Raw genomic sequence first — 41,439 nt, forward strand, 5'->3', positions numbered from 1 at the left:
CTAGTGCAAAATTTACTTTTACATGTAAAGCCTACTCTCTTACTTTCCATGCATTCTAAACACATATACTCTGTATATCCCTTTTCTAGCCTCCCACAGTCCATTGCTTTTTCAACTGTTTCTATAACATCTGCCCTTATTACCTTCGGAATTCTTTTAATTTTTTTCTTTAAAAAGTTTTGCCAATTATCTTGCAATATTTTTTTAATGTTACTTTAGTCATCTCTTCATCTCTCTTTTTTCAATACTTATACATATATTTTAGCAAGTTTTCCACAGATTTTGAAATTTTATAATTTCCTACTTAATATAAAAAAATTTATAATTTAAATAATTTCCCTTATAATTTATAATTATAGTTAATAAAATTTAAAAGGGAGTTGAATATTCATGATTAATAAATATAAATTATTTAAAGAAATACTCAAAATGCAATCATCAGTAAAATCTAAAATAAAAAAAAATAAATATAACTTTAAAGAGGAGTGGGATAGATGGGGGAAACCGAAAGAAACTGTCAACAAAATACCTTAATTGATTTTATATATAGAGATAATAATTTAATAGATTCTTTTTATTCCCAAATATTTAGTGGGAACTTATCTGCTATAACAAAAACAGAAACAATTAGTGATGAAATTGCTACTGGCATAGATGGTAGTATCAAAGTTTTAAAAGGTAATGTTGCTACTAAAGAAAATTCAAGTCAAACACTTACATCTAATATTGATCCTCATGACTTCAAACTGCTTAATTTGATATCTGAACTAAACATAGAAATTATTAATGACAGATTAATGAATTGTCCAGAAAAAAAATTAGTAGCTATAAAAGGCAATCTTATATTTAGAGATTATGCAATGTTAAACAAGCTAATTCCATTCATAACAGAAAGTGGTATGATTCCTGGATTTGATTCACCAGTAATTCCAAATTCCAGAGGTAAAAATAAAAAATTTACAATTGGTAAACTTATGGAGAAAATGATTTCTTTTATTCCTAATAATATAGAATTTGAATTAATTACTGATACCGACGAAAGTGCAACAATAATAATAAAAGAAGAATTTTTAACCTTGTCACCTAATGAAATATTAATATCTTATGGTAAAACTCTTCCATCAGAATGGACTGTAGTTGGGTTATTAGATGCAAATTGCTCTAATACAATCAAATCAAAATGTGAATTCAAAAATAATATCGATGATTTGTCTAAAGTATATTTTGAAATGCTTAATGAAGATAAAACTAATAAATTTGTAATAAGACCTATAGCCATATATAGACACATTTCTTATTAGTATTACCCTTTATAAAAAAAGAAGCCACAGCTTAAAACAGTACTATTCTTTAAAGAGCAGAATAACTGCTCTTTTCTCATATGTTATAACCAGCTTCAAAACACCTATCTTTATATACAATTATAGTAAAATATCTATATCTTCACATATATTCTTCTAAATTATACTCTTTATTTAATATTCCTCTTTGCTCTTTAATTTTTAAAAATTCTTCACTTGTCATGCTGCTAATTTGTTCTATACATTGATTCAACACATCAATTGCTTTTATATTTTTCATTTTATATCCTCTCCATGTCATATCATTTAATTTCTCAAATATATTCTATTTATTTCTTTATAAAAATCTACTATATCACTTCATATAAACATATGTTTGGTATATAATATAATCTATAAGAACATACATTCGAAAGGAGTTGTTTAAAAATGCAAGGTGGTGTAAGAAAAAAAGGTAATAGATGGTATTACTATTTTGATGCTGGTAAAGTTAATGGCAAAAGAAAAAGAATCGAAAGAAAAGGTGGAAATACTAAAAAAGAAGCATTAGAAGCTCTTAGAAAAGCTCTGTATGAATTTGAAAAATGTGGTTCATTAGTTAGTGAAAGTGATATAAGCGTTGCTGATTATTTTGATTATTGGTTCAAAGAATATGTTTTAATAAACTGCAAATATAACACTCAAAGAGGATACAATCTTATTATAGAAAAGCATATTAAACCTACACTAGGTATATATAAATTAAAGTCTTTAACTCCTGCTATGCTCCAAGAATTTATAAATAAAAAATATAGAAATGGATTTACTAAAAACACACTTAAAGGCTTTTACGGAGTGTTATCAGGTGCTTTAAAAATGGCAGTATATCCATATCAATTTATAAAAGAAAATCCAATGCAGTATGTTTCTATGCCAAAATATAATTCTTTAAAAAAAGATAATGAGGATTTAAAAATTATAACTGTGGATGAATTTAATAAAATAGTGGATAGATTTCCTTTTGGAAGTAGTTTTTATATACCCTTACAAATTGCTTTTAATACAGGAATGAGAGCTTCAGAAGTATGTGGACTTACTTGGGATTGCATAAATCTTGAAGAAGGCAAAATAAAAGTTGAAAAAATAATTCTAAAAAAAGGTATGCAGTGGTGCTTCGGAACACCAAAGACGGCCAGTTCTCAAAGAGAAATATTAATAGGAAAAACATTAATTGATATACTTAAAAAACATAAAAAATATCAACTAGAGAATAGGCTAAAATATGGTGAATTCTACAGCAATAATTTATATAAATTTGAAGAAATTAATAAAAAATATAGCAGTACCGATTTAGTTTGTACTAAAGAAAATGGAGAATTAGTATCTACTGATAGCTTAAAATATTTAAGCAGAGTTGTAAATTATGAACTTGGTATTAATTTTAATTTTCATTCTTTAAGACATACTCACGCTACTATTCTTTTAGAAGCTGGTGCAAATATAAAGGATATTCAAAAAAGATTAGGTCATAGTAAGTTAGCAACAACCATGGACACTTACTCGCATATAACAGATAAAATGAATCAAGATAGTGTAAATATATTTGAAGGAGTTTTAAGTAGTAAAATAAAATAATTCTTCCACCCAATTAAAACCGAGGGTGGAAGAATGGCGGAAAAATCATTTTATATTATTAATATTTCGTTAGAAATTCAGTTATTTCCTAGTTAGTAGTACAACCGTTTCAACATGTGGCGTATTTGGGAACATATCCATTCCTTTAACCTTAACTATATCGTAATTCGCTTTTTTAAATTCTGCTAAATCTCTAACAAGTGTCTTTGGATTACAAGAAATATACAATATTTCCTTCGCATTAAATTTAACTATATCTTTAAGTGCATCTTTATGAATTCCGGGTCTTGGCGGATCTACTATTATTAAATCTGGTTTTTCTTTTAAAGTTTTAACCTTCTCTCCTACATCACCAGCTATAAACTCGCAATTAGTTATATTATTGAGCTTTGCATTTTCAATAGCTGCCTCAACTGCTTCTTCTATTATTTCTATTCCTATAACTTTTTTAGCATTTTTAGACACTATTTGTGCTATACTTCCCGTTCCACTGTAAAGGTCAAATATTACTTTATCCTTTTCGTCTCCTATAAATTCCCTTGCTATACTATATAATTTTTCTGCTCCTTTTGTATTAGTTTGGAAAAATGAAAAAGGAGATATTTTAAATCTAAGTCCAAGAAGACTTTCATATAAATAATCTCTTCCATATAATATATTTAACTTATCGCATTTAACAACATCAGCAAGTCCATCATTTATAGTGTGAAGTATTCCTACTATTTTTCCTTCTATATCTAAATCTAAAATTTTATTTACGTATTCATCTAAATTAAACTTTACTTGAGATGAAGTAACTAAATTAATAAGCATTTCTCCTGTATTTAATCCTTTTCTAACTACTAAATTTCTAAGATACCCTTTATGAGTTAAGTTTTTATAATAAGGAAGTCCTGTGCTTTGAAAATAATCTACAGTACTTTTTAGTACTTCTCTAAAGTCTTTATCTACAAGAAAACATTCATCAACAGTTATTATGTCATACATTCTTCCTTTTTTATGAAGTCCTAAAGTCAATGGTCCATCTTTTTCTTCATCTCCAAATGTATATTCCATTTTATTTCTGTATTCATGAAATTTTGGACTTCCTTCTACTCCTAAGAACTTAAACCCTACAAAATCTTTTTCCATAAAAAGATCTAATATTTGTCCCTCTTTTATTTCAAGCTGCTCTTCATAAGGAACTGAAAGAATAGAACATCCTCCACATTCTCCAAAATGCTTACATATATCAGCTTTTTCTATTGGAGAATTTTCTATTATACCTAGTGATTTAGCTTCTACTTTATCTTTTCTAATTTTTTTAATTAAAACCTTATGTGTTTGTCCTGTTATTCCACCTTTTATATCTACTCTTCTATCCTCTATATATCCGTAAGAATTACCACCAAATTCCATACCTTCTATCTTAAGCTCAAGTATATCTCTCTTCTTCACTTTCTACCCTCCAATATCTATCGGTTTTATATTAACTCCTTAAAATCTTTAATATTTTTCTTTCCCTTTTCTTCTAAATAATTTATAAGTTTATGTATTGATGTATTAATTATTAAATCCTCTGGCATATTAATATCTTCAAATATTTCTTCTATATAATTAAATTTACCTAATTGAAATGATATGTGCGTATCACTGCCAACAGATAATTTCACATTCATCTCTTTTGCCATTTTTGCTATTTTTATACAATTATCTTTGCTTCCTGGTCTACTTTTTCCAAAAGAGCTATTGTTTATTTCTATTAAAACATTATTTTCCTTAGCAGCCTTAAGTAATTTTTCTTCATCTATAGGAAATACTGGATTTCCTGGATGAGCTATTATGTCTACATACCTATTCTCCATGGCATTAATTAATGCATTCGTATTCTCTTCTTTAGTTCCAGGCTTTATACAAACATCATGAAGACTTGCTATAACTAAATCTAATTCTTTTAAATATTCCTCAGGAATATCAAGACTTCCATCATAATCTATAATATTTGCTTCTACTCCTCTTAAGATAAATACTCCATCTATAATCCTAGGTATTACCTTTTGATTACCTATATGATATATATGAGGTCCTCCTGGCATTGCTGGACCATGATCTGTTAATGCAAACATTTTAAGCCCTATGTTTTTAGCTTCTCTTGCTAAATCATGTACAGTACTATAAGCATGTCCACTAGCTATAGTATGAGTATGAGTATCTAATTCAAATTTCATATAATCAGCTCCTATCTTTCTTCAAGTAGTTTTATTTCTTCTTCTGTTAGTTCTCTATATTCTCCTAAAGCTAGATTTTCATCTAATTTTAAGCCTCCCATAGAAATTCTTTTTAAATAAATAACCTTTTTATCAACACTTTCAAACATCCTTTTAACTTGATGAAACTTACCTTCGTGAATAGTTAAATTTATTTCTGATATGCTATCACTCTTTAATATTTCAAGCTCTCCTGGAAGAGTTTTATATCCATCATCTAAAATTAAACCTTCTTTAAAAGCATCAACATCATCACTTGTTACTACTCCATGAATTCTTGCATAATAAGTTTTTGGAACGTGTCTTTTAGGAGATAGTACTCTATGAGAAAGCTGTCCATCATTAGTAAGTATTAAAAGTCCCTCTGTATCCTTATCAAGTCTGCCTACTGGAAAAGGATTAAATGCTAAATACTCTTGATCTATTAAATCTAAAACTGTTTTATCTACATTGTCATAAGTTGCAGAAATATATCCATCTGGTTTATTAAGCATTAAATAAATATATTCTCTATAATTTACTTTTTCTCCATTAAATATTATTTCATCCTTTTTAGGATCAACATGAAAAGAATTATTTTTTATAACCTCTCCATTTACAACAACCATTCCGTATTTACAATATTTTTTTATCTCACTTCGAGTTCCATATCCAAGGTTCCCTAAAACCTTATCAATTCTCATAATTACCTCCTAACTATAGACAATTAAGTATATATTTAAACTTTCAAACTATCTAAAATGATGCATGTAAAAATATAAGAGAATGTTCATCACATGAGCGTTATTTTTACATGTATCATTTCTACACATTAAGTATAATGCTAATTGTCTATATCCATCTCCAGCTTTTTTCATACCCATTTTTTAATGTAGAGCCATTAAGTTTTCCAAATCCAATCGGGAAATTTTCTACTGTTATAAGGTTAAGACCCTTTTGTCCTTCAACAAATATTGTTTCTCCTTTTAAATACTTTATAACCTCAGTACTATCCTTAGTTAGATTTATGACTCTTTTAAAATCTTCTTTTTTAAGTACCATGGCAAATGCTTGAGATGGTTCAAATCTATTTTTCTTTATCTTCCCAAGAAGAAGCCCTGTTCTTACGACTTTCAAACTTTTTATTTTTATTAAATCCTTTGGAGCTAAGTATAAATTATCATTTATTGTTATAAAGTTTCCTTCCAAACTTATATTCATATTTTCTTTTTCAAAATCTCTATAAACTTGAGGAGGTTTGTTATTTGCTTTTTCTAAATCATGATTAATAACTTCTCCATCTGTTTTTTGAAGGAGTGCTAAGAAATGACCTTCTCCTTTTAGTTTATGAGGCCATAGTCTTCCTACTTCTTTTATTCCTAAACCTTCACTAATTCCATAATTTTTATCTATATTTAATAACTTAAAATTATTATTTTCTTTTAAGAAATTTTCTATTATATTTTCATTTTCATTTATATTAAATGTGCAGGTTGAATAAACTAATTTTCCTCCTACTTTAAGCATTTTACTAGCACTCTCTAATATTTCTTTTTGCATATTAGGATATATACTTATATCATCTTTTTCCCAGCTTTTGATTAATCCTTCATCTTTTCTGAACATTCCTTCTCCCGAACAAGGTGCATCAACTAAAATCCTGTCAAAATATCCTTCAAAATTTTTAGAAAGCCTTTGTGGAGAATCATTTACAACTAATACATTTTTAACTCCGTACATTTCTATATTCTTAACTAATGCTTTAACTCTATTTGAGTTTATATCATTTGTTACAAGTATTCCCTCTCCTTGAAGCTTTGATGCTATTTGAATGCTTTTTCCACCAGGAGCTGCACAAAGATCTAATACCTTATGCCCTCTTTTAACGTCTAAAAATTCAACTGGAGCCATGGCAGAAGGCTCTTGTATATAATAAAGTCCAGCATTATAAAGTGGACTTTTAGCAGGTCTTATATTTTCTTTATAATAAAATCCATCTGATGACCAATTAATTGTGCTTAAATTAAAAGGAGAAATTTTTAGAAATTCCTCCACTGAAATTTTAAGTGTATTTGCTCTAAGACCATATGCTCTTTCTTCATCATATGTTCTTAAGAAACTTTCATACTCATCACTAAGTAAATTTTTCATATTGTCTAAAAAGCTAGATGGTAACTTCATAATTAATCTCTCCTAAAAATGCTCTCCATTTTCATAATATTTTTCTTTTTCAAAAGTTGTAAATGCTAAGTCTAGACTCTCAACATCAAGATTTTCTCTTATAGAATCTGTTATAACTTTTGCTACCTTATCTTGAATTTCCTGTCCTCTATCAAACCATGCAACCTCTATAAATGGATACACTGGTGCTATTTTTCCATCTCTTATAGCTACAGATTGAATACATTCTATCTCAAAATAATCCCTAGGACATTTTACAATATCAACTAATTTATCGACCATTTCTTCACTTATTTTACAAACAACTTGAGCCTTAATTCCTCTTATTTTAATTTGTGGCATAATTCTTCCTCCTTTTTAATACCTTGAATTAATATAATTATCTATATAAAGAAATCCTACTTCCTTGTATAAACACGTATAAACACAAAATTTTCTATATATCTTCCCATATGTACACCTTCTTCTTTTCTTTGCCAATATTATTATACTTTTAATTCATGTTTATTACAATAACACTTATATTTATTATAATTTAAAGAAATAATAATATTTGCATCGAACAAAATGTTTTAATTTCTTTTTTAACATGTTAACTTATTCACATTTAAGCATTTATCTTCATTTTTCAATCATTTAAATTTAAAAGTAAAAAATTTTTTATTTCATATTTTACAATTTTAGATTATAATATTTTTTATAAAGAGAATAATAAATAAGATATTATTTCTCTAAATTTTTACAAAATAAAATTATGGAGGTTACATATGTTAGTTTCAGCAAAAGAAATGTTAAAAAAAGCGGTAGAAGGTCAATATGCTGTTGGTCAATTTAATATCAACAACTTAGAGTGGACAAAGGCAATTTTATTAACTGCTCAAGAAAATAATTCACCAGTAATCTTAGGTGTATCTGAAGGTGCAGGAAAATATATGGGTGGATATAAAACTATTGTTGGAATGGTTAATGGAATGATTGAAGAATTAAACATTACTGTTCCTGTTGCACTTCACTTAGACCACGGTAGCTATGATGGTGCTTTAAAAGTAATAGAAGCTGGATTCTCTTCAGTTATGTTTGATGGATCTCACTATTCTATTGAGGAAAACATTTCAAAAACAAAAGAAATCATAGAAATTGCTAATGCAAAAGGTATTTCTGTAGAAGCAGAAGTTGGTTCTATAGGTGGAGAAGAAGATGGTGTTGTAGGTTCAGGTGAAATTGCAGACCCTGCTGAATGTAAATCAATAGCTGATTTAGGTATTGATATGTTAGCTGCTGGTATTGGTAATATTCATGGTAAATACCCAGAAAACTGGGCAGGACTGAACTTTGATGCTTTAGCTGCAATCAAAGATGCTACTAAAGATATGCCATTAGTTTTACACGGTGGTACAGGTATACCTGAAGATATGATAAAAAAAGCTATCTCTTTAGGTGTTGCAAAAATCAATGTTAACACTGAATGTCAGTTAGCTTTTGCTAAAGCTACTCGTGAATATATAGAAGCTGGTAAAGATTTAGAAGGTAAAGGTTTTGACCCACGTAAAATATTAGCTCCTGGATTTGAAGCAATAAAAGCTACAGTTAAAGAAAAAATGGAGTTATTTGGTTCAGTAAACAAAGCATAATTTAAGGACATAATTAAATATATAAAATTAAATTAGAGCATATATAGTATATCTTTTTTATTTTATTAGTATACTATATATGCTCTTTTACTTTTTGATTATTAGGTATATAATAGTTAATGGTAATCATAAACTATTTAAGTGTATGGATAAATTTTACATAAGGGGGATTTTATTATGCCATTAGTTACTACTAAAGAAATGTTTAAACTTGCTTATGAAGGTAATTTTGCTATAGGTGCCTTCAATGTAAATAATATGGAAATAGTTCAAGGAATCGTTGCTGCTGCCAAAGCGGAAAACGCTCCCGTAATTCTTCAAGCTTCTGCTGGTGCTAGAAAATATGCTAATTCTGTATATTTAAGAAAATTAGTAGAAGCTGCTATTGAAGATACTAACCTTCCAATAGCTCTTCACCTTGATCATGGTGACAGCTTTGAAATTTGTAAGCAGTGCATAGATGATGGATTTACTTCTGTTATGATAGATGGATCTCACCACCCATTTGAAGAAAATATAGAGCTTACTAGAAAAGTTGTTGAATACGCTCATGAAAGAGGAGTTACTGTAGAAGCTGAGCTTGGTCAATTAGCAGGTATTGAAGATGATGTTAATGTAAGTGCTGAAAATGCAACTTATACTAATCCTGATCAAGCTGTTGAGTTCGTTGAAAGAACAGGTGTTGACTCATTAGCTATAGCAATTGGTACTAGCCATGGCGCTTATAAATTCCAAGGTAAAGCTAAACTTGACTTTGAAAGACTTGAAAAAATAACAAAAATGCTTCCAAATTTCCCATTAGTTCTTCATGGAGCTTCTTCTGTACCTCAAGAGTATGTACAAATGTGTAACCAATATGGAGGAAATATTCCTGGAGCTAAGGGTGTACCTGAAGAAATGTTAAGAGAAGCTGCAAAATATGGAGTATGTAAAATAAATGTAGATACTGACTTAAGACTTGCAATGACTTCAGCTGTAAGAAAACTATTTACAGAAAATCCAGCTGAATTTGACCCAAGAAAATACTTGGGTCCTGGTAGAGATGCTATTCAAAAAATAGTACAGCACAAAATAAAAAATGTATTCGGATCTTCTGGAGTGGCTTCTAAATTAAAATAAATTATTTTACTTTAACAAGAAAAAATCCTAGATTATTTTTTAGATAGTCTAGGTTTTTTTTATAAAAACTTTCTTTATTAATTGAAATATTTTGAAGATCCTTGAAGCTGTCTTTTGGAAACATGTCTTGTTAAGTCCATAAGCTTAGCTCTATTAATATTTCCAAATGAAATAGTAAGAACAAATTTAACATCTGTAAAAGTCTCATCTAAATCATATATTTCAAAATGACATTTTATATCCTCATATTTATACTCTTCTTGAAGATCATCTTCTACATCATCAGATATATCTTTTAAGTATGCTTTTATATCTTCAAATAAGACTTGTAAATACTCTTCTCCAACACCATATTCCTCATAATCTTCTTCTTCTAAAAATTCATATTTAAAAGCAGATTTATCTAACTTACAGTCAAATACCATTATATTTTTCTGTTTTATTGAATCTGATATATCTTTTACATAACCCAAATCAGCCTTTATACTTAGTATTTCTTCCACTGCTGTACTGTTTATTTTTTTTTCACCTTTTTTGTTTTCTAAAATTATTTCGACCATAATTCTCCCCTCCTATCTAAAAAGACATTTTATCTATTATATTCTTTATATCATACCAACTATTCACTCTAATAACATTCTTTAAGTTTAAATCTTTATTATAATTTGTGTCTATTAAAAGAACCTTTATGCCTTCTTGTGCTAATTGCTTTGTATTTTCTGGATTATCTTCTATAAACAAATCACATTTTAGCTCTTTTGCTTTATCAACTTTATAATAACTACCTAGAGAATGTACTTTAATTGGTGGCATATTATTTGCCTTCATCCAATCTAATGTGACTTTTTCCATTTTTTTATTTCTAGCTGTTACAAAATATAAATTATGTGTTTCATAAAGATCCCATAATATTTCATTTACACCTTCTAAAACAGGTGCATTCAAATGCATATCATATCCTTCTTTTAAATAAAAGTCTATTACTTCCTCTAAGCTTACTTCATATAAATCTTCTAATTTACATGTATGACAATCCTCTGGACCTAAATCTTTATCAAAATACTTATTAAAATAGGGCATAAAATAATAAGGATCTGTTACAGTTCCATCTATGTCTATGCATATATTTAATTTCTTCATATATTCCCTCCACAATAAAGCTACTTATACTATTATTGTATATTTTTAAATAAAAATCAAGAAAAACAATGTGAAGCCATATTCTTAGTGAATTATATTTATAATCTTTTCTACATATCTTTATCTTCTAAATCTGATTTTACCTTATTTAATTTTTTAACACAACTACGTACAAGCTCTTCTGAAGTTTTTAATTCTTCTTTTGTTTTTAGTATATACTTAGGATTTTTAGTATCTAAAAATTTAATTCCGTTCTCCATGGCCTTACCTCTTATATAAAAAGCCTTTTGTAAATCTAATTTTGCATCTTTTAATAAGTCTACATTTTTCTTATCTTTAAGCTTAGGAACTTTTAGATTCATATATTTTTTCTCTACTAATTCACATTTTTCTTTAGCATTTTTAGCTTCTTCACGGAGCTCAGTTATATTAGACTCCCCTCTTTTCATTTTTTTAAGTAAAGAGTAACAATTTCTAAGAGGAATAAGAGCTTCTTTTTCAATAATAGTTATTTTTTTTCTAAATTCATTGTATATCTCCAACTCATCCTTTTTATTTTCTTCTTCATTTTTTATATTATCTTCTGTTACTGTTGTTTCTTTTTCATTTATTTTAATTTTTATATCATCTTCTATTATCTTCTCATTATTATTTTCTTCTTTAATTAAAATATCTTCTTTTTTATCTTCTATATTTTGATTATACTCTTCTTTTATATAAATTTTTTCTTGTTTTTCAGTAATATATTTATTATTTTTTACTTTTGTATTTTCATTAATTTTTATTTTATTAATAGCAATACTTTTATTAGAATATAAACTCAATATTATTATTGTGGATACTATAACTATATAAATACTTGAATATATATACTTATGTTTATTTTTATATCTATATGATAAAATTAAAATTATAGGAGGTAAATATAAAATACTAATTATTAAAATCCAGTTTGTCATAAAACCCACCTTTTTCTATATAATGGTTATTTTGTTCTTATATTGAAATGTAATATTATTATGATAATACAAAGGAAAAATTATACACAACCTAAATTATTTTTATGCATATTTATAAGAATAACTTTTAAATTTAAAGCTATACAATCATATAATATAAAACTAATTTTAAGGAGGTTTCTATAATGAATATAGATGTGGAGACTATATTTCAGATTTTAAATACTGTAATTTTAATATGTATTCTTTATTTTTTATTTACATTTGTTTTCAAAATACCTAAAAAAATATATTCTTATTTAAATGACCTTGATCAAAGAGAAAGTTATAGAAAATATAAAAGACCTTGAAATAATATCTGAATCAAGTGAAACTGGAATATATATAGTACAATCTAAAGATTTAAAAAATATATTTATAACAGGTCATTCTGAATATGACCTGAATATAACACTTATACTTTATATAACGAGTACACATTCTAATTTATCGTTTTCTAATTGGATAAAAATTTTAAATATATTATAATTAAAGTCCATTCTTTGCAAATTTAAATTTCAAAGAATGGACCTTATATTATAAATCTCTCTTTTGAAATTTTCTAAGAGCTAAAATAATTACAGCTATAATATAAACAACTATATATCCTATCATAAAAGGGCTTGGCTGAATTGAACCCCCCATTATGCTCTCAATACTAAAATTAAGTCCTGAAGATGTTGTAAATAAAAGTGAAGATACCTTTCTATAAATTATATCCGATGGAATTACAAGACTTGTTATAATTCCTATATTAGTTAAAACTCCTTTTGCAGCTTCCTCAGTCATAAAATGACCTATTTGTTCTAAAATTCCACCTATCATTCCACAAAAATAAAGAATTCCTAGTATAACTCCTGACCCCATAGTTGATAAAAAGCAGCTAAAAAATATTCCTATAGAAGTTAATAATATAGGCAACAAATACAACATTGCTAAAGATTTTATAAGTGATTTTAAAGCAAAGTTTACAACTGCTCCTTTTCCAAATAAAAGATTAAGTCCTATAATACTTGAATATAGAAAAGTTACATAAGGAAGTAAAACTAATAAAATTCCAACAAAACGCCCTAAAACTATTTCGTATCTATTTATTGGCTTTGAAAGTATTGCATCATATGTTCCATTTTCAATTTCTGATGAAATAGCACCAATGCTTGAAAAAATAGATAAAAATGATATTATAAACCCCATGGCATAAATCCCCATAGATAAAAGTTGTTCTGAAATAGCTGCTCTAATAAGAGCATCTTCCATATGTAATGATTTGTAAGAAAATTTAAGGGCAGTCCCATAAAGAGCTAAAAAAATGGCAGTAAGAACGAGGGTAAGATATAGAATTTTCTTCTTCCTCATTTCAAGAAATGTAAGTCTTATTATAGTTCTCATCTTGAGTCCTCCTCTCCTACTGTTTTTATAAATAACTCCTCTAATACATTTTCTTTTCTCTTCATCATATATAATAATCCATTATTTTTTACTATGCACTCTGCAATTTTAGGAAGAGTGTCATCGTTATATACAGACATTTCTATTTCATTTTCCACTTTTTTAAGGGTTGGATCAAATACTTTTAATTTATTAATTATTTCTTCATTTAAATTTCCTATTGAAAGAACTACTGGTGAATTCATTAGTTCCTTCATCGTTCCAACTTTTTTCATGATACCCTTATCTAAAATAGCGACTCTATCAGATACTAATTCTACCTCGCTAAGTAAATGAGTATTTAAAAAAATAGTTTTTCCTTCTTTTTTCAACTTAAAAATAATATCACGAACCTGCTTTCTCCCTACAGGATCTAAAGCACTTGTTGGCTCATCTAAAAATAAAAGCTCAGGATCTGAAAGAATTGCACATCCCAGTCCAATTCTCTGCTTCATTCCCTTACTATACTCCTTTATTTTCTTATGTTCATGTCCTTTAAGTCCTACTATATCGAGTACTTCTTCAATTCTTCTTTTTATATCTTTTTTATTCATTTTATATAAAAGTCCATGATTAAATAAAAGCTCATATCCAGTAAGCCAATTGTGATATTGAAAAAGCTCTGGTAAATACCCTATTTTTTTTCTAGTATTAACATCCCCTAATGGCTTTTTAAGAATTACTCCTCCACCAGAGGTAGGATATAATATTCCAAGAAGTGTTCTAATGAATGTACTTTTTCCCGCTCCATTCTTACCTAAAAAACTAAATACTTCCCCCTCTTTTACAGAGAGGGAGATATTTTCAAAACCACCTTTACCATTAAACTTCTTTGTTAAATTATAAGTTTCAATAACCATATATTACTTCATCTCCTCAATTAAAGGTAGTATTTCTTCAACAGAACAGTTACTGTTTACAACGTATACTTTATCTTTATCCTTAAAATAAATACTTAAATAAGGATATTTTGAGTCTTTATCCTTAATTAATATAGCGTTTTGTCCATTAACAGTTATATCTTCTTTAGTTTGATATTCAGTACTATATGGTACTGGAAGTGTAGATGTTAAATTATCAATTGACATAAATTGTTTCTTTAGATTTTCCGGTAAAAATTTCATAGAAAATAGTGTTTTTATTAGCTTCTTTTCATCTACATCTTTTGGAATTTCTACAGTAGGTGCATCCATTTGAGTCACATTAATATATTTTCTTATTTCATCTTCATTTTTTGTTTCTTTAACAATTTCATAACTTACTATATCATTAAAATGAATAATAAAAGGCTTTTTGTCTAATAATTTTGGAAGACTAATTTCTTCACCTAAATATTTTAAAAGATCATTAGTTTTATCTATATCTAATTTTATGGTAACATCAGCTTTAGGTTCTTTAGAAGCATAATCATAAACGAATCCTTTAGGTACTTTAACTATCCTATCTATATTCATCTTTTCTTTAATTTCATCTGCTCCTTTTGGATTCTCAATTCTAATTTCCTTACCTTGTGAAGAAACATCTATACTACCAATATTCGGAATATCTTTATAGCCATTTCCTTCACGGAATAGCTTATCAATTTCACTAATATCTGATTCACTGATAGAAACAGTTGTAATTTCCTGCATACGAAACATTTTTAATAATTCTTCTGCTTTAGCACGAACTGGCTCAGCAAATAGTAATCCTCCACATATAACAATTCCTGCCGCTATCGCGCTCCATCTTCTAGCCTTTTTGCTCATATTAAAAATCCTCCTCTTATTATTTTGCTTTTCCTTAAAATCAACTGTATAGATATTAATAGGACGACGGGGTGGTATTTTTATGCCTTCATTAAGAACATTCTCTATAAAATTATCCTCATGTTTTAATTTTTCAAAAGCATTTTTACAAGAAGGACAAGTCTTGATATGTGATAATACTTCATTTATATCCCCTTCATAAGCATTATCAATTATTTTTTGAAGTATTTCTATATCATAACACATTTAAATCACCTTCTTTTTCATATAATTTTAAGAATTTCTGCTTACCCCGTGCAATCAGCTGTCCTATACTGTTTTTTGGAATATTTGTTGCTTTATGAATTTCTTCATAAGAATATCCTGAAAATTTTAGAAGTAAACATATTCTTTGATTTTCCGGAAGATTAGATAATATTTTTCTAACTCCCTTAATTTGTTCATTTCTAAATATTTCATCTTCTATTGAAAAAATATTATTTACTTCTTCTAGTATGCTTTCTTCTCTTTTTATTCTCCTTTTTTCACCTCGTAAATAGTTAAGAGCAATATTTGTTGCAACTTTTGAAAGCCAAGAACCTAAAAACTCAATTTTTTCTTTGGAATTATAATATTTTATAAATACTTCTTGAGTTATATCTTCTGCTAATTCATTATTTCCAACTAAATAGTATAACTGCTTGTAAACTATCGGGTAGTATTTTTCATAATTTATTTGAAATTCTTCTTCTTTTATTTTTTTTCGTTTTGGGAACCCAAAAATACTAATCACCTCCAGTCTTCATATATATAAACACCACAGATATATTTTTTATGACATCTTTAGAAAAAAATTTTTATTTTTTATTTAAAATTTTTCATAAATTGTATTTGACTTCATATTGTATACAGTATATAATGTACTTATGAAGTTGTTCCATAAATTAAAACTTAAGCAAAATTGTTCTTAATTAGTTCCTTACTTACTACTAAAGAAGCTGCCTTTATTTATAGGCAGCTTCTCTAGTTATTATATTAAAGAATGTCTAATATGTATTTTTTTATATTATTAAATTCTTTTGATGTTATAATCTCTTTATTTCTTGGCTTAGGTAAATCTACAATTATTTCTTCTTTTATCCCAGCTGGCCTTTCAGATAAAATATATATTCTATCTGATAAAAATACAGCTTCTTCTACATCGTGAGTTATAAATAATATTGTTGCCTTTAAGCTATCTAAAACATCTAAAAGCCAATCATGCATTTTTGATTTTGTTATAGCATCAAGTCCTCCAAAAGGCTCATCAAGTAACATTATATCTTTAGAAAACATATATGTTCTCATAAGTGCAGCCCTTTGCCTCATACCTCCAGATAACTGAAATGGATATTTATATTCAAATCCTTCTAGACCAAATATAGAAAAATAACCTTTAACTATTTCTCTTGATTTTTTCTTACTCTCTCCCTTTATAAGTAAAGGAAGTGCTACATTATCTATAATTTTTCTCCATGGCATAAGCAAATCCTTTTGATGCATATAACTTACTTTTCCACTTTTTCCAGTGAAATCTTCTCCATTTATTATAATATTTCCTTCATCAGGAAGAGCTAATCCTGATACTATATTAAAAATTGTGCTTTTCCCACTTCCACTAGGTCCTAGTATAGATACAAATTCATTTTCATTTAAATCTATTGATATATTATCTATTATTAAATTATCATCAAAATACTTTTTTAAGTTTTTTACCTTAAGTTTACTGTGGTAAGTACTCATTTGTGAAAGCCTCTTTTACGTTAATTTTATTCTCTATTAATCCTTTTTCATACATCCAGTTACTATAATTTGTCCATATTTCTTCCTTCATTTCTCCCCATCTTTTTGCATCAGCTTTATATTCATTTGCTAGATATTTTTGACTCTCAACTGCTATTTTCTCATCTATTTCAGGTGCTTCTTTAAGTAGTGATTTAACTGCATCTTCAGGATTGTCTATACAGTATTCATATCCTTTAGTAACAGCTTTTAAAAATTTACTTACAAGTTCTTTGTCATTATTTAATAAATCTTCTTTTGCAACAATCAAAGGAGTGTAATAATCTAAATTAGGATCTATATCTGTAAGCTTTATAAAGTTTATAGGAAAATCTTTAACTTCAGATGCAACTCCATCCCATCCATAATAAATCCATGTAAAATCAACATTGTTCTTAACACTTGTAAAAAAATCAGCTACTCCTATATCTACCATTTCAAGCTTAGAAAAATCAGCTCCTTCTTTTTCCATTAAACCTTTAAGCATAGCTCTTTCTACATCCATACCCCATCCTCCGTATTTCTTACCTTCAAAATCTTTAGGGCTTTTTATGTTTTTAGATACAGGGGAAGCAAATCCAGATGTATTATGTTGTATTATAGCTGCTACTGCTTTTATAGGCATAGAATTTTCTAAAGTTCTAGCATAAGTAACTTCTTCTTGATAGCTTATTCCAAATTCAGCTTGTCCTGCTGCTACTAGAGAAATACTTCCTCCTTCTGATGGCTGAATTATTTCAACATCAAGTCCTTCTTCCTTAAAATAACCTTTGTCCTTTGCTACATATAATCCTGTATGATTAGTATTTGGAACCCAATCTAGCACTACTGTTACTTTTTTAAGATTTTCATTTTTTACCTCTTCTTTTTTTGCACATCCTGCAAAAGCTATAGTCATTAATGAAATTATAGTAATTATTGAAACAATTTTTTTTAGCATAACTTTACCTCCTTTTATTTAGGTCATTTTGCCATGGCATTATTAAATTTTGAAGAATTGATATAATTTTAAATAAGCTCATACTTAAAATTACTATAATAAGAATTACTGCAAACACCTTATCTAAAGCATAAGAATGCTTAACTCTCATCATATAAACTCCAAGTCCTTCACTTCCTCCAAGCCACTCTCCTATTACTGCTCCCATTATACTATAAGTTGCTGCTACTTTAATTCCAGAAAAGAAATTCACCATTGAAGCTGGAAATTTCGCATATTTAAATATTTGAATCTTTCCTGCTCCCATAGACTTTAAAAGATTGATTGTATCTTCATCTACAGAATCAAGTCCATCAAGAAGACTTATAACTATTGGAAAAAAACAAACTAATACAACTACAATAATTTTAGGAAGTTTTCCAAATCCAAACCATATTACAAATAGTGGAGCAAGTGCAACTATAGGTATAGTTTGAGAAACAATTAATAAAGGATAAATTGCTTTTTTTAGTATTTTAATATTGTCCATAAGTACTGCTAGAATAAGTGAAAATATTATAGCTATTATAAATCCAAAAAAAGCCTCATAAATAGTTGTAAAAATATGTACCCTTATATTTGGTAGTATTTCTAAAAAAGTAATAAATATATCTTTTGGTGAAGGTAATATATATTTCTCAATAAATCCTTTGGCTACAACAAACTCCCATATTGTTACTAGTATTCCAAAAAAAGCTATAGGTACTATTTTATTTTCTATACTTTCCAACTTTTTCATTCATTGTCACACCTTCTGGCTTATAATCTATCTTTACTACAGATAATACCCTACTTGCTCCTTCTTTTACACATATTTCTTGAGCTTTTTTTACTATTTCTAAAAGCTCATCTAACTCTCCTTCCATAGTTGTCTCCATAGGTCCTACTTCATATTTAACATTGCATGAATCTATATACTTTATAACTTCATCTACAACTGGATAAATTCTTTCATCAGGAACTCTTGGTATAACTTGAAGACTTACATTTACAATTGGCATTTTAACATCTCCTTTTTTAAAAATAAAACCCTTTATCCTAAACTGGACAAAGGGTTAAAAATCTAATAGATAATATTATCCCTCCGCTGGCATTACCCAGTTCAGGTTATAAGGGTCAAAGCAACACAGCTTACTCTCAGCCAGATTAATCTAGCTCCCCTAATTTTTAAACATTAACATTTCTAAGTTGATTTTACAAGGAAAACATTTCTTCGTCAATGGTTTTAAAAATTAATCCATTATTTTCACTAATTTAAAATCTGTATAGTCACAAGAAACTAAGTGATATTCTATATTATTTTTTTCTCCAACTAGTCCTGCCTTAAAAGATTCTTTTCCATGTAAATGTCCATATATAACTTTTTTTACATTGTACTCTTCATATGTTTTAGTAAAATCAGATTCTTCCAGCTTATCATTAGTTGGTGGATAATGAGTTATAACTATTATTTTTTTTAATCCACCTTTTTTAGCGGCCTCTAAAGAAAGCTTTAACCTTTGTATTTCTCTTTTATATATTTTTTCATCATCTTCTTCAAATTTAACTTCATTAGGACAAAGCCATCCTCTAGTCCCACATATTGCAAAATCTTTATATACACAATAATTATTTTGAACAAATTTCATATCATCATAGAGCTTATTTAATTTGCTTATTGTAGTCCACCAATAGTCATGATTTCCCTTAACCAAAATTTTTTTTCCAGGAAGATTATGAATATCTTCAAGATCAGGAATTGCCTCATTTAAATTTATTCCCCAAGATATATCTCCTACTATTAAAACTGTATCCTCTTCTTTAACATTATTAATCCAATCATTTATTATTTTTTCTCTATGATTTTCCCAGTTAGATCCAAATATATCCATTGACTTGTTTACAACTTTTCCAAAATGTAAATCTCCTATAGCATAAAGAGCCAAATTTATCACTCACCTTTTTTCATAATATTTCTTGTCTAGTTATAAATCCATTTTAAAAGCCATGGACTGCCCATGGCTTTACCTTTTTATTTTTGATTATATTTATCTAAAATATTATCTATCTCATTTCTTAAAATTATAATTTCACGCACATCCTCTAAATCATTTATTTTATCAAATCTTTCTTGAAAATAGCATGCTTTTTCAGTTTCACCTAGACTATAAAGCTTTTGAATGCTGTCTAAAATATCCCTTACTGTAAGTGACTTCATTTCAAACATAACTTGAGCTCTCATAATTTCTTCTCTTATTTCACTCATTTCTTGGTCTAACAAAAATGCTGCATCCCCTGCACGTCTTAACCTTTTAGCAATATCTTTTGGTATATCATGCTGATATTTATATTTTAAAGAATGCTCTATAGTTGCCCAAAAATTCATTGCAAGAGTTCTTATTTGAATTTCTGCTAATATTTCTTTAAGCCCTGATGCTGTTTGTATAGGATATTTTATAATAACATGATAACTTCTATATCCACTGTCTTTATAATTTTTTATATAATCTTTTTCATATACAACAGTCATATCTTTTCTAGTTTTAATTAAGCTAACTATAGTATATATATCTTCAACAAATTGACACATTATCCTAATACCTGCTATGTCTTCTATTTTTTCTTCTATTTCATCCATATTAACATTAAGCTTTTTAGCTTTAGATATAATAGAAGATATTTTTTTTACTCTTCCTGTAACAAATTCTATAGGAGAATATTCTCCATTATTTCTTAATTCTTTTCTAATATTTTTAAACTTAACCTTAAGCTCCTCTACAGCATACTCATAAGGAATAAGTATAGTTTTCCATTCTCTAAGTTCCATAAATCTCACCCTTTAATTTGTATTTTCAATGCTACTTATAAAATTGATTAACTATTGAAATTTTTACACGTATATATTTTATCATAAAACTACTCTATTTTAGATTATTTAAAACTTAATTTGATTATTTTATATAATAATATAGTTTTCCATTTTCTAGTTCATAGCCTATTTCATTTCTTTCTACTAAATAGGAAATCATACCAGCAAGTGTTGAGTTTGAAAAATAATATTCCTTATAATTTAATTTAAGATCATTATATTCTATAATATCTTTTAATAAATCTTCTCTTGTATATGGAGTAGTTAAAAATTCTCTTATTTGATTTAAATATTTATTAATTACTATTTTGTTTTTATATACTAAATCTAGAGTTTCTTCTCTTTCAAGTAAGGTTTTTCCATGAGCAAGCACACAGTAATCAAACTCTAAATTATTTATTTTATCTAACGTATTAATCTGAGCATCTATATCTAATAAAAAAGGAAAATTATATTTTTCTAAAATACTTTCATTAAAAAGGCAGTCCCCTAAATATAAAACCCTATCTTCAGTTATAATTCCTATAGATCCTAGACTGTGCCCTTTTAAATTAACTATATTAAACTTTTCATTATTTAATTTTATTTCTCCTTCTTCTAATGTTTCTTCTATATTTAGAGAATTTCCTCTATTCTTGAAAAAATCATCAAAAAACTTATTAGATTTTCCTCCATAAACATACATAGAAAATAAATAACCATTATCTATAAAAGTTTTAGCATCTTTTGATGAAAGGCATTTAGCTCCTGTATAATAATCTAGTAATACTTTACTTGCACCATAATGATCAGAATGCTCATGTGTATTTATTATATACTTAACTCTAATATCTTGTTCTTCAAATAATTTTATTATTCTATTAGCTCTAGAATTAGATAGTCCTGGATCTATAATTAGTGCATATTTATCTTTAAATATATATACACCAGAATTAGTTCCCCCTTTTATATAAAAGCTATGTCCTTTTATCTTTTCTAGCTTCATGCTACTCCCTCTTTTCTTATCCTAAAATTAACTTTTTTAATCTATTTAAAACAGCTTTTGATTTATATAAATCTTTGCTTATATTAAATTTTATATTTTTAGATGTATTTTCATAAAAAATAGATTCTATAAAATACTCTACTATTCCTCTATCTTTAAATGTAGTATTTATAATTCCCCTACTGTAAAGCTTTGAGTCTAACATAACTACACTATCATAAAAATTCATTCTCTCTTCTTTTGTCATATATCCTTTGCTTGGCTTAAAGTCTTCACAATATTTTATTTTGTAGTTTAAGACTTCATCACTTATATTTATCCCATAATTTTTATTCATATTTTTTGCAAAATCTATATTCTCTTTTTTTATTCTTTCATAATTTTTTTCATAGTCTTCTTTTATCCAGTGTCCATATATTCTACAATTCAATGGTCTAACGCTATATATTGAGCATCTATTCTTTTCATCCTTAAAAGGACAAGGTATTTTTTTTGTGTATTCTAAAAAATAATAATCTAGTATTCTATCCATAATAATATATTTCATATCTTTACTTTTTTGAATATAATTATATATGTTTAAAAATTCTATGAAATTTGCCCCAACAGACTCCATACAACAATTTCCACATCCATTACACTCTCCATTGGGTATACTATTATATAATTTATTAAGACTCTCAAATAAATTTTCTTTTATAGAATATTCTATTCCTCTTTGTATATCATCTTTTTTAATACTAGGCATTACTTTCTCTCCTTGTTATAATATTTTCATAACCTAAAGTATTATATCAAATTTAACTTATAAATGGAGGTTTTTTATGAATAGATACACAAAGATAATTTCACCAGCAGGTGCATATTTTACAAAAGACTTTGAAAAAAAGAAAAAAAATTTAATAAAGGTAAGAGAAATAAAGGAAGATACTGTTAGAAAGTTTTTTATTAATGGAGATTGTGAAGTTTTAGTTTATTTTGAGGAGACTGGAAAAGAAATATTGATTGATTTTTTTAGTCCAGAGGAAGAAGTAAAAAAATACTTAGGTCCTAAATTTATAAATAGGTAATAAAAATGAAAGTTAAAATAATAAATAACCCTACCTCTGGAACTCAAACTCTTCAAAAAAACTTAGAAATTATAATTGGAAGATTAGTGCTTGATAAAACTATAAAAACTGTAGATAAAGTTGATACTACAATAAATTTTGATTATTCAAATGAAATATTAGAAATGAAAGATAAAAACTACGATTTATTGATGATAGTTGGAGGAGATGGAACTGTAAATAATGTTATAAATGCAGTTGCAAAACATAACTTAAATGTACCTCTTTTAATACTTCCAGCAGGAACAGTAAACGACTTAGGAAAATTTTTAGATCTTCCAACTACAATCGAAGGCGTATGTAGTATTATAAAAAATCATGAAGTTAAAGAAATAGACCTTTGTAAAGTAAATGATAAATATTTTATAAATGTAGCAGCTGCTGGACTTTTAGCTGATATTGCAATAAAAACTCCAGTAGAAGCAAAAACTGTGCTTGGAAGATTCGCTTATTATGCTCAAGGAATAAAAGAAGTTCCAAAGCAATTGTTTGAAAGTTTAAAATTTCAATTTAAACATGATGATGAAACATTAGAAGCCGATGCCCTATTATTTTTAGTACTTAATTCAAAATCAGCTGGAGGATTTTCAAGTTTTGCTCCTAAAGCAGATATTTCTGATGGTGTATTTGATGTATGTATAATCAAAAAGTCATATCTTTTAAATACAGCTGGAGTGTTTTTAAAAATATTTTCAGGAGAACATATTAAGGACCCTAATGTAATATACTTTCAAACTGACAACCTTGAAGTAAATTGTTTAAATAAAGAAAATCTCCTGATAGATGTAGACGGAGAATTTGGTGGAACATTTCCTGCAAAATTTGAGATTACAAAAAAAGCATTAAAGGTTATAATAAAAAAGTCTTCATTCTAAAAATTTTAAATGTAGACTTTTTTGAAATTCCATGGCGCCAACGAATTCTAACGAATTCCGTTGCTTAAAATTCATAACGAAAATTATATTTATCCATAATTCAAAAGGATTATAATTTCCTATTCGTTATAAAAAAATAGATGTTATTTAAAAAAGTCTCATATTTTCATGAGACTTTTTGTTATAAATATTATAATTAATATATACTTTATTTCCATTTTACAAAATTAAAAAGTTATGATAAATTGTTGTAATGATTAATAATTGTATACACAGTACATAATATTTTTGAAAGGAATAGATAAATATGAATAATAAATCAAAAGCAATACTTTATATGCTCTTTTCATCCTTTTGTTTTGCTTTAATGGGAGCACTAGTTAAACTTGCTGGGAATGTTCCAACAATTGAAAAAACTTTTTTTAGAAATTTAATTAGTACATTTGTAGCAGCTTATTTAGTAATTAAAAACAAAAAAAACTTTTTTGGAAAAAGAGAAAATCAAAAATATTTATTATTAAGGTCTATCCTTGGAACAATTGGAATGATTGGATATTTTTATAGTATAGATCATCTTTTATTATCTGATTCAGCTATGCTTAATAAATTAAATCCATTTTTTGTAACTATATTTGCTTTATATTTTTTAAAAGAAAAGCCAACACCAGTACAAATTCCATCTTTAATAATTGCTTTTTTAGGTGCTTTATTTATAATAAAGCCTCAATTTAATATTGAAGCATTTCCTGCTTTTATAGGTTTTTCATCTGCTATTTTTGCAGGTGGTGCATATACTATGGTTAGGCTTTTAGGTGATAAAGAAGAATTCTATACTATAGTATTTTATTTTTCATTTGCATCATCAGTAATAATGTTTCCTTTAATGCTTATGAATTTTAAAATGCTTACTTTAAATCAACTTTTAATACTTATATTAACTGGAGTTGTAGCTTCACTTGCACAGTTTTCTTTAACTATTGCATATAAATTAGCTCCAGCTGGAGAAATTTCAATATATAATTATACTAATGTAATTTTTTCTGGAATACTTGGATTAATTTTATGGCAAGAAGTTCCTGATTTTTTAAGTTTTATAGGATATTTATTGATTATAGGATCTGGATTTAGTATATATATTTATAATAAAAAAAAATGCCTGTGAAATTACAGGCATTTTTCTTTATTTATATTTATTAAGTCTATCTTTTGTTTCAAGTCTACTTTTTACTCCATCATCTGCTGATTTATTTCTTTTTTTAGCATCATTTTTCATATAAGTTTTTCCATGAATTAAATCTAAAATATGAAGTGAATCAAGTCCACCATTTTCCATAGATACTCTACAGGATCCGCAGTAAGATATTATATGATCACTCGTTGCATCATTTACTCTTCTATTTAATACTTTTTCTTGGAGCTGAGAATTTACACATCCAGACATTCCACCTACTCCACAACATCTTGTATTTTCTCTTATATTGTTCATTTCCTCTACTTTATACCCTAATTCTTTTAGTATCCACCTTACACTATCATGATGAGAAGTTACATGTCTAGTTGGACATGAATCATGAATATTAAATACCACATCAGAATTTTCTCCGATACCTTTTTGCCCTTTAGGAAGTCCTATTTTTTGATATATTAAGTCCCAATATGAAATAACTTCTTGTTTTGCATATTTTTCATATGTTAAATAGCATGATGGGCAAAGGGTTACAATTACATCTGCACCTGTTTCATCAATTGATTTTTGAACCATTTCAAATCTTTTTTCAAACTTCTCATATTCTCCTATCATAAGTGTAGGTTTTGCACAGCACTGAAGAACTGCTCCAACTTCTCCATCTAATGCTTCTTTTAAGTGTATTAAAGTTTTTTCAACTAATTCTGGGCTATGTACTGGAACTGTACATCCAGGTACTAAAACATATTTTGTTTCTTTATTATTTTGTGCTTTTATATAAGTTGAATTCTTTTCACTACAATCTAATTCTATAGCTTTATCAAGCCCTTTATGTCCTTCAAGTGGTGAATCACCTCCATTTGCCTTAACATATTCTATTCTCATTTCATCAAAATTTGATTTAATATCAAAATCATTTGGACATTTTATTGTACATTGACTACATTGATTACAAGAATATGCAATTAAAGGATCCATATTTTCATAACCCTTTTCAAGATATTCCTTAAATAATGTCTTAGGACAATCAGTATAATCTCTAAGCATTAAACATTCTTTCATACAAAGTTTACATTCACATTGAAGGCATCTTGATGCTTCCTTTTCTGCTTGTTCTTTTGTAAATCCTAAGGAAACTTCATCAAATGACTTTATTCTCTTATCTGGGTCAAGTTCATTTATTTCTTTTCTTTCAACTTTTTCTATATTATCCCAATCAATAGGTATATTTAATTTAGTTTTGTATGAAAATTCTTCTTCCATACGTCTTCCTTCTCTTAAGTCTTTACCACTTAAAAATCTAATTACTGATTTTGCAGCACTTCTTCCTGTTGCCATGGCTTGAATAACAATAAAAGATTTTCCACTTGCATCTCCTGCTATAAATACTTTTTCATCTAAAACTGATTGAAAAGTTAACTCATCACATTCAAAGGTACCATTGCTTCTTTTGCCTAATGAATTTTTTTCGTCAAACGATGAATCAACACCTTGTCCTATTGCAAACACTACTGTATCAACATCAATAATCTTAGTATCATTTTCATTAAATTGAGGAGCAAAGTTTCCATTTTCATCAAACATTGATAAACATTTTTTAAGTTCTATTCCTTTTACTCTTTTATTCTTATCAACTAAAATTTTATTAATTCCAAAGCCTAAATTAAATTTAACTCCTTCTTTTAAGGAAGCCTTTATTTCATGAGTTGATGCTGCCATTTTTTCATAACTTTCTTCTAAGCATACAGAATAAACTTCCTCTACTCCATCAAGTCTTAATGAAGATCTTGCACAATCCATTGCAACATCTCCACCACCAATTACTACAACTTTTTTTCCAATTCCATTTACATTCCTTGTTAAAGAAATTTCTTTAAGATACTCAGCTGCACTAAATATCCCTTTTGCATCATGGTTTTCTAAAGATATATCAACTCTTCCCATATGTTTTCCAACAGCAACTACAACAGCATCAAATTCATTTTTTATTTCTTCAAAGCTTATATCTTTTCCAACTTCAATGCCCATCTTGAAATTTATACCTAATTTCTCCAAATAAGAATACTCAGAATCTATTACATTTCTAGGAAGTCTATATTCAGGAATACCAACTCTCATCATTCCCCCATAAACTTCAAGCTTATCAAATACAGTTACCTCAAAACCTTCCTTTCTCAAGTCAAGTGCTGCTTGTGCTCCAGATGGACCTGCACCTATTATAGCTACTTTTTTTCCATTTTTAGATTTTATAGATAAATCCCAATCACTAGGATCATCAAAATTATCAGCAGCATATCTTTTTAACCCTGCTATTGACATAGGATTATTCTTCTCATTCCATTTGCAGTTTTGCTCACAAGGATGAGCACAAATTCTACCTAAAGTTTTTGGCATAAATAATTTTTCTCTTATTACTTTAATTGACTCTTTTCCTTTTCCTTCTGCGATTAATTTAACATATTCTTTTACATTTGTATGCATTGGACATGTTGCAACACAAGCAGGATTTGAATCCCCCATACAATTATCTACAATATATTTCATATTATCTATAATTTCTTTTCTTAACATGATGACCTCCTAATTGCTGAATTTTTTAATTCCTTTGGATCTACTGCAAATATCATTACTCCTAATACAATTACGAAGCACCAAAATCCTAAGTATGGTGTAATCTTAGTTCCCATTAACCCACTAAAAATTACAGCCCAAAACGCTGCTGTTGAGTTCAAAGCTGTTCCCATAGCCGCTCCTATCAAATCAACAGCCTTATACCATGCTAAATAAGTAATAGCTCCTAATGTAGCAATTCCAGCCAAATACAATACAGTTCCTGTACTAATAACTTCTCCTGCTAATGTATATCCTTTAACAATTGGTAATACTACTAACCCATAAGCTACAAATGATACTAAGTATCTTACTGTTAAGAAATGTATAGGCTTAGCCTCAATATCATTTTCTTCATTAGTGTTAATTTTTTTCATAGCATATCCTATAATTACACCTTCTGATGCCCATCCAATAACTGCTAATAATGAAAAAGCTATACCTTTGTAGAATTGTGGATACATATTAAGGTCAACCTTTGAATAACCTAATGCCGCTGAACCTATTAAACTAATAATAATACCTATTACTGATCTTAATGATAATTTTTCTTTTAAAATAAAATATGACATAATTGCTCCAACGCCTGGATAAATTACAGAAATACTTGATGCATATGGTGCTGAGGCATATTTAACACCTAATAAGTAACCACTCATACCAACTGGTGCACCAACAAGAGCAGCCATCATAGTAACTTTACCTTTTTTAGTTTTCATTAGTTGAAATGTTTTTGTTAAATCTTTCCTAAATAATAATAGTAATGCTAACCATATAAAACAAAATCCATCATGGAAAAAAGCTTGTACTAATGGAGTTGCTTTTGAATTTAAAAATATTTTAAATCCTCCTATTTTACCCATTAATACAGTATCTAGCCCCCAAGCTAAACCAACTAATATACCAAACATTATCCCCTTTTTGAAATTTTTTCTACTAGTTTCCATAACACCATTCCTTTCTTATATTATTTTTAATCATCAATGATTGCACATTTATATATGAGCAAATACTGTGCCAAGTTTCAAAAACCACTGAAAACCTTTGTTTTTGTTAAAGTTTTAATTATAACTAAAACAAAGTGTCCTTAAATTTAACACTTTTATTTACACAGACTGTTAAATTTAAGGACACTTGTTATATTTTTAGTCATCTTTTATCAAAATATGTTTTTTGAATTTTATCTTATCCTATTTTAAGAATTATTTTCTTCACCAATTTTTTTTAAAACCGATATATTCTTTATATATTTATAGTCATCTAAAATAGATCTATGCACAATTTTGCTTACATCAAACTTTAATAATTCAAATATCCACTGCACTGCATAACCTATTCCTAAAGCATAAATTACTGTTCCTATTCCAACAGGTGCTCCTAGTATAATTCCAACAATTAAGGCAAAACCCTCTATAATATTCCTAATAAATCTTACAGATTTTCCTGTTTTCTTAACAAAAACTACCATTAATCCATCCCTAGGACCAGTTCCCAATTGAACTTTCATATAAAAATATATTCCTATTGCCATAAAAAAAAGGCTTAGAATCAGCATAATAAGACCAGATATAAAATTACTGCTCTGAGGGATAATTTGTGATTTATTAATAATGTCAATAAATACACCTATAAGTATCATATTTACTATTGTTCCCCACCCAGGAATTTCTCCCATTAATGTCGTAAATATTAAAATACTAAATCCTGTTATTATTTGTATCATTCCTAATGTAATAGGTATATGTTTTATAATACCTATATGAAACGCATCCCATGGCCCAACTCCTATATTTGCATTTACTTCCAAAACAATGCCTATTGCACATAATAAAAGTCCAAAAATTAAGTTGCTCACTATTTTTACATACTTCATAATTACATTTCCCTCTTTTCTATATATTTTCTTATTACTATTTTTACTAAAACTTAAAAAAGACTAAAAACTCATAGGCTCTTAGTCTTTTCTTTAATGTCTCTAAAAATCCACTTTTTACTATAATAAGTACAAATAAATAATTTTTTCAGTTGTCTTTTTATTTATATTTTATTTTGTATAGCTTTTTTCTTGTGCATTAGGACATTGTTTATTATATAAACACGATAAACATATGTAAAGAAGGCACTTTTTAGTAAGATAGTTTCAAAAAAGAAACTACTAAAAACTTTAGCCTCTAATTACATATGGTAAATATATAGCATTTGCACATCCATGAGAATATTAAATTACTCCTTCTCCAAAATAAACATCCCTTGGTATTGTGAATCTTGCCATATTTATTCCTCCCCATTTTATGATATAATTTTTCTAGTTGATTTTTATTTATAATAATTTTTTACTTGTGCCTTAGCACATGACTTATTATACGAACATGATAGATTTATGTGAAGAAGGCACTTTTTAGAAAGGTAGTTTCAAAACAGAAACTAATGTTAAAAGTTTTAAAGGATGGTGATAAAATATGCCTAAAGATAGAACTAATAAAGTAAGTTGTAATAATTATAGATGTGAAATAGAAGTAACTTTAGAATTAATAGGCGGAAAATGGAAAGCCCTTATACTTTGGAATTTAGGAAATCATGAAGTTATAAGATTTAATGAGTTTAGAAGAATAATTCCTGAAATAACACAAAAAATGTTAACCCAACAATTAAGAAGTTTAGAGGAATATGGATTAATAAACAGAAAAGTTTATAATCAAATCCCTCCAATGGTAGAATATTCCTTATCAGAAGAAGGTAAGAAATTAATACCTATATTAAATCAAATGGATAAATGGGGAAAAAATTATATAACCAATTATAAAAATAAATCAAGTAATATTTAGCTAATTTTTTTACATCATATATTTATTTTTCTCTATCAAATTATTCCTATTTTCAATAATCATTTTTCAATGTATTCCATTTGATACCATCTATAAGGAGGTATTTTTTTATGAATGAATGTAATAAAATGTGTATGTCTATGGAGTCAATTGTAAATTCTATTCCCTTTGGGATTTTAGCTATATCACTGAATGGAAATATAAATTTAATAAATAATACAGCTAGAGAAATGTTAGAATTAGAAGACTGTTCATTAGAGAGTATAGATTTAAATGATATTCTTCCAAATTGGAAAGAAATTATAGAAAAAGCAAAAAAAAATAATATCTCTTTCGAAGAAAACATTTTAATTAATAGAACAAAACATAGACTTAATCTAGAAATAAATAGTATGAAAAAAGACGAAGAATTTATAGGACTAGTCGTTATAATAAGAGATATTAAAAAGGTTATAAATATAGTAAATAAATATTCTTTATCTGAAGCTATATACACATTTGATAATATAGTTTATAAAAGTCAACAAATGAAAAAAGTTATACAACATAGCAAAGAAATAGCAAATAGCCCATCTACAGTTTTAATAACAGGTCAAAGTGGAAGTGGAAAAGAATTATTAGCACAAGCTATTCATAATTCAAGCAATAGGAAAAAAGGACCATTTATAGCCGTAAACTGTGGAGCTATTCCTAAAAATTTAATTGAAAGTGAACTATTTGGATATGAAGACGGTTCTTTTACAGGTGCTAAAAAAGGTGGACGAGCTGGTAAATTCGAACTAGCAGACGGTGGAACTATATTTTTAGATGAAATAGGTGAAATGCCACTTGAAATGCAAGTAACTCTTTTAAGAGTATTGCAAGAAAATTGTATAACTAGAATAGGAGGAAAAAAAAGTATACCTATTAATGTTAGAATAATAGCTGCTACTAATAAAGATTTAAAAAAAGAAATAAAAAAAGGTACTTTTAGAGAAGACCTATTTTATAGATTAAGTGTAATCCCTATAAAAATTCCACCTTTAAAAGATAGAATTGGAGATGTCCCTGTATTAATAGATTATTTTCTAAATATTAAAAGTAATAAATTAAAAAAAGAAATACCTAATATATCTGATAGTTTATATAAAAAAATGATTTCTTATTGTTGGCCTGGAAATGTTAGAGAATTAGAAAATTGCGTAGAAAACATCGTTAACCTAAATGGCAAGACAACTTTTGAAATAGACTTTGATGAATGCACATGTATGACTCGAGATAATTTAGGTAACTTAATAAAACCAAAAACTACTACATCTAGTCATTCTTATAATACATTCAATGAAAATGAAGAAGTTATTCCCTTAAAAGAACTAGAAAAAAATGCAATAATAAAAAGTATATCTTTATGTAAAGGTAATATGAGTAAAGCTGCATTAAAATTAGGAATTAGCAGAAATACATTATACAATAAAATTAAGAAATATAATATCCAAGTAAATTAAAAGCAGGACTAAAATATCCTGCTTTCAATCTATTATTTAGCTTTAAAAAATTCTACTTTTTCATTTAAATTTATTATGTTTATACTACTATCTTTATAATCAATTTCAAAATTAGCAAAAGCAGAATGTAAGTCTATATCTCTTAAAATATGACAAGTCATAATATATCCATTTTTGCTAAATCTTATTACCAATCCTCTTACCTTAGGAAACTGTATTCTTGATATATTTAAATCATTTTTCCCCATATCTATATCTAAATTTCTATAATTTAAATCTATAAATAAATCCATATCCATATCATCTTCTTTTATAACTCTAATATCAAAATCACTCTTTAATATAAGATTTCCTTTTTTAAACATATTTTTCTCCTTAAATAAATTTTCTAACACTTTTACCATTTAAATAGTCACACTTATCTCCTTGATATATATTATTTTCATTCATATATTCATCTATCATATCTTTTATCTTCCACCAAGATGTATTCCAGTTACAAAACAGAGTATTTTCTTCAGGAGCTCTACCTATAAGTCTATGTATTACTATATTTTTAGATACATACTGTAAAAATACACAAACCCTTTTTACATATTCATCTAATGATATCATTTGTATTTCTCCACTTTCATACTCTTTTGCCATGGCAGTTTCTTTAGCTATATATAAAGAATGAAGCTTTACTCCATCTACATTAAGAGCTGATAGTATCTTTGCATTTTCAATTACATCATCCATATTATCATTTGGTAGATTCAATATAAGATGTACTATTGTTTCAAAGTTGTATTTCTTTGTTCTAATTACTGAATCTATAAGTTCGGCAAGTGTATGCCCTCTATTTATTTTTTTTAGTGTATGATAATTTACAGTTTGAAGCCCAAGCTCTATAGATATATTAACTCCTTTTTCCTCTACTTTTTTTAATACTTTTAAATACTCCTCATTTATAGAATCTGGTCTTGTTGATATAGCTATTTCAACTATATCATCAATTAATGCCTCATTTATATATTGTTCAAATTTATCAAGCGACATATATGTATTGGTATAATTTTGAAAATATGCTATGAATTTATTAGCTTTATATCTTTTTCTTATATAACTCATATTTTTTTCAAGCTGTTCTCTAACAGATAGTGTATTTTTTAAAGATTCAAATCCAGCTCCTACATCAGCACAAAATGTGCATCCTCCAACTCCTACTACACCATCTCTATTAGGACAAGTTATTGGTAAATTTACAGGAAGCTTGTATACTTTTTCTCCATATTTTTCTTTTAAATATTGTGAATATATTTTATATCTTTCTTCCATTTTAATCCTCCAAAATTTAAATAGACTATAATTTACTATTCATTATAACAAAGTCTTTATTCTAAATATTTTAAATGTAGACTTTATTGAAATTCATAACGTAAATTATATTCTTTCAAAATTTAAATTGATTATAATTTACTATTCATTATAACAAAAATAGCAGGAATAATTCCTGCTATTTTTATAATTAGTTTGAACTTATTATAATTATTTTCTCTGCATTAGTTATTGGAGGTAAACTCATTGTCATTATTGGGCTATGATAAATTTTAACCTTTGTTCCTTCTTTTATGTCATCTATAGATAATTTCTTTCCTTCTTCATCTACTATTTCCGTTTTATCACTTACAGTAAACTCTATTCCATCATTCATATTTTCTCCTATAAATATCATTTTTCCTTCTTTTATATCTCTTATTTTTGAAACTTCTCCTTCTTTACAGTAAACATCTTTTACAATTACTTTCTTCGCATTTGCTATTGGAGGTAAGCTTCTTGTCATTTTTGCATCATGATAAACTATTATATTTGAACTATTTTGTAAATCATTAACACCTAATTTCATTCCATCAGCAGTTACTATTTCTGTATCTTCATTTATCATAAATTTAATTTTATCATACATTCCATTTCCTTCAACTAAAGCCATAACTCCAAATTTATTATTTTGAATTTTTTTAACTGTTCCTATCATTTTATATAAACCAGTAGCTTCGTCAAAATATTCACTACCTCCAGCAAATACATTATCTTTCTCCTTTATAGATAATTCTAATTGAGAAGATACATTAACAACATATTCTTTTGTATCTATGGATTTTTCTTTTCCTTCAAAATCTCTATATAAATTAAACTTTATAATTGTAGTCCCTTCTTTTAGCCCTTTTAATTTCCAAACATGTTCTCCACCCATTCCACAAATATTTGCTTCTTCATTCTCTTTTGAATAAGATTTAAAAGTATCAAAAACAACCTCAACTATATCTTTATTTTCAATATCATAATTCCATATATATCCTGTTGTCGGATTTTCTTTTAATTTAATTTCATTCTCATTACTTTTATTCAAAATAACAGTTTGATTATTTTCATTCCAAATAATATTATATCCAACCACAGATGATATAAATCTTAAAGGTATATAAATCTTATCATTAATAACTTTAGCTGGTACATCTAATTCAATTTTTTCTGGTTCTCCTGTTAAATCATATTTGTGATATATTAATACTTCTTTATCTTCAATAGTCATTTTTATATCTGTATATTCAGTTTCAATATTAACTATTTTTTTATTTTTGTCCAATGTGATCTTAGCACCTAAATTTTCTACTATAAAGTTTACAGGTACAATAGTTCTTCCATCAAATATTACAGGCTTTTCATCAGGAAATATAATATCTTTTCCATCAATATTTACATTAATAGTTTTATCCTGTACATAAAGAGTTGGTACTGGCTGATAAAGATTCTTTTCAATTGCAAATATTGGTGATATAGATGTTGCTAAAATAGCTCCTAATAATGTTGTTGTTATAATATTTTTTTTAATATTCATAGTAAATTTCTCCCTTTCTTTAATTGTTTTACATATACTTAGACGAGTAAAAAATAAAAAAGTTCCATTAATTCAAAAATATTTTTTGAATTAATTAAGAAATATATAAATATAATAATTTTATATGATATATAATTGACAAAGATATTGTTATATCGTAATATTATAATATAATGTATCATAGGAGGAATATGAATGGAAAACTATAAAAATGATACTAAGTTATTTGAAGAATACTCAGAACTTTTAAAAGCTTTATCTCATCCTGTGAGACTTTGTATAGTTAAAGGACTTCTAGATAACGGATCAAGCAATGTATCTAATATGCAAAATTGTCTTGACATGCCTCAATCTACCATATCTCAACATGTATCAAAATTAAAGTCTGCTGGAATAATAAGTGGAGAAAGAAATGGTCTTGAAATAATATATAAAGTATCTAATGATAAAGTAGAAAAAATAATAAAAGCATTATTTTAAGTTTATTCTTTTTTTAAAATCAACATCATAATATTTTAATATATAAATGTTAAGAAGGAGGATTAATATGAGTAAAAAAATAGTTATCGTTGGTGGAGTTGCAGGGGGTGCTTCTACTGCTGCAAGACTTAGAAGATTAGATGAAAATGCAAAAATAATAATGTTTGAAAGGGGAGAATATATATCTTTTGCCAACTGTGGACTTCCATATTATATAGGAGAAACTATAACCGAAAGAGATGCTTTACTTGTTCAAACAGTTGAAGGTATGTCTAAAAAATTTAATATGGATATAAGAAACTTAAGCGAAGTTACTAAAATAAATAAAGATAAGAAAACTGTTACTGTTAAAAATTTAAGAACAAATGAAACTTATGAAGAAAGCTATGATTATTTAGTATTATCTCCTGGTGCAAGCCCAATAAAACCTCCTATTCCAGGAATTGATAAAGCTGATAATTTATTTACACTTAGAAATATTCCTGATACAGATGCTATAAAAGAATTTGTTGATAATAAAAAGCCTAAAAAAGCTGTTGTTGTAGGTGGAGGGTTTATAGGAATAGAAATGGCCGAAAACCTTCATGACAGAGGAATTGAAGTTACATTAGTTGAAATGGCAAATCAAATAATGGCTCCAGTGGACTTTGAAATGGCAAGTATTCTTCATTCTCATATAAAAGATAAAGGCGTTAACTTAATTTTAGAAGATGGAGTTAAAGAATTTAAAAACAAAGGAAGAAAAATCCTTCTTTCAAGTGGAAAAGAAATAGAAGCTGATATGATTATTTTATCTATTGGTGTTAGACCAGAAAGTAATCTTGCAAAAGATGCTGGTCTTGAACTTGGTGAAAGAGGAACTATTAAAGTAGATGAAACTTTAAGAACTTCTGATAAAAATATTTATGCACTAGGTGATGCTGTTGAGGTTACAGATTATATAAACAAAAAACCTACAATGATTCCTCTTGCTTGGCCAGCTAACAGACAAGGAAGACTAGTTGCTGATCATATAAATGGTAGAAATGTTAAATATAACGGAACAATGGGTACTTCTATTGCAAAAGTATTTGATATGACAGTAGCTTCTACTGGTAATAACGAAAAAACTTTAAAAAGATTAGGTATAGAATACAAAGCTATACACATTCATCCAGGTTCTCACGCAGGATATTATCCTGGAGCATTCCCTATAGCACTAAAATTAATATTTGATCCTAAGGATGGTAAAATATTCGGTGCTCAAGGTGTAGGTTATGATGGAGTTGATAAACGTATAGACGTTATAGCTACAGCTATTAAAGGAGGGCTTACTGTATTTAATCTTCCTGATTTAGAGCTTGCTTATGCTCCTCCATATTCATCCGCTAAAGATCCTGTAAATATGGCAGGATATGTAGCATCTAATATAATAGAAGGTTTAGTAGACATTGTTTACTGGGATGAGATAGATGAAATAATTAAAAATGGCGGTCTTTTAATAGATGTAAGAGATGAAATTGAAAGAGATATGGGATATATTAAAGGATCTATTAATATTCCTTTAGGCGAACTTAGAAGTAGGCTTAATGAAATTCCAAAAGATAAAGAAATATACGTAACTTGTCAAGTAGGACTTAGAGGATATTTGGCTGCTAGAATTTTAATGCAAAATGGATACAAGGTTAAAAATTTAGACGGCGGATATAAAACTTATTCATCTGTATTTGGATCAGATTTTGAAAATAACTGTACTCCTGATGTTGATGATTCTGGAGTAGCTCATATAAATACTAATTGTCTTGAAGAAATTGTTCCTAAAATATCTTTAAACGCTTGTGGTCTTCAATGTCCAGGTCCTATTATGAAAGTATATCAAAATATAGAAAATATGAATGAAGGTGAAGTTCTCGAAGTAACTGCAAGCGATCCTGGATTTGCGAAAGATATTAAATCTTGGTGTGAAAAAACAGGTAATACACTTTTAAAATCAAGCTTTGAAAACAAAGCATTTAAAGCTTTAATTCAAAAAGGAAAAAATAATAATATAAATAGTGCTAATGTTCTACAAGAAACAAAAGATGGAGCTACAATGGTAGTATTCAGTGGTGATTTAGATAAAGCCATAGCTTCATTTATAATAGCATCAGGTGCTGCTTCTATGGGTAAAAAAGTAACTATGTTCTTTACATTCTGGGGACTTAATGTATTAAGAAAACAAGATAGCCCTAAAGTTGAAAAGGATATGCTTGAAAAAATGTTTGGTATGATGATGCCAAAAGGTCCATCAAAACTTCCTCTTTCTAAAATGCATATGGGAGGTATGGGTCCTAAAATGATAAATTATGTTATGGAAAAGAAAAATGTAGATTCTCTTGAAACTTTAATGAAAAATGCCATGGATTTAGGAGTTAAAATTGTAGCTTGTGCTATGTCTATGGATATAATGGGAATTAAAGAAGAAGAACTTATCGATGGAGTTGAAATCGGAGGAGTTGCTTCATACCTTGGAGCGGCTGAAGATTCTGGTTTAAACTTATTTATATAAGTAAAAATGGGAGCTTCAATAGCTCCCATTTTTACTTACTTGTTTTTCCATAAGCTTTTTTGTATATATCAGCTAATTCTGAAACTAGTGGTAGTTTAGGATTTGCTGGTGTACACTGATCTTCAAATGCTTTATCAGAAAGTTCTTCTATTTTATCAAAATATTCTTTTTCATCAATTCCACATTCTTTAATAGACATTGGAACATTTAATTCTTTCATTAAGTTTTTCACTGCTTCTATTAAAGATTTTACTCCTTCTTCTACAGTATCTGCTTTTAATCCTAAAGCTTTTGCAATTTCTGCATATTTTCTATCTGCTATAAATTCTTTATATTTAGGGAATGCTGCAAATTTCTTAGGCTTAGCTGCATTATACTCTATTACATGAGGAAGAAGTATTGCATTTGCTCTACCATGTGGTATATGGAATTCTCCACCTAGCTTGTGAGCAAGAGAATGGTTTATTCCAAGGAATGCATTAGTGAATGCCATTCCTGCCATACAAGAAGCATTGTGCATTTTTTCTCTAGCTTCTTTATCATTTCCATTTCTATATGCTCTTGGTAAATATTCAAATACTAATTGTATAGCTTTTATAGCCAGTGCATCTGTAAAGTCTGTAGCCATTATAGACACATATGCCTCTATTGCATGTGTTAAAACATCCATCCCTGTATCTGCTGTAACCCCTGCTGGAACTGTCATTACAAAACTTGGATCTAATATTGCTACATCTGGAGTTAACTCATAATCAGCAAGAGGATATTTAATATTATTTTTCTTGTCAGTTATAACAGAGAATGCTGTAACTTCTGAGCCTGTTCCTGATGTAGTAGGAATTGCTACCATCTTAGCAAGCTTTCCTAGTTTAGGGAATTTAAATGTTCTCTTTCTTATATCCATAAATTTAAGCTTTAATCCATTGAAATCTGCATCTGGATGTTCATAGAATAACCACATTCCTTTTGCAGCATCCATGGCAGATCCTCCACCTAAAGCTATTATAGTCTCTGGCTTAAATGCTTTCATTAAGTTCGCTCCAGCCATTACTGTTTCAACTGATGGATCTGGCTCTACATCTGAGAATATTTCAATCATCACATTGTTCATTCTCTTTCTTAAATGATACATTACCTTATCTACATATCCAAGTTCAACCATCATTCTATCTGTAACTATAACAACTCTATTTACATCTGGCATTTTAGTTAAATATTGAACTGAACCAAATTCATGATATATTTTTTCAGGAACTTTAAACCACTGCATATTCACTCTTCTTTTCGCCACCTTTTTAACATTTATTAAGTTTACTGCTGATACGTTATCTGTAGTTGAATTATTACCCATAGATCCACATCCAAGAGTAAGTGATGGCATATTAGCATTATATATATCACCTATAGCTCCATGAGTTGATGGTGCATTTACTAAAAGTCTACCTGTTCTAACTCTTTTGCTAAATTCATATATTACATCATCATCGTTTGAATGAATTACAGCAGAATGTCCAAGTCCACCAAATTCAGTCATTTCTATAGCTCTTTTTATTCCTTCTTCACTATTTTTTACTTTGTAACATGCAAGTACAGGACTTAATTTTTCTTTAGATAATGGATATTTAGGTCCTACTCCTTCAAGCTCTGCAATTAATATTTTAGTATCTTCAGGAACATTAAGTCCTGCCATTTTAGCTATTTTATATGCACTTTGTCCTACTATATCAGGATTAATGGTACATTTTTCTTCATTTACAACTAGTTTTTGAAGCTTAGCCATTTCTTCTTTATTTAAAAAGTAACAGTTATATTCTTTCATTAAATTAACTACATTTTTGTATATTTCTTGATCTATTATAACAGCTTGCTCTGATGCACATATCATACCATTATCGAATGTTTTAGAAAGTATTAAATCATTAACAGCCTGTCTTATATCAGCTGTTTTTTCTATATAACAAGGAACATTACCAGCACCAACACCTAATGCTGGTTTCCCTGAAGAATAAGCAGCTTTAACCATTCCAGGTCCACCTGTTGCTAGTATTAAAGCAACACCATCATGCTTCATTAAAAAATTTGAAGCTTCAATAGACGGTTCTTCTATCCATTGAATACAATTTTCTGGAGCTCCAGCCTTTATAGCAGCATCTCTAACTATTCTTGCAGCTTCAACTGAACACTTTTGAGCTGATGGATGAAAACTAAATATTATTGGATTTCTAGTTTTCATTGAAATTATAGATTTAAACATAGTAGTTGAAGTAGGATTTGTAACAGGTGTAACTCCTGCTATAACACCAATAGGTTCAGCAACTAATGTATATCCTTCTTCTTCATTTTCTTCTATAATTCCTACTGTTTTATCGTATTTTACACTATGATATACATATTCTGTTGCAAACATATTTTTCGTTATTTTATCTTCATAAATTCCTCTTCCAGTTTCTTCAACTGCCATTTTAGCAAGTTTCATATGTTTATCAAGACCAGCAAGAGCCATTTCTTTAACTATATTATCAACTGTCTCTTGATCTAATTTTAAAAATTCCTCTTTAGCTTTATTTGCCTTTTTAACTAACTCATCTATCATAAATTTAGGATCTTTCTTTTGCTTTTCAACTTTTGACATAATATAACCTCCTTAGAGTTTGATAGTTATTTAACTAACTTTGTTGTATTTATAGTACTACTTTTTTAAAATATTGTCAATAATATTATTTTAATTTTTTTTAAAAAAATTATATCTTCGCAGGAAAACGTTTTATTTTCAATGTTAGCTTTTTGTTTTTAATTAAATTAATAATTAAATATTTCTTTAGATTTATTTAACAAATTATATGTTTTATTCTTTTATAAATATATATTTTTGAATTTTATAGAAATGTTAGTTATTAGTTTAACAATTATATGTAAAAAAATAAAAAAAGATTACGTGGCTACGTCCTACTCTCCCAGGAGGCTACCCTCCAAGTACCATTGGCGCTAAGGAGCTTAACTTCTGTGTTCGGAATGGGAACAGGTGTATCCTCCTTGCTATTGTAACCACATAATCTTTTTCAAAATTTTAATATATTTAATATAACTGGTGCCCAGAGGCGGAATCGAACCACCGACACGGGGATTTTCAGTCCCCTGCTCTACCGACTGAGCTATCTGGGCAAAGTGGTGGGCCTTCAGGGACTCGAACCCCAGACCTACCGGTTATGAGCCGGGCGCTCTAACCAACTGAGCTAAAGGCCCACTTTATCATCTATGGTGGGCTTAGCTGGACTCGAACCAGCGACCTCACGCTTATCAGGCGTGCGCTCTAACCACCTGAGCTATAAGCCCTTATATATTTAATTGGCGACCTGGAAGGGACTCGAACCCTCGACCTCCAGCGTGACAGGCTGGCATTCTAACCAACTGAACTACCAGGCCATAATTGGTGGGCTCAACAGGGCTCGAACCTGTGACCCCCTG

The 41,439-nt window shown here is 27.9% G+C and carries 43 protein-coding genes, 4 tRNA genes, 1 rRNA gene and 1 riboswitch; of the genes, 14 read left to right on the forward strand and 34 right to left on the reverse strand.

Annotation, left to right across the window (positions count from 1 at the left end; all coding sequences use genetic code 11):
* Window positions 1–197, reverse strand: a 197-nt coding sequence (locus tag BUA77_RS05690; protein ID WP_200773930.1) for a transposase zinc-binding domain-containing protein, incomplete at its 3' end; no start/stop codon positions are given.
* Window positions 198–390: 193 nt separating this feature from the next.
* On the opposite strand from BUA77_RS05690, the gene BUA77_RS13765 reads away from it, so the two are divergent.
* Window positions 391–534, forward strand: a complete 144-nt coding sequence (locus BUA77_RS13765; RefSeq protein ID WP_159428953.1) for a hypothetical protein — start codon at window positions 391–393, stop codon at window positions 532–534.
* A complete protein-coding gene (locus BUA77_RS05695; RefSeq protein WP_072888188.1) occupies window positions 495–1,301 on the forward strand; it encodes a DUF6414 family protein in 807 nt (268 codons plus the stop codon). Before BUA77_RS13765 ends, BUA77_RS05695 begins: the two co-directional genes overlap by 40 nt.
* Before the next feature lie 142 nt (window positions 1,302–1,443).
* Here BUA77_RS05695 and BUA77_RS13770 read toward each other — a convergent pair whose 3' ends face one another.
* Entirely contained in the window at window positions 1,444–1,581 is a 138-nt protein-coding gene (locus BUA77_RS13770) for a hypothetical protein (protein ID WP_159428954.1), read from the reverse strand.
* A 149-nt stretch (window positions 1,582–1,730) separates the two neighbouring features.
* Between BUA77_RS13770 and BUA77_RS05700 the strand changes: the two genes are divergently transcribed.
* Window positions 1,731–2,915 carry a site-specific integrase gene (locus BUA77_RS05700; protein WP_072888190.1) on the forward strand — a complete coding sequence of 395 codons (1,185 nt, stop codon included), beginning with the start codon at window positions 1,731–1,733 and terminating at the stop codon, window positions 2,913–2,915.
* Window positions 2,916–2,996: 81 nt separating this feature from the next.
* Here the strand turns inward: BUA77_RS05700 and rlmD are convergent, their stop codons facing one another.
* From rlmD to BUA77_RS05725, 5 genes are all read right to left on the reverse strand, one after another.
* Window positions 2,997–4,352, reverse strand: coding sequence for a 23S rRNA (uracil(1939)-C(5))-methyltransferase RlmD (rlmD, locus tag BUA77_RS05705; RefSeq protein ID WP_072888192.1), 1,356 nt, complete (start codon window positions 4,350–4,352; stop codon window positions 2,997–2,999).
* Window positions 4,353–4,378: 26 nt separating this feature from the next.
* A complete protein-coding gene (locus tag BUA77_RS05710) occupies window positions 4,379–5,122 on the reverse strand; it encodes a phosphatase (protein WP_072888194.1) in 744 nt (247 codons plus the stop codon).
* 11 nt (window positions 5,123–5,133) lie between these two features.
* On the reverse strand, window positions 5,134–5,844 hold the full coding sequence (locus tag BUA77_RS05715) for a pseudouridine synthase (RefSeq protein ID WP_072888196.1): 711 nt from the start codon (window positions 5,842–5,844) through the stop codon (window positions 5,134–5,136).
* Between the two features lie 148 nt (window positions 5,845–5,992).
* Window positions 5,993–7,321 carry an RsmF rRNA methyltransferase first C-terminal domain-containing protein gene (locus BUA77_RS05720; protein ID WP_072888198.1) on the reverse strand — a complete coding sequence of 443 codons (1,329 nt, stop codon included), beginning with the start codon at window positions 7,319–7,321 and terminating at the stop codon, window positions 5,993–5,995.
* Between the two features lie 12 nt (window positions 7,322–7,333).
* A complete protein-coding gene (locus tag BUA77_RS05725; protein WP_072888200.1) occupies window positions 7,334–7,663 on the reverse strand; it encodes a DUF1904 domain-containing protein in 330 nt (109 codons plus the stop codon).
* Between the two features lie 425 nt (window positions 7,664–8,088).
* Here BUA77_RS05725 and fba (BUA77_RS05730) point away from each other — a divergent pair, with 425 nt between their 5' ends.
* Window positions 8,089–8,952 (forward strand): class II fructose-1,6-bisphosphate aldolase, encoded by an 864-nt coding sequence (gene fba / locus BUA77_RS05730; protein ID WP_072888202.1) that lies wholly within the window; start codon window positions 8,089–8,091, stop codon window positions 8,950–8,952.
* A gap of 177 nt (window positions 8,953–9,129) precedes the next feature.
* Window positions 9,130–10,071, forward strand: a complete 942-nt coding sequence (gene fba, locus BUA77_RS05735; protein WP_072888203.1) for a class II fructose-1,6-bisphosphate aldolase — start codon at window positions 9,130–9,132, stop codon at window positions 10,069–10,071.
* Between the two features lie 77 nt (window positions 10,072–10,148).
* On the opposite strand, the gene BUA77_RS05740 is transcribed toward fba (BUA77_RS05735), so the two are convergent.
* The 3 genes from BUA77_RS05740 to BUA77_RS05750 form a co-directional block, all read right to left on the reverse strand.
* On the reverse strand, window positions 10,149–10,631 hold the full coding sequence (locus tag BUA77_RS05740; RefSeq protein WP_072888205.1) for a hypothetical protein: 483 nt from the start codon (window positions 10,629–10,631) through the stop codon (window positions 10,149–10,151).
* Window positions 10,632–10,647: 16 nt separating this feature from the next.
* Window positions 10,648–11,211 (reverse strand): 5' nucleotidase, NT5C type, encoded by a 564-nt coding sequence (locus BUA77_RS05745; RefSeq protein ID WP_072888207.1) that lies wholly within the window; start codon window positions 11,209–11,211, stop codon window positions 10,648–10,650.
* A gap of 110 nt (window positions 11,212–11,321) precedes the next feature.
* On the reverse strand, window positions 11,322–12,170 hold the full coding sequence (locus tag BUA77_RS05750; RefSeq protein WP_072888209.1) for a hypothetical protein: 849 nt from the start codon (window positions 12,168–12,170) through the stop codon (window positions 11,322–11,324).
* 185 nt (window positions 12,171–12,355) lie between these two features.
* Between BUA77_RS05750 and BUA77_RS14170 the strand changes: the two genes are divergently transcribed.
* Window positions 12,356–12,520, forward strand: coding sequence for a hypothetical protein (locus tag BUA77_RS14170; protein WP_200773931.1), 165 nt, complete (start codon window positions 12,356–12,358; stop codon window positions 12,518–12,520).
* A complete protein-coding gene (locus BUA77_RS14800; RefSeq protein WP_084605546.1) occupies window positions 12,474–12,698 on the forward strand; it encodes a homoserine O-acetyltransferase/O-succinyltransferase family protein in 225 nt (74 codons plus the stop codon). The genes BUA77_RS14170 and BUA77_RS14800 overlap by 47 nt, the downstream gene beginning before the upstream one ends.
* Before the next feature lie 48 nt (window positions 12,699–12,746).
* On the opposite strand, the gene BUA77_RS05760 is transcribed toward BUA77_RS14800, so the two are convergent.
* The 12 genes from BUA77_RS05760 to BUA77_RS05815 form a co-directional block, all read right to left on the reverse strand.
* The gene (locus BUA77_RS05760; RefSeq protein WP_072888214.1) at window positions 12,747–13,598 is read right to left on the reverse strand and encodes an ABC transporter permease; all 852 of its coding nucleotides are present in this window, start codon (window positions 13,596–13,598) and stop codon (window positions 12,747–12,749) included.
* Window positions 13,595–14,497, reverse strand: a complete 903-nt coding sequence (locus BUA77_RS05765; protein ID WP_072888216.1) for an ABC transporter ATP-binding protein — start codon at window positions 14,495–14,497, stop codon at window positions 13,595–13,597. The genes BUA77_RS05760 and BUA77_RS05765 overlap by 4 nt, the downstream gene beginning before the upstream one ends.
* A gap of 3 nt (window positions 14,498–14,500) precedes the next feature.
* Window positions 14,501–15,631, reverse strand: coding sequence for an anti-sigma factor (locus tag BUA77_RS05770; protein WP_072888218.1), 1,131 nt, complete (start codon window positions 15,629–15,631; stop codon window positions 14,501–14,503).
* A complete protein-coding gene (locus BUA77_RS05775) occupies window positions 15,621–16,157 on the reverse strand; it encodes a sigma-70 family RNA polymerase sigma factor (protein WP_159428955.1) in 537 nt (178 codons plus the stop codon). Before BUA77_RS05775 ends, BUA77_RS05770 begins: the two co-directional genes overlap by 11 nt.
* 242 nt (window positions 16,158–16,399) lie before the next feature.
* Window positions 16,400–17,146 (reverse strand): ABC transporter ATP-binding protein, encoded by a 747-nt coding sequence (locus BUA77_RS05780; protein ID WP_072888222.1) that lies wholly within the window; start codon window positions 17,144–17,146, stop codon window positions 16,400–16,402.
* A complete protein-coding gene (locus BUA77_RS05785; protein WP_072888224.1) occupies window positions 17,127–18,125 on the reverse strand; it encodes an ABC transporter substrate-binding protein in 999 nt (332 codons plus the stop codon). Before BUA77_RS05785 ends, BUA77_RS05780 begins: the two co-directional genes overlap by 20 nt.
* A 4-nt stretch (window positions 18,126–18,129) precedes the next feature.
* Entirely contained in the window at window positions 18,130–18,903 is a 774-nt protein-coding gene (locus tag BUA77_RS05790; RefSeq protein ID WP_072888226.1) for an ABC transporter permease, read from the reverse strand.
* On the reverse strand, window positions 18,875–19,165 hold the full coding sequence (locus BUA77_RS05795) for a thiamine-binding protein (protein ID WP_072888227.1): 291 nt from the start codon (window positions 19,163–19,165) through the stop codon (window positions 18,875–18,877). Before BUA77_RS05795 ends, BUA77_RS05790 begins: the two co-directional genes overlap by 29 nt.
* A 60-nt stretch (window positions 19,166–19,225) precedes the next feature.
* Window positions 19,226–19,336: riboswitch (TPP riboswitch) on the reverse strand.
* Window positions 19,337–19,396: 60 nt separating this feature from the next.
* Window positions 19,397–20,089: a metallophosphoesterase gene (locus BUA77_RS05800; protein ID WP_072888228.1), complete on the reverse strand. Its 693-nt coding sequence runs from the start codon at window positions 20,087–20,089 to the stop codon at window positions 19,397–19,399.
* Window positions 20,090–20,175: 86 nt separating this feature from the next.
* Window positions 20,176–20,970: a GTP pyrophosphokinase gene (locus BUA77_RS05805; protein WP_072888229.1), complete on the reverse strand. Its 795-nt coding sequence runs from the start codon at window positions 20,968–20,970 to the stop codon at window positions 20,176–20,178.
* Between the two features lie 124 nt (window positions 20,971–21,094).
* Complete coding sequence (locus BUA77_RS05810) at window positions 21,095–21,997, reverse strand: MBL fold metallo-hydrolase (protein ID WP_072888230.1); 903 nt, start codon at window positions 21,995–21,997, stop codon at window positions 21,095–21,097.
* A 16-nt stretch (window positions 21,998–22,013) separates the two neighbouring features.
* A complete protein-coding gene (locus BUA77_RS05815; protein WP_072888231.1) occupies window positions 22,014–22,745 on the reverse strand; it encodes a YkgJ family cysteine cluster protein in 732 nt (243 codons plus the stop codon).
* A gap of 76 nt (window positions 22,746–22,821) precedes the next feature.
* On the opposite strand from BUA77_RS05815, the gene BUA77_RS05820 reads away from it, so the two are divergent.
* The 3 genes from BUA77_RS05820 to BUA77_RS05830 all read left to right on the forward strand — a co-directional run bounded on the left by BUA77_RS05820 (window position 22,822) and on the right by BUA77_RS05830 (window position 25,143).
* On the forward strand, window positions 22,822–23,067 hold the full coding sequence (locus tag BUA77_RS05820; RefSeq protein ID WP_072888232.1) for a hypothetical protein: 246 nt from the start codon (window positions 22,822–22,824) through the stop codon (window positions 23,065–23,067).
* A 5-nt stretch (window positions 23,068–23,072) separates the two neighbouring features.
* The gene (locus tag BUA77_RS05825) at window positions 23,073–23,981 is read left to right on the forward strand and encodes a diacylglycerol/lipid kinase family protein (protein WP_072888233.1); all 909 of its coding nucleotides are present in this window, start codon (window positions 23,073–23,075) and stop codon (window positions 23,979–23,981) included.
* Between the two features lie 307 nt (window positions 23,982–24,288).
* Window positions 24,289–25,143 (forward strand): DMT family transporter, encoded by an 855-nt coding sequence (locus BUA77_RS05830; protein ID WP_072888234.1) that lies wholly within the window; start codon window positions 24,289–24,291, stop codon window positions 25,141–25,143.
* 18 nt (window positions 25,144–25,161) lie between these two features.
* Here the strand turns inward: BUA77_RS05830 and BUA77_RS05835 are convergent, their stop codons facing one another.
* The 3 genes from BUA77_RS05835 to BUA77_RS05845 all read right to left on the reverse strand — a co-directional run bounded on the left by BUA77_RS05835 (window position 25,162) and on the right by BUA77_RS05845 (window position 29,650).
* Complete coding sequence (locus tag BUA77_RS05835) at window positions 25,162–27,738, reverse strand: FAD-dependent oxidoreductase (RefSeq protein ID WP_072888235.1); 2,577 nt, start codon at window positions 27,736–27,738, stop codon at window positions 25,162–25,164.
* Window positions 27,732–28,724: a DMT family transporter gene (locus BUA77_RS05840; protein WP_072888237.1), complete on the reverse strand. Its 993-nt coding sequence runs from the start codon at window positions 28,722–28,724 to the stop codon at window positions 27,732–27,734. The genes BUA77_RS05835 and BUA77_RS05840 overlap by 7 nt, the downstream gene beginning before the upstream one ends.
* Window positions 28,725–28,972: 248 nt before the next feature.
* Window positions 28,973–29,650, reverse strand: coding sequence for a YczE/YyaS/YitT family protein (locus BUA77_RS05845; RefSeq protein WP_084605548.1), 678 nt, complete (start codon window positions 29,648–29,650; stop codon window positions 28,973–28,975).
* Between the two features lie 586 nt (window positions 29,651–30,236).
* Here BUA77_RS05845 and BUA77_RS05850 point away from each other — a divergent pair.
* Complete coding sequence (locus BUA77_RS05850; RefSeq protein WP_072888241.1) at window positions 30,237–30,602, forward strand: winged helix-turn-helix transcriptional regulator; 366 nt, start codon at window positions 30,237–30,239, stop codon at window positions 30,600–30,602.
* A 110-nt stretch (window positions 30,603–30,712) separates the two neighbouring features.
* Window positions 30,713–32,086: a sigma-54 interaction domain-containing protein gene (locus BUA77_RS05855; RefSeq protein ID WP_072888243.1), complete on the forward strand. Its 1,374-nt coding sequence runs from the start codon at window positions 30,713–30,715 to the stop codon at window positions 32,084–32,086.
* Between the two features lie 32 nt (window positions 32,087–32,118).
* On the opposite strand, the gene BUA77_RS05860 is transcribed toward BUA77_RS05855, so the two are convergent.
* The 3 genes from BUA77_RS05860 to BUA77_RS05870 all read right to left on the reverse strand — a co-directional run bounded on the left by BUA77_RS05860 (window position 32,119) and on the right by BUA77_RS05870 (window position 34,967).
* Complete coding sequence (locus BUA77_RS05860) at window positions 32,119–32,451, reverse strand: hypothetical protein (RefSeq protein ID WP_072888255.1); 333 nt, start codon at window positions 32,449–32,451, stop codon at window positions 32,119–32,121.
* A gap of 10 nt (window positions 32,452–32,461) precedes the next feature.
* Complete coding sequence (locus tag BUA77_RS05865; RefSeq protein WP_072888245.1) at window positions 32,462–33,406, reverse strand: TIGR01212 family radical SAM protein; 945 nt, start codon at window positions 33,404–33,406, stop codon at window positions 32,462–32,464.
* A gap of 190 nt (window positions 33,407–33,596) precedes the next feature.
* Window positions 33,597–34,967 (reverse strand): stalk domain-containing protein, encoded by a 1,371-nt coding sequence (locus BUA77_RS05870; RefSeq protein ID WP_072888247.1) that lies wholly within the window; start codon window positions 34,965–34,967, stop codon window positions 33,597–33,599.
* A 195-nt stretch (window positions 34,968–35,162) separates the two neighbouring features.
* Here BUA77_RS05870 and BUA77_RS05875 point away from each other — a divergent pair, with 195 nt between their 5' ends.
* Both BUA77_RS05875 and cdr read left to right on the forward strand, forming a co-directional pair.
* Complete coding sequence (locus BUA77_RS05875; RefSeq protein ID WP_072888249.1) at window positions 35,163–35,447, forward strand: ArsR/SmtB family transcription factor; 285 nt, start codon at window positions 35,163–35,165, stop codon at window positions 35,445–35,447.
* A gap of 67 nt (window positions 35,448–35,514) precedes the next feature.
* A complete protein-coding gene (cdr, locus tag BUA77_RS05880; protein ID WP_072888251.1) occupies window positions 35,515–37,974 on the forward strand; it encodes a CoA-disulfide reductase in 2,460 nt (819 codons plus the stop codon).
* 31 nt (window positions 37,975–38,005) lie between these two features.
* Here cdr and adhE read toward each other — a convergent pair whose 3' ends face one another.
* The 6 genes from adhE to BUA77_RS05910 all read right to left on the reverse strand — a co-directional run bounded on the left by adhE (window position 38,006) and on the right by BUA77_RS05910 (window position 41,397).
* A complete protein-coding gene (gene adhE, locus BUA77_RS05885; RefSeq protein WP_072888253.1) occupies window positions 38,006–40,606 on the reverse strand; it encodes a bifunctional acetaldehyde-CoA/alcohol dehydrogenase in 2,601 nt (866 codons plus the stop codon).
* Window positions 40,607–40,907: 301 nt separating this feature from the next.
* Window positions 40,908–41,024: ribosomal RNA gene (gene rrf, locus BUA77_RS05890) — 5S ribosomal RNA — on the reverse strand.
* 36 nt (window positions 41,025–41,060) lie between these two features.
* Window positions 41,061–41,136 (reverse strand) — tRNA-Phe (locus tag BUA77_RS05895).
* Window positions 41,137–41,140: 4 nt separating this feature from the next.
* Window positions 41,141–41,217, reverse strand: a tRNA-Ile gene (locus tag BUA77_RS05900).
* Window positions 41,218–41,230: 13 nt separating this feature from the next.
* Window positions 41,231–41,307 (reverse strand) — tRNA-Ile (locus tag BUA77_RS05905).
* Between the two features lie 13 nt (window positions 41,308–41,320).
* Window positions 41,321–41,397, reverse strand: a tRNA-Asp gene (locus BUA77_RS05910).
* Between the last annotated feature and the right edge of the window lie 42 nt (window positions 41,398–41,439).

Origin of the sequence: Tepidibacter formicigenes DSM 15518, assembly GCF_900142235.1 — a bacterium.
In the GTDB taxonomy this organism is placed as follows: domain Bacteria; phylum Bacillota; class Clostridia; order Peptostreptococcales; family Peptostreptococcaceae; genus Tepidibacter; species Tepidibacter formicigenes.

Coding starts and splice junctions, on each gene's coding strand:
- BUA77_RS05835 (WP_072888235.1), bottom strand. CDS start 27,738: ATGTTAAGAAAAGAAATTATAGATAATATGAAATATATTGTAGATAAT.
- adhE (WP_072888253.1), bottom strand. CDS start 40,606: ATGTCAAAAGTTGAAAAGCAAAAGAAAGATCCTAAATTTATGATAGAT.
- BUA77_RS05855 (WP_072888243.1), top strand. CDS start 30,713: ATGAATGAATGTAATAAAATGTGTATGTCTATGGAGTCAATTGTAAAT.
- BUA77_RS05720 (WP_072888198.1), bottom strand. CDS start 7,321: ATGAAGTTACCATCTAGCTTTTTAGACAATATGAAAAATTTACTTAGT.
- BUA77_RS05770 (WP_072888218.1), bottom strand. CDS start 15,631: ATGTGTTATGATATAGAAATACTTCAAAAAATAATTGATAATGCTTAT.
- BUA77_RS05860 (WP_072888255.1), bottom strand. CDS start 32,451: ATGTTTAAAAAAGGAAATCTTATATTAAAGAGTGATTTTGATATTAGA.
- BUA77_RS05785 (WP_072888224.1), bottom strand. CDS start 18,125: ATGCTAAAAAAAATTGTTTCAATAATTACTATAATTTCATTAATGACT.
- BUA77_RS05810 (WP_072888230.1), bottom strand. CDS start 21,997: ATGAAGCTAGAAAAGATAAAAGGACATAGCTTTTATATAAAAGGGGGA.
- BUA77_RS05820 (WP_072888232.1), top strand. CDS start 22,822: ATGAATAGATACACAAAGATAATTTCACCAGCAGGTGCATATTTTACA.
- BUA77_RS05725 (WP_072888200.1), bottom strand. CDS start 7,663: ATGCCACAAATTAAAATAAGAGGAATTAAGGCTCAAGTTGTTTGTAAA.
- BUA77_RS05875 (WP_072888249.1), top strand. CDS start 35,163: ATGGAAAACTATAAAAATGATACTAAGTTATTTGAAGAATACTCAGAA.
- BUA77_RS05745 (WP_072888207.1), bottom strand. CDS start 11,211: ATGAAGAAATTAAATATATGCATAGACATAGATGGAACTGTAACAGAT.
- BUA77_RS05700 (WP_072888190.1), top strand. CDS start 1,731: ATGCAAGGTGGTGTAAGAAAAAAAGGTAATAGATGGTATTACTATTTT.
- BUA77_RS05870 (WP_072888247.1), bottom strand. CDS start 34,967: ATGAATATTAAAAAAAATATTATAACAACAACATTATTAGGAGCTATT.
- BUA77_RS05780 (WP_072888222.1), bottom strand. CDS start 17,146: ATGAGTACTTACCACAGTAAACTTAAGGTAAAAAACTTAAAAAAGTAT.
- fba (WP_072888202.1), top strand. CDS start 8,089: ATGTTAGTTTCAGCAAAAGAAATGTTAAAAAAAGCGGTAGAAGGTCAA.
- BUA77_RS13765 (WP_159428953.1), top strand. CDS start 391: ATGATTAATAAATATAAATTATTTAAAGAAATACTCAAAATGCAATCA.
- cdr (WP_072888251.1), top strand. CDS start 35,515: ATGAGTAAAAAAATAGTTATCGTTGGTGGAGTTGCAGGGGGTGCTTCT.
- BUA77_RS05760 (WP_072888214.1), bottom strand. CDS start 13,598: ATGAGAACTATAATAAGACTTACATTTCTTGAAATGAGGAAGAAGAAA.
- BUA77_RS05850 (WP_072888241.1), top strand. CDS start 30,237: ATGCCTAAAGATAGAACTAATAAAGTAAGTTGTAATAATTATAGATGT.
- BUA77_RS05750 (WP_072888209.1), bottom strand. CDS start 12,170: ATGACAAACTGGATTTTAATAATTAGTATTTTATATTTACCTCCTATA.
- BUA77_RS05710 (WP_072888194.1), bottom strand. CDS start 5,122: ATGAAATTTGAATTAGATACTCATACTCATACTATAGCTAGTGGACAT.
- BUA77_RS13770 (WP_159428954.1), bottom strand. CDS start 1,581: ATGAAAAATATAAAAGCAATTGATGTGTTGAATCAATGTATAGAACAA.
- BUA77_RS05825 (WP_072888233.1), top strand. CDS start 23,073: ATGAAAGTTAAAATAATAAATAACCCTACCTCTGGAACTCAAACTCTT.
- BUA77_RS05695 (WP_072888188.1), top strand. CDS start 495: ATGGGGGAAACCGAAAGAAACTGTCAACAAAATACCTTAATTGATTTT.
- BUA77_RS05865 (WP_072888245.1), bottom strand. CDS start 33,406: ATGGAAGAAAGATATAAAATATATTCACAATATTTAAAAGAAAAATAT.
- BUA77_RS14170 (WP_200773931.1), top strand. CDS start 12,356: ATGAATATAGATGTGGAGACTATATTTCAGATTTTAAATACTGTAATT.
- BUA77_RS05815 (WP_072888231.1), bottom strand. CDS start 22,745: ATGCCTAGTATTAAAAAAGATGATATACAAAGAGGAATAGAATATTCT.
- BUA77_RS05805 (WP_072888229.1), bottom strand. CDS start 20,970: ATGGAACTTAGAGAATGGAAAACTATACTTATTCCTTATGAGTATGCT.
- BUA77_RS05830 (WP_072888234.1), top strand. CDS start 24,289: ATGAATAATAAATCAAAAGCAATACTTTATATGCTCTTTTCATCCTTT.
- BUA77_RS14800 (WP_084605546.1), top strand. CDS start 12,474: ATGACCTTGATCAAAGAGAAAGTTATAGAAAATATAAAAGACCTTGAA.
- BUA77_RS05740 (WP_072888205.1), bottom strand. CDS start 10,631: ATGGTCGAAATAATTTTAGAAAACAAAAAAGGTGAAAAAAAAATAAAC.
- BUA77_RS05715 (WP_072888196.1), bottom strand. CDS start 5,844: ATGAGAATTGATAAGGTTTTAGGGAACCTTGGATATGGAACTCGAAGT.
- fba (WP_072888203.1), top strand. CDS start 9,130: ATGCCATTAGTTACTACTAAAGAAATGTTTAAACTTGCTTATGAAGGT.
- BUA77_RS05840 (WP_072888237.1), bottom strand. CDS start 28,724: ATGGAAACTAGTAGAAAAAATTTCAAAAAGGGGATAATGTTTGGTATA.
- BUA77_RS05795 (WP_072888227.1), bottom strand. CDS start 19,165: ATGCCAATTGTAAATGTAAGTCTTCAAGTTATACCAAGAGTTCCTGAT.
- BUA77_RS05790 (WP_072888226.1), bottom strand. CDS start 18,903: ATGAAAAAGTTGGAAAGTATAGAAAATAAAATAGTACCTATAGCTTTT.
- BUA77_RS05845 (WP_084605548.1), bottom strand. CDS start 29,650: ATGAAGTATGTAAAAATAGTGAGCAACTTAATTTTTGGACTTTTATTA.
- BUA77_RS05765 (WP_072888216.1), bottom strand. CDS start 14,497: ATGGTTATTGAAACTTATAATTTAACAAAGAAGTTTAATGGTAAAGGT.